This window comes from Rhodoferax sp. PAMC 29310, from assembly GCF_017948265.1.
Lineage (GTDB): Bacteria > Pseudomonadota > Gammaproteobacteria > Burkholderiales > Burkholderiaceae_C > Rhodoferax.
This window is the reverse complement of record NZ_CP072852.1, coordinates 229,116-286,786: the sequence shown is the minus strand read 5'-3', so window position 1 is coordinate 286,786 and position 57,671 is coordinate 229,116. Positions and strand designations below refer to the sequence as shown.

The 57,671-nt window shown below is 56.3% G+C and carries 47 protein-coding genes and 1 tRNA gene (2 of these 48 cut by a window edge); 31 read left to right on the top strand and 17 right to left on the bottom strand.

What is annotated here, in order from left to right; translation table 11 throughout:
• Window positions 1-1,030, bottom strand: partial view of a glycosyltransferase gene (locus J8G15_RS01335; protein WP_210545473.1) — the 5' portion only. It extends 293 nt beyond the left edge of the window; 1,030 of the gene's 1,323 nt are visible here — the first part of the coding sequence; it begins with the start codon at window positions 1,028-1,030; the stop codon falls past the left edge of the window.
• Between the two features lie 4 nt (window positions 1,031-1,034).
• Window positions 1,035-1,967 carry an FkbM family methyltransferase gene (locus tag J8G15_RS01330; RefSeq protein ID WP_210545471.1) on the bottom strand — a complete coding sequence of 311 codons (933 nt, stop codon included), beginning with the start codon at window positions 1,965-1,967 and terminating at the stop codon, window positions 1,035-1,037.
• 95 nt (window positions 1,968-2,062) lie between these two features.
• Between J8G15_RS01330 and J8G15_RS01325 the strand changes: the two genes are divergently transcribed.
• From J8G15_RS01325 to J8G15_RS01305, 5 genes are read left to right on the top strand one after another with little or no spacing between them, the layout of a single operon-like run.
• Window positions 2,063-3,274, top strand: coding sequence for a polysaccharide biosynthesis/export family protein (locus J8G15_RS01325; RefSeq protein ID WP_210545469.1), 1,212 nt, complete (start codon window positions 2,063-2,065; stop codon window positions 3,272-3,274).
• 50 nt (window positions 3,275-3,324) lie between these two features.
• On the top strand, window positions 3,325-4,488 hold the full coding sequence (locus J8G15_RS01320; RefSeq protein ID WP_240538405.1) for a glycosyltransferase family 1 protein: 1,164 nt from the start codon (window positions 3,325-3,327) through the stop codon (window positions 4,486-4,488).
• Between the two features lie 9 nt (window positions 4,489-4,497).
• The gene (locus tag J8G15_RS01315) at window positions 4,498-5,724 is read left to right on the top strand and encodes a capsule biosynthesis protein (protein WP_210545468.1); all 1,227 of its coding nucleotides are present in this window, start codon (window positions 4,498-4,500) and stop codon (window positions 5,722-5,724) included.
• Window positions 5,721-6,506: an SDR family oxidoreductase gene (locus tag J8G15_RS01310; protein ID WP_210545466.1), complete on the top strand. Its 786-nt coding sequence runs from the start codon at window positions 5,721-5,723 to the stop codon at window positions 6,504-6,506. The genes J8G15_RS01315 and J8G15_RS01310 overlap by 4 nt, the downstream gene beginning before the upstream one ends.
• A 32-nt stretch (window positions 6,507-6,538) precedes the next feature.
• Window positions 6,539-8,041: an LTA synthase family protein gene (locus tag J8G15_RS01305; protein ID WP_210545464.1), complete on the top strand. Its 1,503-nt coding sequence runs from the start codon at window positions 6,539-6,541 to the stop codon at window positions 8,039-8,041.
• A gap of 16 nt (window positions 8,042-8,057) precedes the next feature.
• Here J8G15_RS01305 and J8G15_RS01300 read toward each other — a convergent pair whose 3' ends face one another.
• Complete coding sequence (locus tag J8G15_RS01300; RefSeq protein WP_210545462.1) at window positions 8,058-8,684, bottom strand: N-acetyltransferase; 627 nt, start codon at window positions 8,682-8,684, stop codon at window positions 8,058-8,060.
• Between the two features lie 976 nt (window positions 8,685-9,660).
• On the opposite strand from J8G15_RS01300, the gene J8G15_RS01295 reads away from it, so the two are divergent.
• From J8G15_RS01295 to J8G15_RS01270, 6 genes are all read left to right on the top strand, one after another.
• Entirely contained in the window at window positions 9,661-12,201 is a 2,541-nt protein-coding gene (locus tag J8G15_RS01295) for a DUF3854 domain-containing protein (RefSeq protein WP_210545459.1), read from the top strand.
• 278 nt (window positions 12,202-12,479) lie between these two features.
• On the top strand, window positions 12,480-12,884 hold the full coding sequence (locus J8G15_RS01290) for a hypothetical protein (protein WP_210545457.1): 405 nt from the start codon (window positions 12,480-12,482) through the stop codon (window positions 12,882-12,884).
• 216 nt (window positions 12,885-13,100) lie between these two features.
• Window positions 13,101-15,203, top strand: coding sequence for a DNA polymerase (locus J8G15_RS01285; RefSeq protein ID WP_210545455.1), 2,103 nt, complete (start codon window positions 13,101-13,103; stop codon window positions 15,201-15,203).
• 90 nt (window positions 15,204-15,293) lie between these two features.
• Window positions 15,294-15,611, top strand: coding sequence for a hypothetical protein (locus J8G15_RS01280; RefSeq protein ID WP_210545453.1), 318 nt, complete (start codon window positions 15,294-15,296; stop codon window positions 15,609-15,611).
• Between the two features lie 272 nt (window positions 15,612-15,883).
• On the top strand, window positions 15,884-17,074 hold the full coding sequence (locus tag J8G15_RS01275; RefSeq protein ID WP_210545451.1) for an Arm DNA-binding domain-containing protein: 1,191 nt from the start codon (window positions 15,884-15,886) through the stop codon (window positions 17,072-17,074).
• 2 nt (window positions 17,075-17,076) lie between these two features.
• Window positions 17,077-17,451 carry a hypothetical protein gene (locus J8G15_RS01270; protein ID WP_210545449.1) on the top strand — a complete coding sequence of 125 codons (375 nt, stop codon included), beginning with the start codon at window positions 17,077-17,079 and terminating at the stop codon, window positions 17,449-17,451.
• A 53-nt stretch (window positions 17,452-17,504) separates the two neighbouring features.
• Here the strand turns inward: J8G15_RS01270 and J8G15_RS01265 are convergent.
• Window positions 17,505-17,581, bottom strand: a tRNA-Val gene (locus J8G15_RS01265).
• 129 nt (window positions 17,582-17,710) lie between these two features.
• Here J8G15_RS01265 and J8G15_RS01260 point away from each other — a divergent pair.
• The 5 genes from J8G15_RS01260 (at window position 17,711) to J8G15_RS01240 (ending at window position 25,858) form a co-directional block, all read left to right on the top strand.
• On the top strand, window positions 17,711-18,469 hold the full coding sequence (locus tag J8G15_RS01260; protein WP_210545448.1) for a 3-hydroxyacyl-CoA dehydrogenase: 759 nt from the start codon (window positions 17,711-17,713) through the stop codon (window positions 18,467-18,469).
• A gap of 92 nt (window positions 18,470-18,561) precedes the next feature.
• The gene (ggt, locus tag J8G15_RS01255) at window positions 18,562-20,385 is read left to right on the top strand and encodes a gamma-glutamyltransferase (RefSeq protein ID WP_210545446.1); all 1,824 of its coding nucleotides are present in this window, start codon (window positions 18,562-18,564) and stop codon (window positions 20,383-20,385) included.
• 21 nt (window positions 20,386-20,406) lie between these two features.
• Window positions 20,407-22,281, top strand: a complete 1,875-nt coding sequence (gene dnaG / locus J8G15_RS01250) for a DNA primase (protein WP_210545444.1) — start codon at window positions 20,407-20,409, stop codon at window positions 22,279-22,281.
• A gap of 268 nt (window positions 22,282-22,549) precedes the next feature.
• Entirely contained in the window at window positions 22,550-24,943 is a 2,394-nt protein-coding gene (rpoD, locus tag J8G15_RS01245) for an RNA polymerase sigma factor RpoD (protein ID WP_210545442.1), read from the top strand.
• 135 nt (window positions 24,944-25,078) lie between these two features.
• Window positions 25,079-25,858, top strand: coding sequence for an IclR family transcriptional regulator (locus J8G15_RS01240; protein ID WP_210545440.1), 780 nt, complete (start codon window positions 25,079-25,081; stop codon window positions 25,856-25,858).
• 64 nt (window positions 25,859-25,922) lie between these two features.
• Here J8G15_RS01240 and pbpG read toward each other — a convergent pair whose 3' ends face one another.
• From pbpG to J8G15_RS01210, 6 genes are all read right to left on the bottom strand, one after another.
• Window positions 25,923-26,945, bottom strand: a complete 1,023-nt coding sequence (pbpG, locus tag J8G15_RS01235) for a D-alanyl-D-alanine endopeptidase (protein ID WP_210547410.1) — start codon at window positions 26,943-26,945, stop codon at window positions 25,923-25,925.
• A 115-nt stretch (window positions 26,946-27,060) separates the two neighbouring features.
• On the bottom strand, window positions 27,061-28,599 hold the full coding sequence (locus J8G15_RS01230; RefSeq protein ID WP_210545438.1) for a 2-isopropylmalate synthase: 1,539 nt from the start codon (window positions 28,597-28,599) through the stop codon (window positions 27,061-27,063).
• A 205-nt stretch (window positions 28,600-28,804) separates the two neighbouring features.
• Window positions 28,805-29,617, bottom strand: a complete 813-nt coding sequence (gene pssA, locus J8G15_RS01225; protein ID WP_210545437.1) for a CDP-diacylglycerol--serine O-phosphatidyltransferase — start codon at window positions 29,615-29,617, stop codon at window positions 28,805-28,807.
• A gap of 70 nt (window positions 29,618-29,687) precedes the next feature.
• Window positions 29,688-30,704 (bottom strand): ketol-acid reductoisomerase, encoded by a 1,017-nt coding sequence (gene ilvC, locus J8G15_RS01220; RefSeq protein WP_210545434.1) that lies wholly within the window; start codon window positions 30,702-30,704, stop codon window positions 29,688-29,690.
• A gap of 21 nt (window positions 30,705-30,725) precedes the next feature.
• A complete protein-coding gene (gene ilvN / locus J8G15_RS01215) occupies window positions 30,726-31,217 on the bottom strand; it encodes an acetolactate synthase small subunit (RefSeq protein ID WP_210545432.1) in 492 nt (163 codons plus the stop codon).
• A gap of 83 nt (window positions 31,218-31,300) precedes the next feature.
• A complete protein-coding gene (locus tag J8G15_RS01210) occupies window positions 31,301-33,076 on the bottom strand; it encodes an acetolactate synthase 3 catalytic subunit (RefSeq protein ID WP_210545431.1) in 1,776 nt (591 codons plus the stop codon).
• 308 nt (window positions 33,077-33,384) lie between these two features.
• On the opposite strand from J8G15_RS01210, the gene J8G15_RS01205 reads away from it, so the two are divergent.
• The gene (locus tag J8G15_RS01205) at window positions 33,385-33,906 is read left to right on the top strand and encodes an RDD family protein (RefSeq protein WP_210545428.1); all 522 of its coding nucleotides are present in this window, start codon (window positions 33,385-33,387) and stop codon (window positions 33,904-33,906) included.
• A gap of 42 nt (window positions 33,907-33,948) precedes the next feature.
• Here J8G15_RS01205 and J8G15_RS01200 read toward each other — a convergent pair whose 3' ends face one another.
• Window positions 33,949-34,287: a P-II family nitrogen regulator gene (locus tag J8G15_RS01200; RefSeq protein WP_210545427.1), complete on the bottom strand. Its 339-nt coding sequence runs from the start codon at window positions 34,285-34,287 to the stop codon at window positions 33,949-33,951.
• A 26-nt stretch (window positions 34,288-34,313) separates the two neighbouring features.
• Window positions 34,314-35,990 carry an NAD+ synthase gene (locus tag J8G15_RS01195; RefSeq protein WP_210545425.1) on the bottom strand — a complete coding sequence of 559 codons (1,677 nt, stop codon included), beginning with the start codon at window positions 35,988-35,990 and terminating at the stop codon, window positions 34,314-34,316.
• Between J8G15_RS01195 and J8G15_RS01190 the strand changes: the two genes are divergently transcribed.
• The 3 genes from J8G15_RS01190 to J8G15_RS01180 all read left to right on the top strand — a co-directional run bounded on the left by J8G15_RS01190 (window position 35,989) and on the right by J8G15_RS01180 (window position 39,723).
• Entirely contained in the window at window positions 35,989-37,233 is a 1,245-nt protein-coding gene (locus J8G15_RS01190) for a GNAT family N-acetyltransferase (protein WP_210545423.1), read from the top strand. The genes J8G15_RS01195 and J8G15_RS01190 overlap by 2 nt on opposite strands.
• A gap of 85 nt (window positions 37,234-37,318) precedes the next feature.
• On the top strand, window positions 37,319-38,902 hold the full coding sequence (locus tag J8G15_RS01185) for a wax ester/triacylglycerol synthase family O-acyltransferase (protein ID WP_210545422.1): 1,584 nt from the start codon (window positions 37,319-37,321) through the stop codon (window positions 38,900-38,902).
• Between the two features lie 29 nt (window positions 38,903-38,931).
• Window positions 38,932-39,723, top strand: a complete 792-nt coding sequence (locus J8G15_RS01180) for a triacylglycerol lipase (protein ID WP_210545420.1) — start codon at window positions 38,932-38,934, stop codon at window positions 39,721-39,723.
• A 103-nt stretch (window positions 39,724-39,826) separates the two neighbouring features.
• On the opposite strand, the gene ppa is transcribed toward J8G15_RS01180, so the two are convergent.
• A complete protein-coding gene (gene ppa / locus J8G15_RS01175) occupies window positions 39,827-40,366 on the bottom strand; it encodes an inorganic diphosphatase (protein ID WP_210545418.1) in 540 nt (179 codons plus the stop codon).
• A gap of 323 nt (window positions 40,367-40,689) precedes the next feature.
• On the opposite strand from ppa, the gene J8G15_RS01170 reads away from it, so the two are divergent.
• A complete protein-coding gene (locus tag J8G15_RS01170; protein WP_210545417.1) occupies window positions 40,690-41,379 on the top strand; it encodes a hypothetical protein in 690 nt (229 codons plus the stop codon).
• A gap of 228 nt (window positions 41,380-41,607) precedes the next feature.
• On the top strand, window positions 41,608-43,677 hold the full coding sequence (locus tag J8G15_RS01165; protein WP_210545415.1) for a sodium-translocating pyrophosphatase: 2,070 nt from the start codon (window positions 41,608-41,610) through the stop codon (window positions 43,675-43,677).
• Between the two features lie 110 nt (window positions 43,678-43,787).
• Here J8G15_RS01165 and J8G15_RS01160 read toward each other — a convergent pair whose 3' ends face one another.
• Complete coding sequence (locus tag J8G15_RS01160; protein WP_210545414.1) at window positions 43,788-44,411, bottom strand: TetR/AcrR family transcriptional regulator; 624 nt, start codon at window positions 44,409-44,411, stop codon at window positions 43,788-43,790.
• A 125-nt stretch (window positions 44,412-44,536) separates the two neighbouring features.
• On the opposite strand from J8G15_RS01160, the gene J8G15_RS01155 reads away from it, so the two are divergent.
• From J8G15_RS01155 to J8G15_RS01135, 5 genes are all read left to right on the top strand, one after another.
• Complete coding sequence (locus J8G15_RS01155) at window positions 44,537-45,940, top strand: TolC family protein (protein ID WP_210545412.1); 1,404 nt, start codon at window positions 44,537-44,539, stop codon at window positions 45,938-45,940.
• On the top strand, window positions 45,937-46,938 hold the full coding sequence (locus J8G15_RS01150; RefSeq protein WP_210545410.1) for a biotin/lipoyl-binding protein: 1,002 nt from the start codon (window positions 45,937-45,939) through the stop codon (window positions 46,936-46,938). The genes J8G15_RS01155 and J8G15_RS01150 overlap by 4 nt, the downstream gene beginning before the upstream one ends.
• 23 nt (window positions 46,939-46,961) lie before the next feature.
• Entirely contained in the window at window positions 46,962-48,137 is a 1,176-nt protein-coding gene (locus J8G15_RS01145) for an ABC transporter permease (RefSeq protein ID WP_210545408.1), read from the top strand.
• Window positions 48,137-49,270, top strand: coding sequence for an ABC transporter permease (locus tag J8G15_RS01140; RefSeq protein WP_210545406.1), 1,134 nt, complete (start codon window positions 48,137-48,139; stop codon window positions 49,268-49,270). Before J8G15_RS01145 ends, J8G15_RS01140 begins: the two co-directional genes overlap by 1 nt.
• A gap of 260 nt (window positions 49,271-49,530) precedes the next feature.
• On the top strand, window positions 49,531-50,097 hold the full coding sequence (locus tag J8G15_RS01135; RefSeq protein ID WP_210545405.1) for a hypothetical protein: 567 nt from the start codon (window positions 49,531-49,533) through the stop codon (window positions 50,095-50,097).
• A 3-nt stretch (window positions 50,098-50,100) separates the two neighbouring features.
• On the opposite strand, the gene J8G15_RS01130 is transcribed toward J8G15_RS01135, so the two are convergent.
• Window positions 50,101-50,925 carry an HDOD domain-containing protein gene (locus J8G15_RS01130; RefSeq protein WP_210545402.1) on the bottom strand — a complete coding sequence of 275 codons (825 nt, stop codon included), beginning with the start codon at window positions 50,923-50,925 and terminating at the stop codon, window positions 50,101-50,103.
• Window positions 50,926-51,036: 111 nt separating this feature from the next.
• On the opposite strand from J8G15_RS01130, the gene moaA reads away from it, so the two are divergent.
• The 4 genes from moaA (at window position 51,037) to J8G15_RS01110 (ending at window position 56,317) form a co-directional block, all read left to right on the top strand.
• Complete coding sequence (gene moaA / locus J8G15_RS01125) at window positions 51,037-52,197, top strand: GTP 3',8-cyclase MoaA (RefSeq protein ID WP_210545400.1); 1,161 nt, start codon at window positions 51,037-51,039, stop codon at window positions 52,195-52,197.
• Between the two features lies 1 nt (window position 52,198).
• The gene (gene mobA / locus J8G15_RS01120) at window positions 52,199-52,834 is read left to right on the top strand and encodes a molybdenum cofactor guanylyltransferase MobA (protein WP_210545399.1); all 636 of its coding nucleotides are present in this window, start codon (window positions 52,199-52,201) and stop codon (window positions 52,832-52,834) included.
• A complete protein-coding gene (gene glp, locus J8G15_RS01115) occupies window positions 52,831-54,189 on the top strand; it encodes a gephyrin-like molybdotransferase Glp (RefSeq protein ID WP_210545397.1) in 1,359 nt (452 codons plus the stop codon). Before mobA ends, glp begins: the two co-directional genes overlap by 4 nt.
• Window positions 54,190-54,406: 217 nt before the next feature.
• Window positions 54,407-56,317 (top strand): diguanylate cyclase, encoded by a 1,911-nt coding sequence (locus tag J8G15_RS01110; RefSeq protein WP_210545395.1) that lies wholly within the window; start codon window positions 54,407-54,409, stop codon window positions 56,315-56,317.
• Here the strand turns inward: J8G15_RS01110 and J8G15_RS01105 are convergent.
• A complete protein-coding gene (locus J8G15_RS01105; RefSeq protein WP_210545393.1) occupies window positions 56,314-57,099 on the bottom strand; it encodes a S9 family peptidase in 786 nt (261 codons plus the stop codon). The two genes, J8G15_RS01110 and J8G15_RS01105, sit on opposite strands and share 4 nt — an antisense overlap.
• Window positions 57,100-57,241: 142 nt before the next feature.
• A protein-coding gene (locus J8G15_RS01100; RefSeq protein WP_210545392.1) for a TIGR03862 family flavoprotein crosses the window boundary here: on the bottom strand, window positions 57,242-57,671 show its end. Its footprint extends 893 nt past the window's final position; only the last 430 of its 1,323 coding nucleotides appear in the window; its start codon lies beyond the right edge, outside the window; the stop codon is at window positions 57,242-57,244.

The window sequence follows — 57,671 nt, the reverse complement described above, 5'->3', positions numbered from 1 at the left end:
CGTAAAGCGAAGGGAAAAATGTTGCTTTTGCGCCCCTTATCACGCTGATGAGCAAGGAAAAAGGCAAATATTCCAGCCGAATGATGCGATCTTTTTTATTTTGGGCAGATTTTGGTAGGCCATTAAGTGCAGTCAGCAGGCGAAGTTCCTCATCGTTTTTCCAGCCTGGCGCACCCACGATGACAAGAGGGGTGTTGATCCCACTTCCCAAATATGCCTCTAAAATGCGATTAATATTTTTTTTGGGTTCAATGGCTCCGAAAAACAAAAAATACTTTTTATATTGAAGATTGAATGTTCCAGCTAACTCCTCTTCAACTTGAGCTTCCGTCTTGGCAAATACATGCGGCGGAAAGCTCACCGACTGGTAAGTGTTGGTTACTTTTCCAGGATCGGCGTTCAATAAATTAATGATGTCCCGACGCGATGTTTCAGACACTGTCACGATGTGATCGGCCGTATCAACTAGTCGCTTGCAAAGTTTAAGGTACTTGCGTTTGTTGTCCAATGTTGTATGTGGCAGGCGCAGTGGCACGAGATCATGAAAGGTATAGATATTGGCTGCGTTTTTGGCATATACGGGCAGTGGATAGGTCCAATGCGCTATATCAACCCCCGGCAAAGAAACAGCACCTAAGCGATTGAACAAATTAAAAGTTCTATTGCAGTGGTCGTACAAATGGGTGCTGTTCCAAAGCTCATCGTATGCGGGAAAAACGCTTTTCATGGAGTCGATCAACACCGCATTTGTGGGTGGAACGGCATCAACTGGAAATCCAAAAGCACCCAGGGCGGCATCCAATACAAGCCTGGTGGGTTCAAACAGGCGCCTTTTAGTCCCCCCTGCGGCGTCAAAAAAGGCTATTTCATTGAGCAGGGGGTCTTTGAACTTGACTGGCTTGCCTCGCCCATACAGAACTCCGACTTCATGCCCCATTGCTTTTACGGTACGACTTAGGTTTCTGCCGTAGGTTGCAACACCGGTACCTTTGTCCAAACCAAGGTTGAACCCATCAATCATGACTTTCATCGAACTATCCTCGCGCCAGGTAGATCATCCAGTCTCCATTGGGACGCTCGGTCTTGACCATCTCAAGTGTCAATGGTTTGATGCGGCCATCAAAATCAACATGTGAAATCTGTTTGAACTTGCCTTGCATTTCCAGGAAGAACGCTTCCCACGGATAGTCTCTGCTCGCATTGAATTCCATGCAAATCTGAACGCTGGGGTTGCTATCAATGGTGCTTTGCATGCCGCACCAAATGTTGTACTCAGCGCCTTCAGCATCGATTTTTACCATGCCTACATTGGTTAAATTGAGACTGTCCAAGGTGATGGATTTGACCTGCACAAACTGTGCGTGGTCGCCATGCACATTTTTAAACCCTTGCTTTTGTACCTCGGACTGCATGATCAAGGCGTTCTGAGGATTCGCACGGGGTATGGCCAAAGTCATTTGCCCACCAGATATTTGACCCACCGCCTCTTCTCTAACGGTGACACGGCTGCCGAAATCGTTGATGCCCACCGAGGTGCGCGCCATATTGGCCAGACGCGGATTGGGCTCAAATGAAATGACGCTACCAGAAGGCCCCACGGCATCGGCCATCAATAAGGTGTAGTAGCCTAGATTGGCGCCAATATCGATGGCCAGCATTCCTGGCTTGGTCAAGCGGGCGAGCGCCGAGGTGATCCACATTTCCCAGTAGCCTTGCAACATCAAATGCGGGCTTAGCGCCTTGTCTCGCAGGTCAACCCACGTCATGTACTTGCCGAGTACGATGGCCACGCCGGTGTCATCGAGCAGATTAACAACCTTGCACTTAGAGGTGCAATAGGCCTGAATGAGTGTGCGGTTGGCGGGGTCAGCCAGGTCAGCCATGGTGAATTGGTAATCACCAACTTTCTCTTCCATGTAAGTGCGCAGGTTTTGCTTCCTTGACTGGCCAAAAAGACGTTTGAACATAGTGATTTATACGAGATTGGAGCTTGAAGAAATCGGCCATTATTATGGGCCGCCAATACAATTGAAATATAACTCAGGGACCGTTCGATCAATTTATGTACATAACGATAACTAACGCGCCACATCGACTCAGGCGGCGACTTTGCGGCTGTTTCATTGGCTTAAGCTACCTTGCGCTGTCGGGCTGCGGTACCTATCCCTCATGGCTTCCTTCTGCCGGCCCCAACGCCAAAGAGATCAGTGCATCGACGCAGTCTGCCACTGTGGCCGGAATTCAGGTGGTCGACATGAGCAACGCTGTTGCGCGAAAGGTGTTAGCCAGCCAGAAGCGCTCCTTGTTCTCGGAGACCCTCAGCGGGTCAGGGGTCACGGGCAAAGTCGGTCCCGGTGATGTGATCGAGGTTTCAATTTGGGAGGCGCCGCCTGCCAACTTGTTTGGTTCAGCCGTGGTGGATCCCCGGTCAGGTGCCTCAGGGGCACGCATGACCACCTTGCCCGAGCAAATGGTCAACAGGGCTGGCAGCATCAATGTGCCATTTGTGGGCCCCGTCAAAGCCGCCGACCGATCGCCACAGGAAATAGAAGCCGCTATTACCCAAGCCCTCAAGGCCAAGGCCAACCAGCCGCAGGTGCTGGTGCGAATAATACGCAACGCCAGCTCGAACGTGACCGTGGTGGGTGAGGTGGCGGCGAGTCTGCGCATGCCTTTGACTGCCAAAGGCGAGCGTTTGCTGGATGCCTTGGCGGCTGCAGGCGGTGTGCGCCAACCGGTGGGCAAGACGACTTTACAGATCACACGCGGCAACCAGGTGCAGTCTTTGCCACTGGACAGCATTATTCAGGACCCCCGGCAAAACATTCCCTTGCAGGCCGGCGATGTCATCACGGCATTGAGCCAGCCATTGAGCTTTACCGTGCTTGGGGCAACAGGAAAAAACGAAGAATTGAATTTTGAGGCACAGGGAATCACCTTGGCGCAGGCTTTGGCCCGTGCCGGGGGCTTGCAGGAGCAACGCGCAGATGCACAAGGCTTGTTCATTTTCCGCTTTGAAGACCCAGCAGCTTTGTTGAGCAACGTGGATGCTTTGGGTAAACCGTTACTGGCGACACCGGAGGGCCGAATACCCGTGGTGTACCGGGTTGACTTGAAAGACCCTGCGATGTTTTTTGTGGCGCAAGGTTTTCCGATCCGCAACAAGGATGTGCTCTACGTATCAAACGCTCCAGCGGCAGAGCTGCAAAAGTTCCTGAACATCATGTCGTCAATCGTGTTCCCGATTTACAACCTTCGGGCCCTGGGCAATTGAGCGTTGCAAGGTCACCCTTAAAACATCAGACTCACGCGTCCGATGAGTTATTGATTGATGTAACGCGGTTGTTGGTGCACTTGGGTGCCAACAAGCTGCCCACCGGCATTGACCGGGTTTGCATGGCCTATGTGGTGCAATTCGGTGGTATCGGCCGCGCGGTGATTCAGGTGCGTCATGGGGTGTTTGCTTATAGCAATATTTTGTCACGCACCGAGTCTGCGGATATGTTTGCGCGGCTGCTGAAGCCGGGTTTGAACTTCAAACATTGGTTGGCTGGTTTTTTGGCCAAAAGCGGGCTGTTGTCTTGGCGCAAGCCTACTGTGCATGGCAATGTGTACCTGAATGTGGGGCACATGGGCATTGGCGTGCCAGGATACAGTCAATGGCTCAAACGCTTGGGTGTGAAACCTGTGTTTTTGGTGCATGACCTGATTCCGATTTCGCACCCTGAGTATTGCGCGCCAAAAGCCAAGGTGCGCCATGTGGCCCGCATGGAAACCGTGCTCAAGCACGGCGCGGGCGTGATCACCAATTCACAGGCCTCGTTGGATGCGTTGCATGATTTTGCGATACAGCGAGGGTTAAATCTGCCGCCTGCAGTGACCGCTTTGCTAGGTGTCGATTTGATTGATGCCAGGATGGCGCAAGGTATGGCGCGACCCATGCCCAGCCCATACTTCGTGGTGGTCAGCACCATTGAAGGACGAAAAAATCATTTATTGCTGTTCAAAGTTTGGCGGCGCTTGGTGGAAAAATTGGGCACGAAAGCACCCCGTTTGGTCGTCATTGGCAGGCGCGGCTGGGAAGCGGAAAGCGCTATGGATTTACTGGACCGGTGCGAGCCTTTGAAGGGCATTGTCATAGAAAAACCATATTGTTCGGATGCCGAGTTGGTGTGCTATTTGCAGCATGCACAAGCGCTGCTTTTCCCGTCTCACATTGAGGGGTTTGGTCTGCCTTTAGCTGAAGCGCTGAGTTTGGGAACGCCAGTGCTTGCAAGTGATTTGGCGGTTTTCAAGGAGATTGCGCACGACATTCCAGAGTACATAGACCCCCTGGATGGCGTGGCTTGGCTGGAAGCTGTGCAAGACTATGTTGCAGAAACTAGCCCGCGAAGAGCTCAACAATTGGCTCGCATGAAGGGTTACCAGGCACCGAGGTGGTTCGAACACTTTGCCAAGGTGGATGTTCTGCTTGGTCAACTTCGTTAGTGAGTGCACATGAGTCGCTCATTTATCAGCCTGCAAGGCGTTGCCTCTCCCTTTTTTTCTGAACTAAGCCACCTGATCAGGCTGGCGGGGCATCAGACACACCGCATCAACTTCTGTGGCGGTGATTTATTGTTTTCCTTGTCCGAGCCGCACACTAACTATGCGGGCACGCTCAGTGGATTGACTGCATGGCTGGTGCAAGAGTTGAGACGGCACAGTGCAACAGATATTCTGCTTTTTGGCGACTGCCGGGCCATCCATCAAGCAGCCATTGCTGTTGCAAAAGAGCTGAATATTCGTGTTTATGTTTTTGAAGAGGGCTACCTCCGGCCCAATTGGATCACCATGGAGGTAGGTGGCGTGAACGGCTACTCAAACATGCCCCTTGAACCCGCACCTCTCCTGGCATGGGCGAGCAAAAACACCGTTCACACTGGCGCAGTCCCGCAACATCCAGGTGGTTCCAATATGTTGGCCAGAGCCATGTATGACATAGCTTACCGGCTATCCAGCGCAGCAATGGGCAGAAGTTTCCCGAACTACCAGACACACCGTCCGCACAATGGGGTGCTGGAATATGCAGGTTTGGCCCGCCGGTTCGGCATGGGTTGGTGGTTTGCACGCGAGGCCCAAAGGGTGACAGCCAAGCTGTTGGCGACAAAGGCGCCGTACTTTTTGTTTCCCTTGCAGCTCAATGCAGACTCACAAATCAGAACTCACTCGCCGTTTCCGGATGTCATTGCATCGATCGATCACGTTCTGATTTCTTTTAAAGAAGCTGCCTTTCGACAAGAATCAACTGCTGTGTCTTTGGTGATCAAAAATCATCCTTTAGACACCGGCTTGGCTCGCTACCGTGGTTATGTCGAACGACGCTCGCGGGATCTGAATTTGGGTGATCGGGTCAAATTCATAGAGGCTGGAGACTTGCCTTTGCTACTGAGTCACGCGCAAGGCGTGGTGCTTGTCAACAGCACCGTGGGTTTGACGGCGTTGCAACTGAACTGTCCTGTCTTTGCGATGGGCAAGGCAATTTTCAACAGAGACAAGCTGACTGATCAAGGCGGTCTGGCTTCGTTTTGGAAAGACCCAACACCACCTGATGCGAGGTTTGTGAAGGCATTTTTGGCATACATCAAAGCACATAGCCAAGTCAGTGGTGATTTTTATTCGCGCATGGGCAGAACGCACGCAGCTTTGGGCTGCATGCAACGTATATTGAAGGATTCGCCGTGATCCCGGTGTTACCTCGGGTTGTGGTGGTCACCGGAGCCAGTGGCGCGATCGGCGCCGCTCTGGCATATACGTACGCCAAGCCGGGTATGTGTCTGGCACTGCAAGGGCGCGATAAGGGGCGCCTTGAGGCAACGGCCAGCCGCTGTCGCGCCCAGGGTGCTGATGTGTTTGTATGTGAAATGGACTTGCGGGAGGCCCGAGCTGTGCGCGAATGGCTTGAAGCGTTTGACACAGCACACCCGGTGGACCTGCTGATTGCAGACGCAGGGGTAGCCAACGTGCTGGAAGATTTGAATCAATGGGAAACGCCTGCGGCCATAGACGAGGTAATCAGCACCAACTTGCTAGGAACGATCAACACTGTGATGCCACTTGCAGAGCGTATGCGCGTGCGCGGTGCAGGTCATGTGGCGATTGTGAGTTCGCTGGCGGCCTTCAGGGGAATGGCTATATCACCTGCTTATTGCGCAAGCAAGTCAGCGCTTCATGCATGGGGTCAGTCGATCAGGCCTTTGCTTGGCGCGACAGGGATCTCGCTCACCATGATTTACCCAGGGTTTGTGAAGTCCAGCATGAGTGATGCGTTTCCAGCGAGCACACCGTTCCTGATAGAGGCGAGCCAAGCTGCAATGCATATACGTAGAGGCCTGGATGCCAAAAAGGCAACGGTTATTTTTCCTGCGATTCTGTGGCTGGGCATCAAGTTGCTCAATGCGTTGCCTGATCCGTGGGCCGATTCCGTGATGGCTTTTCTAAACCTCTCGCCCAAAGGGCGATCATGATCGGTGGGCTGGCGACTGCATGGGCGGTTACCGTGCTGATTTCCGTCGCCCTGGACAGACTGGCCAAGCCAACGGTCGCGCCATGGCATCAACGAGCTGCAAGGCCGGTGTTGCTGCACCTGGCCGCAGTCACGTGGCTTTTTGTTTTGTTCTTCGCACTATGGGGGCGCGCCTGGTTTGCGTTGGTTTGCACCGTTGGCCTGATTGGACTTTTGGTCGCGGTCAATAGTGCCAAGTTCAAGGCACTGCGTGAGCCTGTCGTGTTTTCTGATCTGGCTTTGTTCGCCCAATCCATCAGGCATCCGCGGCTTTACTTTCCCTACCTGTCATGGATTCAGTTGCTGGCGGTGGTGCCAGGCGTGGCTTTGTTTACCTTGACGTTTTGGTTTGATTCTGAGCTCAACCAGATTCCAGCTTTTCTTTTGGGATTGACTTGGTTCTCACTCTTTTTGATTGCCTGTTGGTTAGCCAAGGGGTTAGACCTGTCGCTGAACCCTGAGAGAGATCAGGCGCAGCATGGGTTTTTTTCTGTCTTCGTGGCGTATTTGCTTAACGGCCTGAGCTTGCGTGAAATCCGCCATGTCAAGACACAACTGAACGCATCTCCCTACGCGAACATCAGCGTCAGAACTAGCGATAAATCAGGCCGAGAACGGGCTAACGCTCCTGATGTGGTTGTGGTGCAAAGCGAGTCCTTTTTTGACATTCGAAAAACCGGTTTGGACATTGCGCCGGGTCTGCTTGGGCATTTCGATGCCTTGAAAAAATCAGGAATTTGCTCAGGGGCTTTGGCCGTGCCAGCATGGGGCGCCAACACCATGCGCACCGAGCACGCGTTTTTGTCGGGCCTATCAAATGTGGCATTGCGGTACGCTAGTTTTTACCCCTATGCATTTGTGACGCAGGCCACACCCGCCATGCCGCATGCTTTTCGGGCGCAAGGCTATCGTTGCACAGCCGTGCACCCCTATCCAGCCGACTTTTTTTTACGCCATAAGGTGTTTCCACGAATGGGTTTCGATGAATTTGTGGATGAGGTTCATTTTGCTGATGCGGCCCGCGAGGGAACTTATGTTTCTGACGAGGCAGTCACGGACTGGATAGTCAGGCGACTGGATCAACCAACCAATCAAGCTCAATTTTTGTTTGCCATCACGATGGAAAATCATGGTCCGTTGCATCTTGAAAAAGCAACAGCCATTGAGGCGGATGCGCTTTACCAACGACCCAATGGGCAGGCCATTGACGATTTGACGGTTTATCTGCGCCACATTGCCAACGCCAACAAAATGCTGGGGCGGCTGCAGGACTTTTTGACGCAACGCCAACGCAACACCCTACTTTGCTTTTATGGTGACCACGTGCCTGGAATGGGCCACGTGTACAACACCTTACAGGCGAACCCGCAAGACAGCGATTTCCTGATCTGGAGCAATCATGAGATCGCCAGGCCATGTGGGGCTGCACCGGAGTCGCTGGTGGTAACACCCGAGCAACTCGGACTTAGGTTGACTCAGATCGCTGGCGTGATGTGAAGGCCCTTGACGCGCACTAGGAAAGTCGCATCGTCATCCGGCGGGTGTTTGGCACTGCGCCCCTTAGGCCAGAAAACTGATTTTCAGCGTTAATTGAAAAGCCATATCGCTCGTACAGCGCTTGGGCTCGGGGATTTTCCACTGAAACATCAAGCACATAGTGGGTTCGCCCCAGTGCCAAGGCCAAGCCACAATGATGATCAAGCAGCTTGCTGCCAACGCCCATGCCTCGAAAATCTTGGCTGACCCCAAAATTCGCCACATAGTGCATCTTTTGCCCAGGTGGGGGCATGATCGATTTCAAGTGGATGCCACGGGTGACCAAACCCGCAAAATTCAAGGCAGGATAGAAACGCCACAATTGCCAAAGATGCTCAAGTGTCAGCCGCACATAGCTTGAGAAGTTATAAAAAGCGGCAATCCCCACGACATGCCCGTCGATCAATGCCACCATGTGATTTTGGTAACCCAAGAAGCCCTTGCCATCATTGAAGGCAAAGCGCAAATAATCGCGACTGGTTTTTCCAAGGCTTGAAAAACAATAGTCAATGGCCTGCGACCCCGCGCTGTAAATCAGCGGCACCGCAGCTTCTACGTCTTGCGGCATGGCATTGCGAAATTGACATAGCGAATTGGCACTCATCTTCGGGCTGCCTTTTTAGAAACATGGGTAGTTAATTTTCCATTATTTTTGGCTTGCGTACTGTGAGATGTCCCCTTTTTACCTTCGAGCCAATGCCGGGTCCCCGCCGTGTGAACCAGCTGAGATGGTTGAGAATTCTCAATTGACACCGCGAAAGAGGATTTACGTGGCTAAGTTGATTGGTTCTCAAGCGCCAGTGCGCATAACTTACGCAGCATCCTAGAACGCCTTGGTCCCAGCGACACAGGGTCTCGGGATGTTGTTTCAACGCCCTGTCAGTGGCTCCAATACGCCGACTATGAAATGGATCCTATACGGCGATCACAAAATGGACCCATTACGCCGGTCACAGAATGGAGCCTAAACGCCGGTCGGTGACACTGTGTCATGATATATCTCAAAGATAATGCAAGATATCTACTTATCCTGTTTACATGCGTACCTGTAGAACATTGTTCTTTCGTGTTCCATTAATGTTACCGTTTTTTGAACGCCATGAGATAGCCTATGCATGCGCGTTTTCAGGCAGTTGCGGATACAAGAGTTCCACGGGAACGGAAAAATAGCCCCCTATGGAGATCATTTATTTATTAATTAAATGTTTCTCCACCCTATATAGCGGTTTAAAAATGTTCCATGTATCTTAAAGTGCTGGAAACCCCCTATCCATGCGGGTCTTAAGCGTTCCCGACAGCGGAACATTACGGGAACAGACGGGAACGCGGTGTTTTCTTGTATCCAAAAGAGCTGGAAACCCCCTATCCATGCGGGTCTCGAGCGTTCCCGTCGAAGTCCAAATGCGGTCCTCCAGGCATAAATACTGGAACATCCATAAGTCTTCAAGATTCTTTTAATGTTTTAGGTAATTATGGAGGCTATCTTAAGCTTGACAAGGTTGTAAATACGCCACATAATTGGCTCAGCATCAAGCTCCGGCGCATAAACGTCGGCATATCAACCACCTCGAAAGTCAACAATGCTTTTCTCTAACCACATCACATCACTAGGCGCACGCGCAATCTCCCATGCAGCAGCACAAGCGGCTGGAATCAGCTCAGCCACGCCACCGGAAGTGGCATCGATACTCGGCCTGGCCAACGCGCAAACGGGCGGCATGCTGATCCCCTACATTGGGGCGGACGGTCAGCCTGTCCAAGCTGACGACGGCGCGGACTACTGCCGCGTGCGTATGGACGATGGCACACCAAAGTACCAATCACGCGGCGGCGCTGGCTTTGCGTCCGTATACCTGCCACCGCTGCTGCGCAACGAAATTTCCCACTGCGTCATGGGAGACCGCCCCATGTTTGGTGGCGACTTCATACTGATCACCGAGGGCGAGCTGAAGGCGCTGAGCGTCGAGCAGAACCTGGGCATCCCATCCGTGGGCCTGCCAGGCGTGACGATGTTTCGTGACCCCGCCCGCGACAAAAGCGAGCCAGCCACAAAATCCACCCCACTCCACCCACACCTCGCTGCAGTCATCGCCCGGGCCAGTGGTGTTGTTGTTGTAGCTGACTCAGACGCCTCAAGCAACAGTCAGGTGCGCAACGCCATGATGGCCCTGCGTGACTCCATCGCCGAGCAGTTCAAGATCCCATGCGCCTACGTTGAAGTGCCTGGCACTCAGAAAAAGAAGGGCCGACCGACAAAAGAAGAGTCCGACAAGGTCGAAAAATTGGGCATCGACGATTGGATTGCAAAAGAAGGTGCAGTAGGTATGGACTCCATAACCGCCCACCTGCGCAAGGCCTTTTACGCTGCGCGCTACAGGGCCGAGGCAATGGCAACGGGCGGAATAATCCCGCTGGGAATCAAAATCGACCAGCAATCAGGCTCAGGCCAGTCAATTGTTTACTCAATACAAAAGCGGGCGATCATCTCCGTCAAATCATCTGACCTGACAAACCCGTCCATCCTTATCCACGCCCTGGGCGGTGACTATGCCCGTGCGGCTTACCCAAAGAAGGACAAGGAAGGAAAGGTGGTTGGCTTTGACAGCCTGCAGGCGGGGATGGACCTGGATGCTGCGTGCACAGCCGCAGGCTACTGGGACGAGACCCGTAAAGTGGCTTCCGGCGTGTGGCCCCTCGTCGGCGACCGAAACACAATTGTAATTAACAGCGCATCTGGCGTGTGGAATTCGGAAGGCGTTGCAATGGAGCGCGTAGACACTATCAGCGGAAAAGTATTCATGACGGACCGAGACCTTGGTGTGACCCCAGGGGACGCCCAGGCCACAACGCAGCAGGTGCAAGAGATTGCAAAAGCACTGGCAACATTTTCATGGATTGACGACCGCGACGCGGGCATGGCCCTGGCATGGCTGGCGGCCGCCGTGTACTGCGGCGGCCTGGAGCACCGCCCAATGCTGTATGTGACTGGCAAACTTGGCTCTGGCAAGTCGGAGGTTTTGAATTTCATGCGCACTATGCTGGGCCGCCTGGCGCTGGACAAATTCGAGGGCACCGTGCTGACTGAAGCCGGACTGCGTAAAAGCCTTGCCGGCTCATCGCTGGTCACGCTAATTGACGAAGCGGAGGCCACTGCGCGAGACCCAAACCGCATGTCATCGCTCATGGACTACATCCGCTCCTCGTACGCCGGCGGGCGGGCCACAAAAGGCCGCTCAAATGGCGGCGGGGTGGATGAGTTCACCATCAGGACCATGACCGCCCTGTGCGCTATCAACCCACCGGCCATGGAAGACGCGGAAAAGTCGCGGTTCATTCGCCTTTTCATGCACCCACGAGATGGCATGGCCACGTCGCACCCGATGATCAAGTCCGACCCCGAAATGGCGGCAGAGTACGGATCGTTATTTGTGTCACGCATGCTTCACAACTTTGCACGTTTTCGCCGCACCCTCGACATCGTCCACCCCCTGATTGGTGACGTATCTCAGCGCTGCATTGACACCCTCGGCACCGTCGTGGCTGCCGGTTTCGTTGCCACAAACGACTCCGAGCCAACCGAAGCCGCTTTAATCGGATACATGTCCACACTCGACATCGACTCACAGCGGGAACGCATAACGGGTCGTACTGACTCTACGCCGCTGGAATGGCTGCTCGATCTCGTGGTGGCCACGGACATCGCCGGGCGGATGTGTCGCCTGAGCGTGCGTGAAATGGCAATACAGGCATTTTCGGAGTGCGGTACGCGTGTACAGCCGTATGCCCAGGCTCTTGGTCGCCTGGGCATGCGGATTACAGCTGACACCGATGGACACCCTGCACTGTATGTAGACCCACGAAATGAGGAGCTCACGCGCACTTACGCAAGCAGCAAATGGTCGGGGCAGGCAATTGGCGACATGTACCAAACACACGTCCCCACATGCGGCAAAAAATTGTCAGATCCAATGACCATTGGCGGGAAAAAGGTCCGACCGCTGGAAATCTCGTGCATCGACAAAATGATCGACCTTTTCCCAGAGCCCATCGTTGTGACACGCCGCCGCACGGCGACAGACGACATCGATCGCGTCTACGACAGTAGCGCAAACACGCATTAAAAGCCGATCTCCGGTTGTTTTGTGACGGCGGGCGAGCAATTCGCCCGCCTTTTTTATTGATAAATGGCGAGCATTAATCAATTGCATACATATTGTTACAACTTTATTTAATCACAATGGTTTAGTGAATATATACGAAACCATAGCTAACAACACAGGCAGTTTTAGGCATGGTCAAATCAAATAATCGGGAAAACAAATGGTTTACCGCCGGACGAACAAGCAAACAAAAGCCTTAGAAAATAAAGCAAGGCTATTTTAAATCACAGAAAGATAATATGAGCAAGCATCAAGAAGAAACAGTTGAGCAACAACTAATTTGCAATGGAGCCACACACGAGCAGATCCTGGTAATGCGAGCGGAATCCGCACTTGCTGGCGCAATGGAAGCCCACGGAACAAGCCTTGCCGAACCTCTGGACGGCGGATATTTGTCGGTGTGCGATATGTCATGCCCTGTAGACGTGATGTGCTTTGTCAGTGCCCAAAAGATCAGCTGCTCGCAAGCTGCAAAAGCATGGCTAATTACAGCTGCGAATGACCTGGCTGATGACATAAACGCCGACACACCCGAGCCTGTCATTTGCGCCACTAAAAGCGGCCGCAATCACCTGATCAAGTGCATGCGTGACCTGTGTGAAGCGGTTGACAAGCTCCCGGCTGACGAGATTTCGTACCCATAAAGGAAAAGGCCCCGAGTATTAGTCGGGGCCTTTACAGGTGAAGCATCAAGCAGACCCAACCACCCAATCGAGTCAGACACTATTATGTATCAAATAACCGACCCTGTCAAGCTTTCGTTCGAAAAATCTAGCTTTGAGATTGTAAGCGCTATCCTTTCAGCCGATGCGCTGTTCATTGCTGTTGCTACAACGGCACCGAGCATAGCGACACCGCCAATGGCCCTAGGTAACGCGGCCGTTTTGTCATCTGGCGAAACCGCTGCAGAGTATCGGCGCCGAAATAAGTGTGGTATCAACACAAAATCTCGGATTCGTGCGATCTGCATTCACGGCATCGGAAATATCGACGCCGATCTGTGCAGCCCCGCGGAGCTCATGGTGCTGCATGCCGCAATCGCTACCCGGCCCGTCGTTATTGCGGAGTCGTCTGAGTACCTGGGCTACCTGGCCGCCACCGGCATGCCTATGCCGGGTGATATTTACGATCTTGCCGTGGTGACTCGAGTGCTTTATCCGCTTAGGACGTACGGCATCAATATCAAGGCAATTGAAAGCGATGAGCATGCCGCGGCTCTAAAATCAAAGGGCCACCCCTGCTCGATCCAAAAGCTTGTGGCGGCATGCGCATGGATCACGCCCCCGAGCGCTGCATTTAAGTCGGGTCGTGAGTGGTCGCTGGGGTACTTGGGCCAGGACCACGCAGACGCTCTTGAGTCGCGCGTGTCGGTGCTAAAACAGGTGTTTTCATCTGTAACAGGTCATTCAGCTTTTGATAAATCAGTGCAAAGCATTCGCATTCGTCCGGGCGCTTCAGAGTTTTTCGATGGGTATCAGCCGGCCACAATCCGACTGGCACGAATGCACGCTACTGGCATGCCGCTGTCCGCAGCTGCTGCAGATGACACGGAGCGCACAGCCATGGGCGCTATGCCAGGCCTGGCACAGGACCTGATTGATTGCGTACCGGAAGTGGCCCATCTGGCAGATCACCTGGCCAGCGTCTCAAACCACGCCAGCAGCGAAATACGCATGGCCATTGGCGCGCACGCCGCGTCCATGGGCGCTGGGCTGCCGTGTGACACCGACGGCCTGCCAAAAATAGGGCACGAGCACATCATGCGATCTGGCAACGGTCAAACACCCGGTCTGGTTGCCTGGGCCGCACTGGAGTCATGCAAGCGGTCATACAGTGGATCTGCAGACATGCGCATGCACTCTCGCACGGGACCCAATGGCCGCCGGATCCACCCACTTACGTCCATCCGCGCTGTAACTGGTCGCACAGGCTGCAAGGCTGTGAATGCACAGGGCATGGAGAAATCGCTGAAAAGTCTGATTGAGGCTCGCGAGGGGTGCACACTGTTGGAGCTGGACTTTGGCGCGATAGAAATCCGAATTACGGCGGCCCTGTGCGCCCAGGCCATGAATACCGCACTGGACATCCTGTCGGGTAACACCGGGCCAGCATGGGTGCGTGAGGCTCTGGTCTTTGGGTCTGGCGCAGTAGATATTCAAAAGCCGAACCGCTGGTCTGCGAGAGAACATGTGCTTGCATACTGGTACCAGCGCGCCCTGCGCGCAGGCATGCCGCTTGTAAAGCTGCTTCAAAGTGGCCTGTGCCCGCACGACTACACCTCCGTGGGCATGGCCATCCGAGCCGCTGAACTGGAGATCCCCGCCCACATGACTCGCCAGGCTTACATGCTGGCTCAGCCAGTCGGTGCTATCAAAGAGTCGCTGGGACACCTGCGCCCCGCTGCAAAAGTCATGAATTTTGGCTTGATTTACCGCATGAGCGCCAAAGGCCTACACAAAAAGGGCCTTGTGGATGGTGTGGTGTGGTCTGAAGAAGATGCACAAGAGGCCCACGAAGCCTGGTTCGAGCAATTCCCCGAGGTTTCTTTCTACATCGAACTGGAGCTGGCGCTTAGTGAGCAGGATGACCCCGTGAAAATGATGATTGAGAATCGCTACGAGTCGGGGTTTGAGGTGCGAGATGTTGAAATCCTCGAGTCTGCGACCCTTGGCGGGCGCCCCGTTGTGGCCACGGACGACAGATTGATGAATTACCGCTCGCAGGGCACTGGCGCCGACATTCTGATGCGTGCGATTGCAGGGCTGCCCGACGCTGCTGCAAAGTCACTTTGCATGGTGGTGCATGACTCCATGGTGTTTGAAGTGCTTGACGAAGGTATAAGGGCCGTCGCGGATCTAGCACACAGCGCCATGCTACGCGCTGCTAATCACTATCTTGGTCAGTGGGGCATCCCCTGCACAGTGGATGTGAAGATGGGGAAAAATTGGGCGGAGGTGCGCTAATGCAACAGCTCAAAGATGTTTCGAGAAACAGTTTGACATTTTGCGATGATTCAAGCTATCATAAGCACACTTCATCACAGGAAATCACTCATGACCACCGCCAAAAAACCAGCTACGCGTCAGAAAACCATCGACCTTCCCATTGCGGAAGATGGAAGCACTCCACGCGTAATTATCCTTGGTCGCGGGACGCTGACAGGATCAATGGTAGAGGGTCCAGATGGCAAAAAGGAGCCCTCGCGCAAGCTCGAAGCGCTGCGCATCCGCAAGCGCACCATGGAGCGCGTGCGCTCCCTGGTCGCCGGCCCGGCTTACCTGGCTGTCGACCTGCTGCTGCAGCGCGCCTGCGATCTTCTAGAGAAAAACGAGGGCATCGAAGTGGTGCGTGCCGAGAGCATGGAATCATGATTTTCGGGGGTGATAAATGAGATTTGTGTTGATATGCAAATTCTGCGAAATGTCAGGCTACACGCCAAAAGCTGTAGAGCGCAAGATTGCAGACAAGGTCTGGCGCCAAGGCCACGAGTACAGAAAAAGCCCCGATGGGCGCATACATATTGACCTCGACGGGTACGACAAGTGGCTGAATAAATAGCCAAAAACACGAGCTAACCGGACAACCCGGATGCTGAAATATATAGGGCTCAGCCCTGGCCAACCACCATATTTCGGAGTCTTAAATGACAGCTCAAACAATGCCGAAAGGCGTCACCTTGCACGGTGCACACCTACGCGTCACCTTCTTTCTTGGCGGTAAACGCCACCGCGAATCCGTCGGCATCTCCCCCACCGCGGCCAACATCTCCGCCGTCGGCACCCGACTTCGCAAACTGGAACGCGACATCGCCCGGGGCGTATTCGACTACGCCGCCGAGTTCCCGGACTCCAAACGAGCTCGTGAAATCGAAGCCGAGAAAAAGGCCTGCATTCGCACGTTTTCGGATGCGGCGGCATCGACACTAAAAACGATTTCGATGAAGGGCCCGGCGACGATAAGCCAGTACAAAAACGCGATCGAGAATGTCTGGAAGCCGATGTTCGGCGAGTCCACGCCAGTGGCGGACATTACCTATGCCACGATCGCCGAAAACCTGGGTGAGCACCCCTGGGCCGGCCCAAAGCTTCTCAATAATTACCTGATTCCACTCAGGGCGCTTTTCGCGCTGGAGTACCCGGGCGCCAGGTCGATGATGAACCCTATGAATGGCATCAAGAATTCGAAAGTGACGAAGAAAAAGCCGGACCCGCTGAGCCTTGAGGAGCGCGACATGGTGCTGGCCGACATGCGAAAGTGGTACGACCCCAGGGTGGCTGCCTATTTTCAGTGGATGTTTGCCACTGGGATGCGAATTGAAGAGGCCATCGCTCTGCGCTGGGAGGACATCGATGAGCACCACAGTACAGCACACGTAAAGAGAACCAGGACATTTAAGGGTACGGAAATTGAGGGCACAAAAACCCACACTGAGCGCGACGTGAGGCTGACGCCGCAGGCCCTTGAAGCCCTGGCAGTAATGAAGCCCTACACAAAAATGAAGCGCGGAGACATCTTTGAGCACCCGGTGCTCAATGCACCATGGCACGACGACCGAAGCCAGCGGGACACGTATTGGAAACCATCTCTGCTGCGCTGCGGAATCAGGTATCACCGGCAATATTGCACCCGCGCAACCTGTGCCACGGCCGCGCTGATGGTGGGCGTGGACCCCGCGTTTATGGCCGGCCAGCTGGGTCACTCGGTCAAGATGTTTTTCGAGACCTATGCAAAGTGGATCAGCGGAAAACGGGACTTGGCACAAATTGCATTGCTGGCAGCTGCCACAGCTCCTCTTCAAGAATCTTCAATTGCTCAAACAAAAAAGGAGTCATAGGCATGAACACACAGGATAGGTACAGGGACTCAATTTTATCAATGCGGCGCGCGGCAAGGGCATACAAGAGATTTCTTTTGCTATCCGAAATTCAGGGAGAGCTTGCTCGTCGCGCTGTTTTTTCAAGAATCAGACCAGACGTTTCGATGCTTCGCGTGGCACGGTGCGAGGCACTTATCGTAGGGTACCGCCAGCAGGTGATTGAATTCAGCGATATGAAAGAAATGGACGGTGCACGACATTACAAGCCCATTTTTGACGATCTGAATGAAATGCTGTCTAGGATCCAGGCGGCGAAGGCTGAGGCGGCTGTCAACGGTGTTTTGAGGGCTAATTTTGGCACTGCCCCATTTACTGCCCCATTTGAGAAGCGATAAGACAAAAAAAATCCCACTTCAGAGGAGAAGTGGGACTTTTTAACTACCAAATTTGGTAGGCGCGATTGGACTCGAACCAACGACCCCCACCATGTCAAGGTGGTGCTCTAACCAGCTGAGCTACGCGCCTGTTTGCTTATTCGAGACCGAGAGTATAGCCCGAAAAACAGCCTTCTTTTCCCCACCTTAAAAATTCAAATAATATTGAAGCCATAATTGACGTTTACGTTAACGTCAACCACCTCATCAAGGACACATCATGGAAATCGCAGGCAAAGTTTTTATCGTGACAGGCGGCGCTTCTGGTCTGGGCGAAGGCACAGCCCGACTCCTTGCGGCTGGGGGAGCCAAAGTCGTCATTGCAGATATGCAAGCAGAAAAGGGGGAGTCTGTTGCCAAAGACATTGGCGGTGCGTTTGTGAAGTGTGACGTCAGCAATGAGACCGACGGAGTGGCGGTCATCGCCGCCGCGACCTCCATGGGCAAATTAATGGGATTGGTGAACTGCGCGGGCATCGCCCCAGCCGAAAAAACTGTCGGTAAAAATGGGGCACATGGCTTGGCGGCATTTAACATGTGCATCACCGTGAACTTGATTGGCACTTTTAACATGATTCGCCTCGCTGCCGAAGCCATGTGCAAAAACGAGCCTGAGGCCACCGGAGAGCGTGGTGTCATGATCTCGACAGCATCAGTTGCTGCCTACGACGGGCAAATGGGACAGGCTGCCTACAGCGCGTCCAAAGGTGGCATCGTGGGAATGACACTTCCAATCGCCCGGGATCTGGCCCGCAACGGTATTCGCAATATGACGATTGCCCCCGGCATTTTTGGCACGCCCATGATGTTTGGCATGCCTCAAGAGGTTCAAGACTCGCTGGCTGCCAGCGTCCCCTTCCCCTCTCGCTTGGGTACTCCCAAAGACTATGCCAAGTTGGCCTTGCATATTTTTGAGAACGATATGCTGAACGGCGAAGTGATTCGCCTTGATGGCGCCATACGCCTGGCTCCCCGATAAATCGATCTGCGGGAAGCTCTGGCGCGTGGGCCCGGCGGTTTGCGAGTCCACATCGTCAGGCTTAAGATGGGCGGTCAAACCACGGGGGCCCCATGAAACTCACTCTAAGCGCGATTGCAATCGCCGCAGTTCTGACTGGTTGCGCCAGCTCACAGGTGTTCAACTACAACGTTCCCGAGCAACCAGAGGGTGCGTCCGGCTACACAGAGAAGCCTGGATGGGCGACCCGCAAGTTTGCGGTTGCCGCGGCCAACCCGCTAGCAACCGACGCGGGATACCAAGTACTGAAAGCAGGCGGCACGGCTACTGATGCGGCCATTGCCGTGCAAATGGTGCTGGCCTTAGTGGAGCCTCAAAGCAGTGGCATTGGCGGCGGCGCTTTTTTAATGCACTTTGACGGCAAACGTATCGAAGCCTACGACGGGCGGGAGACCGCCCCCCTCGCCGCTTCAGAGACCCTCTTTCTGGGCGACGACGGAAAACCGATGCCATTCATCAACGCTGTGGTCGGGGGCCGATCCGTGGGCGTGCCAGGCACGGTGCGCATGCTCGAACTGGTGCACAAGCAACACGGAAACCTACCGTGGTCCCAATTGATTCAACCTGCTATTGCGTTGTCCGAGGGCGGCTTCAAGGTCAGTGAGCGCCTTCATGCCCAGTTGAACGCTGAGCAACACCTCAAAAAAGACCCTGTGGCAGCAGCCTATTTTTACAACGAAGATGGATCGGCTCGCAAGGTAGGGACTCTGCTAAAAAACCCCGCTCTGGTCGCAGTATTGAAGCGAATTGCAGCTGAAGGCGCGTCAGCCCTGCTGGAGGGCGATGTGGCGCAGGCCATTGTCAACAAGGTCCAACGACATCCGACAAATCCCGGAAAACTCAGTATGCAAGACTTGGCCAGTTACCAGGCCAAGAAGCGTGAACCACTGTGCCATGATTATTTGGCCAACGCAAGGGCTTACCAACTATGTGGGTTCCCACCGCCCAGCTCAGGGGCAATCGCGATTGGTCAGATTCTCGGTGTTCTGAATCAAACCAACGCGGCCACTTTGCCGCTTGACAAAGGCTTGCCCTCGGCGGATTGGCTTCACCTCTACACCGAATCGTCACGACTGGCGTTTGCAGACAGAGCGCAATACGTCGCGGACCCAGACTTTGTCTCGCCGCCGGCAGGGTCATGGATGAGCCTGTTGGACCCTGCCTACTTGGCCGAACGTGCACGACTCATTGATCCCACCCCGGGTTCGATGACCATGAAAACCGCAAAGCCAGGAACGCCCGGCTCGGTCAGGAGCGCTTACGCCCCCATGCCCTCGCAGCCGGAATATGGCACGTCTCACATTTCCATCGTGGACGCCAACGGCAATGCGATCGCCATGACCACCACCATCGAAGATGGATTTGGCTCGCGCCAAATGGTGAATGTGACACCGAGCCTTAGCGGTGGTTTTCTGCTGAACAATGAGTTGACCGACTTCAGCTTTGCACCCACTGACGGCGCCGGAATCCCTATTGCCAATCGTGTGCAACCCGGCAAGCGTCCACGCTCCTCTATGTCGCCCACTCTGGTCTTTGACAAAACCACTGGTGCACTTGTCATGAGTGGAGGCAGCCCTGGCGGCGCCCTGATCATTCACTACACGGCAAAAGCAGCTTATGGCATCCTCAATTGGGGCCTACTGCCACAAGAAGCCATCAACCTGCCTAATTTTGCGTCGCTTAACGGGCCGACGCTGCTGGAGGAAAAACGCTTTCCGGCCGCGACCATCGATGCACTCAAGGCTCGCGGTCACGAGGTTCGTGAAATCAATATGACGAGTGGCCTGCAAGCGATCACCCGGGGCGTCGCTCATGGTCAAGCACTCTGGCTGGGCGGCGCTGACCCTCGTCGCGAAGGCATTGTGATGGGTGACTAAGGCTAGGACACAATACCGTCCGTGACCATTCCTCAGACTTTTATTCAAGAACTCATCGCGCGAACCGACGTCGTTGAAATCGTGGGCCGCTATGTGCAGCTCAAAAAAGGCGGCGCCAACTTCATGGGGCTGTGTCCTTTTCACGGAGAAAAGTCGCCCTCTTTCTCAGTCAGCCCTACCAAGCAGTTTTATCACTGCTTTGGTTGTGGGAAGAACGGCAATGCGATTAGTTTTTTGATGGATCACGCCGGCATGAGCTTTGTCGAGGCCGTGACCGACTTGGCGCAGCAATATGGCTTGCAAGTACCCGAAGAAGACGCGAGTCCTCAGGACCGCGCCCGCGCCGCCGAGCAACGACAAAAGCAGCACACGCTCAATGATGTGCTTGAGAAAGCCTGTGACGCTTACAAGCGGGGGTTGAAGGAGTCATCGAAAGCTATTGACTATCTTAAGGGTCGAGGGCTTTCCGGCCAGGTAGCCAAACAGTTTGGCCTGGGCTACGCACCGGAAGGCTGGCGGAGTCTGGCGAGTATTTTCCCAAGCTACGACGACCCACTGCTGGTCGAAAGCGGGTTGGTCATTCTGAACGTTGAAGATGGCGGCGATGAAAAGCGATACGACCGATTTCGAGATCGCGTCATGTTCCCGATCCGCAACATCAAAGGCGAATGCATTGGCTTTGGTGGCCGGGTGTTGGGCGACGAAAAACCCAAATACCTGAACTCCCCCGAAACTCCGGTATTCAGCAAAGGGCGTGAGCTTTACGGCCTTTTTGAGGCACGAAATGCCCTGCGCGACGAAGGATATGCCCTGGTCACCGAGGGGTACATGGACGTGGTGGCCTTGGCGCAACTGGGGTTTTCCAATGCGGTGGCCACGCTGGGCACTGCGTGCACGGCCGATCACCTTCAAAAGCTTTTCCGTTTCACCGACGCCGTCGTCTTCAGCTTCGACGGTGACGGTGCAGGACGACGTGCGGCACGCAAAGCCCTGGATGGAGCCCTGCCCTTTGCCAGCGACACACGCAGTGTCAAGTTCCTATTCCTGCCGGCTGAGCACGACCCGGACAGCTTCATCCGTGAGTTCGGCAAAGACGCCTTTGCCCGCTACATCACCGAAGCCGTTCCGCTCAGTCGATTTTTGATCGATGCGGCCCGGGAGAATTGCGATTTGCACACCGCAGAGGGCCGCGCCCACTTTGCCAGCAACGCCAAACCGCTTTGGGGCCAGTTGCCAGATGGCGCCCTGAAGCTGCAGCTTCTGGGAGAGATCGCGGATTTGGTCCAGCTCTCCAGTCGCGAACTGACCGAGATTTGGCATCCGCCCCCCCCGGGTCAAAAGTTTGAGGCATCGACTCGCTATAAAAAGAATAGTGACTTCCGCAGTGATTCAGGCGGCTACAGCCAGAAAACACGTAAAAAATCAGAAATTCAATCCCGCCTTGGCACTGGCGCTCGGCCGGCCAGTCGCGCAGACCATGCGGCCAGAATTCTTCTGGGTGACATGGCAGGCCTTGATCTTCTTTCTGCAGAAGACCACTCGATGCTGAGCGAACTCCCCGCCCCGCATGGACCGCTGTTTATGTGGCTGGAGGCTGACATGCTCGAACATGGCCCACAGCCCTGGGTTGCACTTCGTGAAGGCCTGGCCGGACACGAGAGTGAAGAACTGGCTTTGCGCGTGATGTCTGACCACGAGTCAGTGACCCAAGAAGAAGCAGGTGACGCCCAGCTAGAGCTTCGAAATCTGCTAAACCGAATGCTTGTTGAGCAGCTTAAGCGGCAAGAAACCGAAGCGATCGAAGCCTCAAAGGCAGATCCGTCTGCACTTGCCCGCTACCGCGAGCTCCGGGATCGTCGACTCTTGTTACAGGCACTCCCTGATCAGCAGGATTGAGCTTGACTGCCAGCATATACACAATATTTGCGTCAAATGCAAGTTCAAGGTAGAATATAAAGCTGTTTTAGGCAAGAGCGACAGCAGCACCTCCGGACTAGGCCAAGCGATGACACTGTTCACGACCGGCCCCCTAACCGCAAGGACTGCATCCCAAATGTTCGCCCTAACATCTTGCCACTGAGGATTATTCCTTTGTCACCAAAACTGCGCCGGCCTTTTGCGGCGTCTGTTCATCCAATTTGTTTTTGAGTTCTGAGGGATATACATGCCTGTTCAAAAGTCCAAGAAGCCTGTTCAGTCTGTCGCAAAACCCGCTGCCAAGGTGGTTGCCAAGTCAACCACCAAGCCAATGCCGTCAAAAGTGGCGCCCAAGGCTGCAGCCAAAGAGGCTACAAAGAAACCTGAACCGAGAGTGAAACCCGTGACAGCATTAAAGACTTCCGTGAAACTGACAGCCCAGCAATTGCAAGAAGCGGCCGATGCGCTTTTAAAGGCTGCACAGCCGGTCAAGAAAAAACCAGGACGTCCACCCAAAGCGGCAGCCGCTGAGGCAACCACTCCAGCCAAAGCGACCCCCGGCGCGAAGCGGGGTCGTAAACCAAAAGCAAAATCAGACTCTGATGGTGGAGACGATGCCGATATGTCGGACATTGAATCTGACTTGGAAGGTGAACCGGAAGTCGAAACGACTGCCACCGTTGAAAAGGTCAAGCCCCTGCGCATGAAGATCAGCAAGGCGAAAGAACGCGCCTTGATGAAAGAGTTCGGCCTTGACGAAACCATCCTCACCGAAGAGGAAATGCTCAAGCGCCGCGCCCATCTGAAAGCTTTGCTCAAGCTGGGCAAGACACGTGGCTATCTGACGCACGGCGAAATTTCCGATCACCTGCCCGACAAATTGGTGGATGCCGAGACGCTGGAAGTAGTTGTCTCCATGCTGAACGATTTGGGGGTTGCCGTATACGAGCAAACACCTGATGCGGAAACTCTGCTGCTGAACAACACGGGCCCCACCGCTTCGACAGAAGAAGAAGCGGAAGAGGAAGCCGAAGCAGCGCTGTCCACCGTCGACAGCGAATTCGGACGGACCACTGACCCTGTCCGCATGTACATGCGGGAAATGGGAACGGTCGAACTTTTGACCCGTGAAGGCGAGATTGAGATCGCCAAGCGCATTGAAGGCGGCTTAATGGACATGATGGAGGCAATCTCCGGTTCACCCGCCACGATTGCCGAAATTCTGAAACTTGGCGAAGAAATTCGCGAAAACAAAGTGGTCATCACGACCATCGTTGATGGTTTTACGAATCCCAATGAAGCGGACGATTACGTTGCAGAAGAAGACTTTGACGAATTTGACGAAGAAGACGACGACGACGGCAAAGGTGGCTCCAAAGCGTTGACGAAAAAGCTCGAAGAACTCAAGCGTGATGCGCTGGTTCGCTTCGACACCATGCGTGAATTGTTCGAAAAAATTCATAAGCTCTACGATAAAGAAGGTTACGGAACGCCGGCTTACCTCAAGACACAGAAGTCTTTGTCCGAAGAGTTGATGTCCATCCGCTTCACAGCAAAGTCGATCGAGAAGTTGTGCGACATGGTTCGCGGGCAAGTGGACGACGTTCGCAAAAAAGAGCGTGAGCTGCGTCGCATCATTGTGGACAAGTGTGGGTATTCGCAGGAAAACTTCATCGCTGAATTCAGTGGTCGCGATAAAAACGGCAACAAAGTCGCCTCCCAATTGCTAAACCAGCAGTGGGTGGAGAAGCAGGCAGCCGCTGGCAAGCCCTGGAGCGTGATCATGGAGCGCAACATCCCGCCAGTGCAGGATTTGCAGCAGAGGCTTGCTGATTTGCAAGCCAGTGTGGTGGTGCCTTTGGATCAACTCAAAGACATCAACAAGCGGATGAACGCAGGTGAGTATGCGTCGCGTGCCGCCAAGAAGGAAATGATCGAAGCGAACTTGCGCCTCGTGATTTCGATTGCCAAAAAATACACCAACCGCGGTCTGCAATTCCTGGACTTGATCCAGGAAGGCAACATTGGTTTGATGAAAGCAGTCGACAAGTTTGAATATCGTCGTGGCTACAAGTTCTCAACCTATGCCACATGGTGGATTCGCCAGGCCATTACCCGTTCCATTGCGGATCAGGCCCGCACTATTCGAATTCCGGTGCACATGATCGAAACCATCAACAAGATGAATCGAATCAGCCGTCAACACCTGCAGGAATTTGGCTTTGAGCCCGACGCCAGTGTTCTTGCAGAACGCATGGAAATCCCGGAAGACAAGATTCGCAAGATCATGAAGATCGCCAAGGAGCCAATCTCCATGGAAACTCCGATTGGCGACGATGACGACAGCCATCTGGGCGACTTTATTGAGGACGGTGCCAATACCGCTCCGATGGAAGCAGCCATGCAGGCTGGCCTGCGCGACGTTGTCAAAGACATTCTGGACAGTCTGACCCCTCGCGAAGCCAAGGTGCTGCGCATGCGGTTTGGCATTGAAATGACCAGTGATCACACGCTGGAAGAAGTGGGCAAGCAGTTTGACGTCACTCGCGAACGTATTCGCCAAATTGAAGCCAAGGCCTTGCGTAAGCTCAAGCACCCTTCCCGCTCGGACAAGTTGCGCAGTTTCACAGACAGTCTGTAAACACCGTCAACGTTAGAAAATAACGCCTCTCACCTCGCTTGCCGAGGTGAGAGGCGTTTTTCATTGTGCCGACACCGCCGCATCCTCTTAAATTTCATAAGATAAAATACCAACTTAGCAAGACTAGGAATATCCATGCGTCAAATTGATGCCAGCGTCCCTGCAACACCCACAGTACAAGTGATTGAGCGCATGTTCACCTTGATGGATGTTTTAGCTTCCCGCGAAGAAGCTATTTCCCTCAAGGAGATCAGTGAAAAAACGGGACTCCATCCGTCAACGGCTCATCGCATATTGAACGACTTGGCGACAGGCCGGTTCGTGGACCGGCCGCACCCTGGCACTTATCGACTTGGCATGCGTTTGCTAGAACTGGGGAATCTGGTCAAAACACGTCTGAATGTGAGAGACGCCGCCTTGATCCCCATGCGTGATCTACACAAACTCATTCAGCAGCCGGTAAATTTAAGCTTGCGACAAGGTGACGAAATTGTGTACATCGAACGGGCCTACAGCGAGCGTTCGGGAATGCAAGTCGTTCGAGCCATCGGTGGCCGAGCCCCCCTCCACCTCACATCAGTCGGCAAGCTATTTCTTGCTGCGGACGACCCACAACGGGTTCGAGCCTATGCGATGCGGACTGGCCTCAATGGTCAAACCAAAAATAGCCTGACTCAACTGACATCGTTGGAGCGTGAACTAAACAAAGTGCGCTTGAACGGGTTCGCGCAAGACAACGAAGAGCTCGAGCTCGGGGTTCGCTGCATGGCAGCGGGCATTTACGACGATCAGGAGAAGCTGGTTGCAGGCCTGTCTATCTCATCCCCAGCAGGTCGACTTGACGACAGCTGGTTGCCCAAGCTTCAAGCAACTGCTCGCGATATCTCGTTGACGCTAGGCAATAGCAAAACCTGACGACAAAGGGGATGCAGGCGGCACCCCGGCCGGAGTACCGCCTGCATCCCCTGGAATCAATCCATTAATGGATTGATTCGACCCAGCTCCGGACTCGCTCGGCATCACCCAAACGGCTGAGCTTACCTGCTGAATCCAGAAAAACCATAATCAAATTGCGCCCAGCCACCTTGGTTTGCATGACGAGGCAGCGCCCAGCCTCAGAGATGTAGCCGGTTTTTTGCAGACCAATGTCCCAGGATGGGTTCTTGACCAAGCGGTTGGTGTTGTTGTACTGAAGCGTCCGCTTTCCCACGGCCACTTGATACCCTGGAGATGTCGAAAACTCCCTGAGCATCGGGTCGCCATAGGCCACATCAACCAATTTGACCAAATCATGCGCGCTGGACTGGTTCTTGCTCGACAGGCCTGTTGGCTCAACATAGGCTGTACTCAACATGCCAAGCGATCTTGCCTTGTCGTTCATCAACTTTACGAATACGGACGGGCCCCCAGGAAAACTGCGCCCAAGTGCATTGGCTGCCCGATTCTCACTAGACATCAGCGCAAGATGAAGCAACTCCCCCCGACTCAACACAGTCCCAACTCTTAGTCGAGACGAACTGCCTTTTTCCGTATCAACGTCGTCCTGTGTAATCTCAATCAGCTCATCCATGGGCAGATGCGCGCCACTGATCACCAGCCCAGTCATCAGCTTGGTTAGCGACGCGATGGGCAGGACAGCCTTGTCGTTCTTGCTAAACAAGACTTCATTTGTGTTTTGATCAATCACGAGCGCAACGCTGGATTTGAGGTTCAGCAAGTCTGCCGAACTTTGCAAGCCAGTTTGATGACCAACAGAGGACGGTGCCAGTGCGGTTACGGCCTCTTTCGAAACCACTCGCTTGCTGGAAACCGCGCCTTTACGAACTGTCCGCTTGACAGCTGCTTTGGATTTGACCGATTTTATGGTTTTGGAAACCGCTCGTTTGCTCGTCGCTGCATAGGCTGCAGGCGCAGTCATAGCGAAGAAGAAAACTGACAAGCCCGTGATCAAGGCAACCTGGCGGAGAAATCGTCCAGATGAAATCAAATTTAGATGGGACATATGTTGATCTCCGAATATTTGCCTCAATATATCGAGTTTACCCAAATAAGTCACGCAATATCAACAACTTGCGTGCCTTTCTTAAAGAATATTCAAGACATTGAGGCCGATCCAGCTATCCTTGCGCTGCCACTCTGTCCACTTTGCTGTAAAGTTTATTGAGCGCGCTGAGATAGGCCTTTGCCGAAGCGACGACGATATCGGGATCGGCGCCCACACCATTCACGACCCGCCCACTGTTTTGCAACCTCACGGTCACTTCGCCTTGGCTTTCGGTATTGCCACTGATTGCATTGACGGAGTACAGCACCATCTCTGCGCCACTCTTCACGTGGGACTCAATCGCCTTCATGGATGCATCGACCGGGCCATTCCCATCGGACGAACCTGTGACTTCAACGCCGCCCACAGTGAAGACTACCGTGGAGTGCGGGCGCTCTCCGGTTTCACTGTGCTGCGACAAGGAGACAAAACTATAGTTTTCGTCATGATGAACCACACTTTCATCACTGACCAAGGCCAAAATATCTTCATCGAAGATATCACTTTTTCGATCGGCCAGTTCTTTGAACTTCGCAAACGCAGCATTGGCATCCGCCTCACTGTCGAGTTGCACACCCAGTTCGACCAGACGCTGCTTGAACGCATTGCGCCCACTGAGCTTGCCCAGAACAATCTTATTGGCCGTCCAGCCAACGTCCTCCGCGCGCATGATTTCATAGGTGTCACGAGCCTTGAGCACGCCATCCTGATGGATACCGGACGCATGCGCAAACGCGTTCGCGCCCACCACCGCTTTGTTGGGTTGAACCACAAAACCAGTGGTCTGGCTCACCATGCGACTGGCGGCCAGAATGTGCTTTGTATCAATCCCCAAATCCAGACCGAAATAGTCCCGACGAGTCTTGATCGCCATCACGACCTCTTCCAAGCTGCAATTGCCCGCTCGCTCACCCAAACCATTAATGGTGCACTCGACTTGACGCGCGCCGCCGATCTTCACACCGGCCAAAGAGTTGGCGACCGCCATCCCCAAGTCGTTGTGACAATGCACGGACCAAACTGCTTTGTCTGAGTTGGGAATGCGCTCTCGCAAAGTCCTGATGAAATTGCCATAGAGCTCGGGAACCGCATAACCAACGGTGTCTGGTACGTTGATGGTGGTCGCGCCCTCATTGATCACCGCCTCAATGACCCGGCACAAAAAATCGGGGTCACTGCGATACCCGTCCTCCGGGCTGAATTCAACATCACTGACCAAATTTTTGGCAAAACGCACCGCCTGCTTGGCCTGCTCAAACACTTGATCTGGCGTCATGCGGAGCTTCATCTCCATGTGCAACTTTGAAGTAGCAATAAACGTATGAATTCGAGCGCTATTGGCCCCCTTCAACGCCTCTGCAGCACGCGCGATATCGCGATCATTGGCCCGAGACAACGAACAAATAGTCGAGTCCTTGATCTCATTGGCAATGCCTCGAATCGCTTCAAAGTCGCCGTTAGAACTGGCGGCAAATCCGGCTTCAATGACATCCACTTTCAGGCGTTCAAGCTGACGCGCAATGCGAAGCTTTTCATCTTTGGTCATTGACGCACCAGGGGATTGCTCCCCGTCACGGAGAGTGGTGTCAAAAATAATGAGTTTGTCGGACATATCGTTTCTCCAGAGAGCTGAGTCAATACAACTCAGTCAAGTTAATGCCATAAAAAAGCCCGCTGCAATTGCAAACGGGCTTTGAGTACGCTGAGTGCCTGCGCTACGAAGCCCGTCCGTCAGACGAATACCGCAGCGACAGCACAAATTTCATTAAATTAATGTATCACAGACGATTTCGCCCAAGGTACGAACTTGAAAGAAATCAATGAAGTCCGCGCTCTTCTGGCTCGTCTGTTGAAGTACTGATCACACTGGTCTGCATGCCTTTGGCTTTTCTCCATCCGTAAATCACATAGCCACTGAAGCCGTACAACAAGAACAGGCCGCAAATCACTATGGGGGGATCAATGTTGATCACAGCAATTCCAAGGGCGATCAAGACAATCACAACAAAAGGAACACTGCGCTTCATGTTGATGTCTTTGAAACTGTAAAAAGGCACGTTCGTGACCATGGTCAAACCAGCATACAGCGCCAAGGCAAACATGGGCCAAGCTACGCTCGAACCCGCGACACCGAGGTCGGTCATCACCCAAATAAACCCCGCAACCAACGCCGCGGCAGCCGGCGATGGCAGACCCTGAAAGTAGCGTTTGTCAACAACACTAGTGTTGACATTAAAGCGTGCCAAACGAAGAGCCGCACAGGCGCAATAGACGAAAGCGGCAATCCACCCCCAACGCCCCAAACCTTTCAAGGCCCACACATAAGCAATAATGGCCGGCGCCGCGCCAAAAGAGACCATGTCGGACAAGGAGTCCATTTGCTCGCCAAACGCACTTTGCGTATTGGTCATGCGTGCAATCCGACCGTCCAGACTGTCCAGCACCATGGCGCAAAAAATACCGACTGCGGCCAAGTCAAACCGGCCATCAATGGCCATAACGATGGCATAAAAGCCACCAAAAAGTGCAGCCAGGGTAAACAGGTTTGGCAGTATATAAATGCCTTTTCGTCTTTTCCTTACAACGACGCCATCGGTATCTGTAGTGTCCAAGTCATTCCCGCCATGCATAGTGTTCTTCTCCAAACGCCATAGTAACAAAGGCCACCGAGGTGACCTTTGTTATATCAACTGATCAAGATCAGTTACGGGTTTGATCAACCAGTTTGTTTTTCGCGATCCAAGGCATCATCGCGCGAAGCTTCTCGCCAACCTGCTCGATTTGGTGCTCGGATGTCAAACGACGACGGCTCAGCAAAGTTGGGCCTCCCGCCTGGCTTTCCAAGATAAAGCTCTTAGCATACTCGCCGGTTTGAATATCCTTCAGACACTGGCGCATCGCGTCTTTGGTCGCGCTGGTCACAATACGTGGTCCAGTCACATACTCACCGTACTCGGCATTGTTGGAGATGGAGTAATTCATGTTGGCGATACCGCCTTCGTAAATCATGTCCACAATCAACTTCAGCTCATGCAAGCATTCGAAGTAAGCCATTTCAGGCGCGTAACCTGCTTCGACCAGAGTTTCGAAACCCGCTTTGATCAGCTCAACCGTACCGCCGCACAACACAGCTTGTTCACCGAACAAGTCGGTTTCTGTTTCTTCGCGGAAGTTGGTTTCAATGATGCCGGCCTTGCCGCCACCGTTGGCCATGGCATAGCTCAACGCCAAGTCACGAGTGCGACCCGATTTATCTTGATGAATCGCGATCAGGTGAGGAACACCGCCACCTTGGGCATAAGTACCACGAACCGTGTGGCCGGGAGCCTTCGGCGCCACCATCCAGACATCCAGGTCGGCACGGGGTGTGACCAAACCATAGTGAACGTTGAAACCGTGAGCAAACACCAGGGAGGCGCCTTGCTTGATGTTGGGCTCAATGTCGTTCTTGTAAACCGCGCCGATTTGCTCGTCGGGCAACAAAATCATGACGACGTCAGCTGACTTGACAGCTTCAGCCACTTCAGCGACCTTCAGGCCAGCCTTCTCGACCTTTGGCCAAGACGCGCCACCTTTGCGCAAACCAACCACTACTTTGACGCCGCTGTCGTTCAAATTCTGAGCGTGAGCATGGCCCTGGCTGCCGTAACCGATGATGGCAACTGTCTTGCCTTTGATGAGACTGAGATCACAGTCTTTGTCGTAGAAAACCTTCATTTCATTCTCCGTTGTAAAAAATTAAACTCGCAAAATACGTTCGCCACGTCCGATTCCACTGGAACCAGTACGGACAGTTTCCAAAATAGCCCCGCGCTCAATCGCCTGCAAAAACGCATCATTTTTGGCTTGATCACCCGTCAACTCAATGGTGTAGCTCTTGTCGGTGACGTCGATGATACGACCCCGAAAAATATCCACCATTCGTTTCATTTCTTCACGCTCTTTGCCCACAGCGCGTACCTTGACCATCATGAGCTCCCGCTCGGTGTAAGCACCTTCGGTCAGGTCCACAACCTTGACGACCTCAATCAATCGATTCAGGTGTTTGGTAATTTGCTCAATGACTTCATCGGATCCGTGCGTCTGAATCGTCATGCGAGACAGGCTGGGATCTTCGGTTGGCGCTACGGTCAACGACTCAATGTTGTATCCGCGCGCCGAGAAAAGGCCGACGACACGGGAGAGAGCGCCCGCTTCGTTTTCTAGCAAAACTGCAATGATGTGTTTCATGATTTGAGACTCCTCTTTTCACCGCCCTCCCCCCGTGGCGGTAACCCCGGGGCTTGGCAAGCAATTGAATCGTCAATAGTTAGTTAAAGATCTTCCGAACCCAGCAACATCTCGGTGATGCCCTTCCCAGCCTTCACCATGGGAAAGACGTTTTCGGTTGGATCGGTTCTGAAATCCATGAACACCGTGCGATCTTTCAGCTTGCGCGCTTCGCGCAAAGCGGGCTCAACGTCCTGAGCGCGTTCGATCAGCATTCCAACGTGGCCATAGGCCTCCGCCAGCTTCACAAAATTGGGCAATGCATCCATGTAACTATGGCTGTAGCGTCCCTCGTACTCCATTTCCTGCCACTGTCGCACCATGCCCAGATAGCGATTGTTCAGCGAAACGATTTTGATAGGCGTGTTGTATTGCAAGCAGGTCGAGAGCTCCTGAATACACATTTGCACCGAACCCTCGCCCGTAATGCAGTAAACCTCGCTGTCAGGTTTCGCCAGTTTGATGCCCATGGCGTAAGGAATGCCCACGCCCATGGTTCCCAATCCGCCCGAGTTTATCCAACGGCGTGGCTCATCGAAGCGGTAGTACTGGGCCGCCCACATTTGGTGCTGACCGACGTCAGACGTGACGTAGGTATCGGCGTCCTTGGTCATATTCCAGAGTGTCTCAACAACATACTGGGGTTTGATGACATCATTTTTGCCGTGGTCATACTTTAGGCAATCGCGCTTGCGCCAGCCTGCAATCGTGTCCCACCATGCACCCAGCGCATCCGCATCTGGCTTGACCGTGCTTTCCTTGATCATTGCGATCATCTCGGTCAACACGTCTTTCACATCACCTACGATAGGGATGTCAACCTTCACCCGCTTGGAAATGCTGGAGGGGTCAATATCAATATGAATGATCTTTCGCTCATTCTGGGCAAAGTGTTTGGGGTTACCAATCACGCGGTCGTCAAAGCGCGCACCCACCGCCAACAATACGTCGCAGTTTTGCATCGCGCTGTTGGCCTCCAGAGTACCGTGCATGCCCAGCATGCCAAGGAATTTGGGGTCACTGGCCGGGTAAGCGCCCAAGCCCATCAAGGTGTTGGTGCAGGGGTAACCCAGCATGTCCACCAAAGTACGCAACTCAGCCGAAGCATTGCTCAGCAGAACACCGCCACCGGTGTAAATGTAAGGACGCTTGGCGGCCAACAGCAACTGAAGCGCCTTGCGAATTTGCCCGCCATGGCCCTTGCGAACCGGGTTGTAAGAACGCATTTCGACCGACTCAGGGTAGCCGGCATAGGGCACCTTGTTGAAGGACACGTCTTTCGGGATATCAACGACAACAGGACCGGGCCGACCTGTGCGGGCGATGTGAAACGCCTTCTTCATGGTCATGGCCAGATCGCGCGCGTCCTTGACCAGGAAATTGTGCTTCACGATGGGCCGAGTGATACCCACGGTGTCGCACTCTTGAAACGCATCCAGGCCAATGGCCGCGGTTGGAACCTGTCCTGTGATGATCACCATCGGAATACTGTCCATGTACGCGGTCGCAATGCCGGTAATGGCATTCGTGACGCCGGGGCCGGACGTGACCAACGCCACTCCGACTTCGCCTGTGGCACGTGCATAACCATCAGCAGCATGCACGGCAGCTTGCTCGTGGCGCACCAAAACGTGCTGAATGGTCTCTTGCTTGTAAAAAGCGTCGTAGATGTGCAAAACAGCACCACCGGGATAACCCCAGATGTATTTGACACCTTCAGCTTGGAGCGACTTGACGAGAATCTCGGCTCCGCGCAATTCTTGATCTTTTGCAGCTGACGCGGCAGCGGCTGAAGCGATTTCTGCTTGTGTGATTTCCATGATGAACCTTTGTGAATTTCTCTAACGAAAGACCTTGGGTGCTTCTTCGCAGACTCTTGTGAAGTCGCGTCGAAACTTGAGGCCAAAACCATGAGCGCACTGATTCTTGCGCCGGACCATGACCCGTTTGCTTTTTTGAATTGCAACTCGCATTATCGCACTGCAGCAAATGAATCCTGTTAAAGCCACCCAAATTGCGAACATCTAGAGCGAATTTCGCAAAGTCTAGACTCGTAAACCAGCCCATCGGCAAAGGCAATACACTACTGCCGCTTCAGCCTGCGACCGCAGGAAGCCAGACCGCCACCATGAACACCACTGCGCCAGAATCCCCCCAACCCACCCTTCTCACCCCCAGTCTTTACCGTCGCATGGCATGCTGGCTGTACGAAGGCTTGTTGATGTTTGGCGTGGTTTTTATTGCCGGCTACCTCTTTGGCACGCTGAGCCAAACTCGCAACGCCATGGACAACCGCCACTGGTTGCAGGGGTTTTTGTTCGTGGTCTTTGGGATTTATTTTGTCTGGCTTTGGGCCAAAGGACAGACATTGGCCATGAAAACCTGGGAAATCAAGGTGGTTGACCCGCAGGGTCGCCCCATTTCACAGGCCCGCGCCTTGCTGCGCTATGTGCTTAGCTGGCTTTGGTTTCTGCCTGCTTTGGGGGCCGCGTCACTATTTCACTTGTCGGGCCCGGAGTCCGTGGTGATTGTTCTGGGCTGGGTGGCCGTATGGGCCATTTTGAGCCGCTTCCACCCTCAGCGACAGTTCTGGCACGATGCGTTGGCAGGAACCCGGCTGGTTGCCATGCCACACGCTGCCAAGCGCTAAACCACACTCGCCAATCTGGGTGGGCGAGTGTTTGACTCAACGCTAGATGGCGGACTCGTCCAATTCGCCAGTGCGAATTCGCACCACGCGCTCCACATTGGTCACAAAAATCTTGCCGTCACCAATCTTGCCGGTGTGGGCGGCCTTGACGATTGCGTCAACACAGCGGTCCACGTCATCGGTGTTCACCACCACTTCGACCTTGACTTTGGGCAGAAAGTCAACCACATACTCGGCGCCCCGGTAGAGCTCTGTGTGGCCTTTTTGGCGGCCAAAGCCTTTGACTTCAGTGACAGTCAGCCCGGTGACGCCGCATTCGGCCAATGCTTCGCGCACCTCTTCGAGCTTGAACGGTTTAACAATGGCGGTGATCTGTTTCATGGTCTTCCTTTAGATGAACTGATTCGCTATGCACGAAACTTATTGGTTATAGGATAACGCCAATCTTTGCCGAAGCTGCGGTGGGTCACGCGAATGCCCACGGGGGACTGGCGGCGTTTGTATTCGTTTATTTTGATCAATCGCGTCACTTTTTCGACGTCATGGCGCTCAAAACCTGCGGCAACAATGGCCTCAATGCTTTGGTCATTTTCCATATAACGCTCAATGATCGCGTCCAGCACCTCGTAGGCCGGCAGGCTGTCCTGATCGGTCTGGTCAGCGCGCAACTCGGCGCTTGGCGGACGGGTAATGATGCGCTCGGGGATGGGCTGCTTGCCCCTGCCATACGGGTCATGTAGGTTGCGCCACCGGGCCAACCGAAATACAGCCGTCTTGGCCACGTCCTTGATGACGGCAAAGCCACCAGCCATGTCGCCGTAAAGCGTGCAGTAACCTGTGGCCATTTCTGACTTGTTGCCCGTGGTGAGCACGATGCCGCCAAACTTGTTGGACAGCGCCATCAACAGCGTGCCTCGGATGCGGGCCTGGATGTTCTCCTCAGTGGTGTCTTCGGCCAAGCCCTGAAACTCGGTGGCCAGTGAGGTTTTAAAGGCCTCAAACTGCGGCACGATCGAAATTTCGTCGTAGCGCACACCCAGGCGTTTGGCCATCTCATGCGCGTCAATCCAGCTGATGTCCGCCGTGTAGGGTGAGGGCATCATCACGGTACGAACCCGATCCTTGCCCAGGGCGTCGACTGCCACAGCCAGCACCAGCGCCGAGTCAATGCCGCCCGACAAGCCCAAAAGCACGCTGGGGAATCCGTTTTTACCGATGTAGTCACGCACACCCAGCACCAGGGCATCCCACAAGTCAGCGTCTGCCGTGCGCTCCGGGGCCACACTTGCTTCCAGTTTGATAGCGCCTTGCGCTTTACTGGCGAGGACCACGAACAGATCTTCCGCGAAACTGGGCGCGCGCCCCGCTACCGTGCCGTCTGCATCAAGCGCAAAGGAATGGCCCTCAAAAATCACCTCGTCTTGCCCGCCCACCAAGTGGGCATAGACCAGCGGCAGGCCACAGTCATGGACCCGGATGCGCATCATCATTTCGCGCTCATTGCCTTTTCCCACGTGAAAAGGCGAGGCGTTGATCACCGCCAGCAATTCAGCGCCCGCCGCATGGGCGAGGCGCGCCGGCTCATCAAACCAGGCGTCTTCGCAGATCAGCAGACCCACCTTGACCCGGTGTCCCGCTTCTCCGGCCTCGAACACACAGACCCCGTCACCGGGTGTGAAGTAACGGCGCTCGTCAAATACTTGGTAGTTAGGCAACTCCCGTTTGTCATATGAAGCCACTACGCGTCCCTCACACAGCACACTGGCCGTGTTGTGACGACGGGGCACAGCGACTGAGCGAGTGTGGCTGTCGTGACCCGTGGGGTGACCCACCACCACGGACATGTTTTTTAACCCGGTCAACGCGCGGGCCACTGATTTCACGGCATCATCACAGGCCGCAATGAAGGCCGGACGCAAAAAAAAGTCTTCCGCCGCGTAGCCGCAAATGGACAGTTCTGGCGTCAAAAGCAGGCGAACGCCCTCAGCATAGGCCGTATGGGCGGCGTCCACAATTTTTTTCGAGTTGCCAGCCAAGTCGCCCACCACGAAGTTGAGTTGGGCAACGCAGATTTTGAGAGTCATGAACCGCAGGTGTAGAAAGAATAAAAACGCAGTGAAGCACGAGTCAAACGATTATGTCATCCGGGTTCTGACCTCGCCCGAGGCAGTGGATTCCGTTGCCTGGAACGCCCTGTTGCAGGCCCAGCCACAGCCCACACCCTTCATGCGCCACGAATATCTGGCGGCCCTGCATGCCAGCGGCAGCGCAACACCTGCCACTGGCTGGACGCCGGCTTTCATCCTGCTGGAGTGCGGTGGTGAGCTGGTCGGTGCCTGCCCGCTCTATATCAAGACACACTCTTACGGCGAGTATGTGTTTGACCACGCCTGGGCGCAGGCCTACCAGCAGCACGGCCTGCACTACTACCCAAAAGCCCTGGTGGCCGTGCCCTTCACACCCGTGCCCGGCACCCGGCTGATGGCCCGCACGCCAGCGGACCGGGCCATGCTGGCCAAAGGCTTGGTGCAGTGGTGCGAGACCGAAAAGCTGTCGTCCCTTCACCTGCTATTCACCGAAGCGGCGGACACCCTGGCCTGCGAAAAGGCCGGCATGATGCTTCGCCACACGGTGCAATTTCACTGGAGCAACACGACCCCACCCTATGCTGACTTTGACGCCTTTCTGGCCTCATTGGCCCAAGAAAAGCGCAAGAAGATTCGCCAGGAGCGGCGCAAGGTGTTTGACGCTGGCGTGCGTTTTCGCTGGTCACAAGGCGCTGACATTTCGCACGACGACTGGGACTTTTTCTACCAGTGCTATGAGCGAACCTACCTCGAGCACGGCAACGCCCCTTACCTGAGCCGCGACTTCTTCCAACGCATGGCCGACACCATGCCAGAGAACTGGCTGCTGTTTGTCGGCGAACGCAGCGGACAGAAAATTGCTACTAGTTTGATATCTATTAGCGCATTGCAGACGGAGGCCAGCGGCCAAAATGGCTTAAAAGATCAGGAGCGGGTAGCCTACGGCCGCTACTGGGGCGCCATGGAGCGTGTGGACTGCCTGCACTTTGAGGCCTGCTACTACCAACCGCTGCAGTGGTGCATCCAACACGGCTACCAGCGCTTTGAAGGCGGCGCCCAGGGCGAGCACAAAATGGCCCGCGCTCTGCTGCCGGTGTCGACCACCAGCGCCCATTGGCTGGCTCACCCGTCCTTCTCTGACGCGGTGGAGCGGTTTTTGGAGCGCGAAGGCGAAGGCATTGAGCAATACATGAAACACCTAGAGCAGCGCAGCCCGCTTCGGCCGCCTCAGTCACCGTGACCTAAACCCAAGGCGTACTCAGGTTCGCCCCAGTTTCCCGGGTGCTCCTTGAGGCGCAGAATAGGCAGGGAAACACGGAGACCCCATGAACACACTCAGCGGCCTGGACGCCTCGTTTTTGTACCTTGAGACGCCTGAAACCCCCATGCACATTGGGTCTTTCTGCCTGTATGAGCGCCCTGTGGCCCAAAAGGGAAGCTTTCACGCCGCGATCAAAAAGCATATCGCCAAGCGCCTGCACCTGGCCCCCATATTCAGCCAAAAGCTGGCCTTGATGCCGCTTGAGCTGGGCCACCCCAGCTGGGTGCACTGCCCCGACGTTGACCTGAACTTTCACATCAGGCAAATCAAGGGCAAAGCACTGACCGTGCGCGAGGCCGAAACGCATTGCGCCGAAATGCACAGCCAGCTGATCGACCGCACCCAGCCCTTGTGGGAATTTCATGTGTTTGAGCGCATCAAGCGCCCGGATGGCAGCCTCTGTGCCGGCCTGTATTCCAAGGTTCACCACGCCGCGCTGGACGGCAAAGGCGGCACCGTGCTCACCCAGGCCATTTTGGACACCAGCGCGACCCCGCGCGACGTCCCGCCACCACCGACGTCCTTCGCCGCACAAAACCCTGATCAGCCCGGGCCCCTGGCCATGCTGGGCGAAGTCATCTCAGGCTCGGTCAGCCAGTACAAAGGCCTCTTCAAGGCCATTCCCCAGGTCGCCAAAGCGCTGACGGCCACCTTGAGCAAACCCACGGGCGATTCACCAGACGGGCAAGCCAAGCGAAAGCTCCCCATCCAGCTCGCGCCCATGACGGATTTCAACGTTGCGGTTAGCACCCAGCGCAGCTTTGCCACCGCTCGGGTGTCGTTTACAGAATGCCGTGCCATTGGCAAACCCGTGGGCGCCTCCTTTAACGACGTGGTTCTGTGGTTGTGCTCAACCGCGCTTCGAAACTACCTCGCCCAACACAACGATCTGCCGAAGAAGTCACTGCTGGCGGCCATGCCCATCAGCCTGCGCGAAGAGGGCAATCAAGACCTCAACACCCAGGCCTCCATGACGGTGGTCGCCCTGGGCACCCACTTGGAAGACCCATTGCAACGCCTGGCGGCCATCCAGGCATCGACCCTCAAGGTCAAAACCGCCCGCACCGACCTGAAAGGCCTGATTCCCACCGACTACCCCTCCCTGCTGGCGCCATGGCTGGTCGGTGGTCTGGCGAAAGCCGCCTACAAAACCTACACCGCCACCGGGCTCTCGCACCGCTTGCCCATGCCCGCCAACCTGGTCATCAGCAACGTGCCGGGGCCGCAAATACCGCTCTACATGGCCGGCGCCAGACTGCTGACCTTTCACCCCCTATCCATCGTCACGCATGGTCTGGCCCTGAACATCACCATTCAAACCTACGCCGGCCAGGTCGACTTTGGCATTATTAGCGACCCGCAAGCGTTGCCCCACGCTCAAGAATTGAGCGATGCCTTGACCCAGGCTTTTGAAGAAGCACGCACCATGCTGGTCGCGCCCACGCCCCCGGCGCGAAAGCGAGTCACCAAAGTGACGGCGCCTCGCAAAACACCTGCCAAAAGCGCCCCTAAGCCGCCCGCGGGCGCCAAAAAAACTGCTACTGTTCAAAAAACAACCCGTCGCAGATCCCCGGCAGCGGCCACCTGACGACCGCTTTGACGGACTGAAGACAGAACATGGCAGACCAGTTTTCACGCAAGACCGACCAACCGGCGCTGGCGCCCAGCCCCTGGCTGATGGCCATGGAATTTCGGGCACTTTGGGAATTTGGCGCCGTGGTGCCCGCCTGGCCACTGCTTAGCCAAGCGCCCGCGGGCGACGGCCACTCCATCATTGTGTTCCCAGGCCTGTCCGCCAGCGACGGCTCCACCCTGCCCTTGCGCGGCTTTTTGGATAACCTGGGCTATGACATGTCCGGCTGGAACCAGGGCTTCAACTTTGGCCCCAGAGCCGGTGTTTTGTCGGCCGCCATCCAGCAGGTCAGAGACACGTTTGAGGCTTCGGGCCAAAAGGTCAGCCTCATTGGCTGGAGCCTGGGCGGTGTTTACGCGCGCGAGCTGGCCAAACAACTGCCCGACTGCGTGCGCTGCGTCATTACCATGGGCACGCCGTTTTCAGGCTCACACCTGAGCACCAACGCTTGGCGGCTCTATGAGCTGACCAGCGGGCGCGACATTCACCAAGAGGTGGCCAAATTTGACTTGCCCACCGCGCCGCCTGTGCCCACCACCTCCATCTTCTCGCGCACTGACGGTGTGGTGGCCTGGTCCGCCAGCATGCAAGCCCCCAGCCGCGCCAACCGCAAAACAGAAAATCTGGAAGTGATTGCCAGCCACTTGGGCCTGGGCCTGAACCCCAGCACCTGGTGGGCCGTGGCAGACCGCCTGGCCCAGCCTGAGGGCCAATGGAAACCGTTCGAGCGCAAGCGCGGCTTGCACGGCATGATCTTTCCCGACCCCAATCGCTGAGGCCGGACACAAAAAAAGCGCCTGCCGTGTTGCCACGCGCAGGCGCTTTGTTTTTGATAGCTAGCCCCGCAGGGTGTGCAAGGGCTAAAGCATCAAAAGCCTCTTATTTCTTTGCGTCTTTTTCGTAATTGGCAATGCCGTCCAGAATTTCTTTGTGCGCTGACTCTGGGCCTTCCCAGCCTTCAACCTTGACCCACTTGCCTGGCTCCAGGTCTTTGTAGTGCTCAAAGAAGTGAGCAATCGTCTTCAGACGAATCGGGTTCATGTCCTCCGGCTTCTTCCAGTGGGAGTAGATCGACAAGATTTTGTCGATGGGCACCGCCAACACTTTGCCGTCTTCACCGGCTTCGTCGGTCATCTTCAAGATACCGATGGCACGGCAGGTCACCACCACGCCAGGAATCAAGGGCACGGGGGTGATCACCAACACGTCGACCGGGTCGCCGTCACCTGAAATGGTCTTGGGCACGTAACCGTAGTTGGTGGGGTAATGCATGGCCGTGCTCATGAAGCGGTCCACAAAAATGGCGCTGGTGGCCTTGTCCACTTCGTACTTCACCGGATCCGCGTTCATCGGAATTTCGATGATCACATTGAATGACTCGGGAACATTTTTTCCGGGGGTGACGTTATCAAGTGACATAGTGCTTTTTTCGATTGAGTTAAGTCGGTGACCGTAAAGGGCTAACCCCGGATTTTACCGACCTCACTTACGGCAGGCTTCCAAATGGGTGCGTGATAGAGATTTGACGGGCCTGCGGAGGTTGAAGCCGGCGCAGTTTGAAAGGGAAAGTGAGTTGCCTCAAGGGATCTCCCCCAATTAGGGGATGGGCAGATCCCGATCACGAGGTCAGACTGCATACGCAAATAGTCATTGAGACGCGTTCATACGCCTAGCTCAAACCGATAATTCAACTCCAGACTTCTCTTTACTCCAAACGTCCAACGCTAGTTCGCACACTGAAAATGAACCAACCAATAGATATCCTAAAAGGAAGCAAGGCCGGGCGAACTGCCCGAACGGTGGTCACAACACTTTTTTTGGGAGCCCTCGGAAGTGGGTTGTGGGAGTTTTTTCTAAAGGACGCTTTTCTCGCTGTCGGCAACATGACGCTAACTTTGATCTCTTCATTGTGGGGCGGCTATGTCGACTACCTCTACCGAGATATTGGGAAGCTTCACACCGATCTACTTCAAGTTCCACTATTCAGTCTCATTGAGATCATTTTCATTGCTGGGCCACTCTACTTGACGTTCACTCTATGGCGCGACGTAGGCACACTCGAAAAAAATCAATCTGGCGCTAAACCTACTGCAGTGGAGAGTTTGGAAACGATTTCTCAGGGTATTGGTCGGATTCGTCGGAAAATACTACGGCAGCTTCTGCCATTTACACTTTCTGCTTCCTTTATCTTCCTGCTGACCACTTGGCAAATTCTCTACACACGAGAAACCTCTAATTGGTCCGAGCGAGCCATCGAGATCATCTCGCCCTACATTTCGATGGATGACCGTGTTCGCTTGCGTTCGGACCTCCGATCGATCACCAACGAAAAATCCTTTCTTTTGCTTCGAACTAAGCTGCTTGGGCACGCAAAGCGCGCAGCCGTAGACCTTCCAAAATTCACTCCCATTGGAATCCAAGGTGGCGTCTAAGATTTTCTGAGCACGGGGAATCCCCGCCCAGTCCTCTCGGGATAAACCCTGAATTGACGCCTTCGTCACCTGTTCGTCACAAGATTTGCCGCTTTTCACGGTACAGTGATTCGGTTGGCCAATCGCCTGCATCATGGGTTCATTGATGTTTTTGCGAGGAAGCAACGCAGCGGTGGTGCCGCTAGCGTTGCACCACCACCTCGCGAGACAACACAAGGAGTGACACCTATGACAGGCAACGCAGCGCTGATTTTGGCGCTTATCTGCGGCTTGATTGCTGTGGGCTACGGGGTTTGGGCCCGAAGCTGGATTCTTTCTCAAGACGCAGGCAATGACCGGATGCAAGAAATTGCAGCGGCCATTCAAACCGGCGCCGCCGCTTACCTAGCCCGCCAGTACAAAACCATTGCCATGGTGGGTGCGGTTCTGGCGATTCTCATTGGCCTTTTTCTGGATTCCACCAGCGCCATCGGCTTTGTCGTAGGCGCAGTGCTGTCGGGTGCTTGCGGCTTTATTGGCATGAACGTGTCGGTGCGGGCCAATGTGCGCACGGCGCAGGCCGCCACCAAGGGCATTGGCCCCGCGCTGGACGTGGCGTTTCGGGGCGGCGCCATCACGGGCATGCTGGTGGTGGGTCTGGGCCTGCTGGGCGTCACCGGGTTCTACTGGTTTCTGGTGGGCAACGGAAACTTCACGCCCGACAAGAATTTGGCCACGCTGCTCAATCCGCTGATTGGTTTTGCGTTTGGCTCGTCACTGATTTCTATCTTTGCCCGTTTGGGCGGTGGCATTTTCACCAAGGGGGCTGACGTAGGCGCCGATTTGGTGGGCAAGGTGGAAGCAGGTATTCCTGAAGACGACCCCCGCAACCCGGCCGTGATTGCCGACAACGTGGGCGACAACGTGGGCGACTGTGCCGGCATGGCCGCTGACTTGTTTGAGACCTACGCCGTGACGCTGATTGCGACCATGGTGCTGGGCGCCTTGATGGTGACCGGCGCTGGCACGGCCGCCGTGGTATACCCACTGGCGCTGGGCGCGGTGTCCATCGTGGCGTCCATCATTGGCTGCTTCTTTGTCAAAGCCACTCCGGGCATGAAAAACGTGATGCCCGCGCTTTACAAAGGCTTGGCCGTGGCCGGTGGCTTGTCACTGGTGGCCTTTCTGTTTGTGACCATGTGGCTGATGCCCGACAACTCCATCACCGCCACCGGCAGCCAGATGCGCCTGTTTGGCGCCTGTGCCGTGGGCCTGGTGCTGACCGCTGCCTTGGTTTGGATTACCGAGTACTACACCGGCACGCAGTACCCGCCGGTGAAGCACATTGCCCAGGCGTCTACCACCGGGCACGGCACCAACATCATTGCGGGCTTGGGCGTTTCCATGCGCTCCACGGCTTGGCCCGTGATTTTTGTGTGCATGGCCATCTGGACGGCTTACACCTTGGCGGGCCTGTATGGCATTGCCATTGCAGCAACCTCCATGCTGAGCATGGCCGGCATTGTGGTGGCGCTGGACGCTTATGGCCCCATTACCGACAACGCCGGTGGCATTGCTGAAATGGCCGAAATGCCTGCCAGCGTGCGTGACATCACCGACCCGCTGGACGCGGTGGGCAACACCACCAAGGCGGTGACCAAGGGCTATGCCATTGGGTCAGCCGGTTTGGCGGCACTGGTGCTGTTTGCTGATTACACGCACAAACTGGAAGCCTACGGCAAGGTCATCAGCTTCGACTTGAGCAACCCGATGGTCATCATTGGCTTGTTCATTGGCGGCCTGATTCCCTACCTGTTTGGCGCCATGGCGATGGAGGCTGTGGGCCGCGCTGCGGGCAGCGTGGTGGTGGAAGTACGCCGTCAGTTCCGGGAGATTCCCGGCATCATGGAAGGCACGGCCAAGCCCGAGTACGGCAAAGCGGTGGACATGCTGACCACCGCCGCCATTCGCGAAATGATGATTCCGTCGCTGCTGCCTGTGGTAGTTCCCATTGTGGTGGGACTGGTGTTGGGCCCAGCAGCCCTGGGTGGCTTGCTGATGGGCACCATCGTGACCGGCTTGTTTGTGGCCATTTCAATGTGCACCGGCGGCGGTGCCTGGGACAACGCCAAGAAGTACATTGAAGACGGCAACCACGGCGGCAAAGGGTCCGAGACGCACAAAGCGGCCGTTACCGGCGACACCGTGGGCGACCCCTACAAAGACACGGCCGGCCCGGCCATCAACCCCTTGATCAAGATCATCAACATTGTGGCGTTGCTGATCGTGCCCTTGATGATGAAAATTCACGGCGGCTAAGCCTTAGGTCTGCCAACCAAAACCAAACCCGCTTCGGCGGGTTTTTTACTTTAAAATTGATAGCGTTTCAGGCTTATTTCACGGGGGCTACGGGTCTTTTTCTACAACTTTCACTTCGGAAACGCGACGACGGCCCGAATCAAAGTACTGGCGGTCTCGGCAATGGGGGCCATGTCATGCAGGCGATCTTGCTCAAACGCTTGAAGCACCAACTCATTCACCCCACCCACGACGGCCATGGCCATGTCGGGCGGCAGCACAATGCGTCCCTCGCGGCCATTGATCACCTCACACATGAAATCGGCAATTTCACGGTTCACCCGGCGGCGTGCCTGCATGCCGATGGTTCCCAGACCCAGAATTTCCACGAACAGGGTGCGCATCAGCACCGGATTGCTCGCCAGACATTCCAGGTAAGCCGTCATGGCCTGGGTGACCTGGGTTGGCCAGCTGCGTGCCGGGTCAATTGACGCCTGCAAGGCTGTCAGCGCATGCCGGCTGGCCGCCTCATACGAGGCAACCAGGCAATCGGCTTTGGTGGTGAATTGCTCATAAAACGTTCGCCTTGAGACGCCAGCCTCTCGCACGATGTCGGCAATGGTGGTGTTGGCGTACCCCTTGTCCGTCACGGCTTTGGCCATCCCTTCCAACAAACGCAGGCGCGCTTCGCTGGTCTCGGGCCAAGACACGGCTGAATCGTTCAAGCCGGGGTTGAAGGGTGTGTTGTTGTTCATAAAACACTCTATGTAGAAATTGGTACTTGACAGTACCACAATTTTATTCGATCATTCAACCGCATTGGTACGAAACAGTACCAATTATGAATCAACCACTTTCAAATCCAAACCGTACCGCCTCTATGTCACTCCATCGCCTGCCACTAAGCCTCAGTGCCTTCAGCCTGCTGACTGTGCTCTCGCTCAGCACCATGGCGCAGCCCATGACCTTTGAGACCGCCTGGCAGCGCCTGCAAACCGACTCTGACAAACTTGCCGCCGCCGACGCGGCCGTGCAAAGTAAAGTGTTTCAGGTGCAGGGGCTACAGGGTATGGGCGGCCCCACCGTCAGCATGTCGGCCAACGCCTTTGCCTACAACGCCACACTGGCAGTGAATCTGGACAGCGTGAACCAGCGCATCAACCAGTTGGAGCAGCAGCTGCCGATTCCGCTTCAAAGCCTGCCCATTCCTCTGTCAGTGCCACAACTGCCGTCTACCTACAGTTACAACCGTCAGTCCACAGCCAGCAATGCGTCCGTGTCCGCGGTCTGGCCGATATACGTCGGCGGCGCCACGGACGCTGCGCGCCTGTTTGCCAAAGCCCAGGTGAGTGAAGCCCAAGCAGACGCGGCCCAAACCACCCATGAATTGGCAACGCTGTTGGTGCAACGCTATTTCGGCGCCCAATTGGCGCAGCAAGCAGCCCGGCTGCGTCAGGCCGCACTGGACGACATCGTCCAGCATGACGCGGCCGTCGGGAAAATGCTCGCCGCTGGTGTCATCTCTCGAATGGAACAGTTGCAAACCAAAGTGGCGCTCGAAGACGCACGGCGCAATGCCCTCAAAGCCCATGACGACGCCGAATTGGCTGCTACAGCCTTGGCACGCACCGTTAAGGCCCAAGCGCCTGTCAGCGCCAGCAGCCCGCTGTTTGTGCTGAGCGAGGGCATAGAGCCCCTCTCTTATTTTGTGGATGCATCTCAACTCCGCCATCCCGGCCTGGCGAAGGTTGCAGCGCGCAAGGCCCAAGCCGAGCAGTTGCACGAAAGCGGTGAGGCGCTGCGCAAACCCCAAATTTTTGCGTTTGGACGGCGCGAACTGCAAACCGGCCCGGCCGACTGGGTAGCCGGCATTGGCGTGCGCTGGACCCTGTTTGACGCCATTGATCGCAATGCCATGGCCGCGTCATCGCAAAAGCGCATTGAGCAAGCCGAGCACACCGATGCCCAGGCACGCAGCGATATTGCCCTGCTGGTCGAAAAAAACTGGCGCGCCGTGATCAATGGCCAGCGCCAGTTCAGCGCCACCCAACCCGGAACTGAGCTGGCCGCCGAGGTGCTTCGCCTTCGTACCGTGGCCCTGCGCGAGGGCACGGGGACCGCGCTGGAATTGATTGACGCCGAAGTCAACCAGGCCAAAGTCAAAACCGAACGCGCCCAGGCGGCCTATGACTACGTGCTGGCGCTGGCCCGCCTGCTGGAAAGCTGTGGCTTGTCCGACCAATTTCAAACCTACATTACCCGCGCCGACATCACGCTGCCATGACCATGAAACCAACCCTAAAAACAATCGCCCTGAGTCTTGCCGGCTTGGGTTTCGTCGCTGCACTGGGCTACGGCCTATGGCAGGCCACCCAGCCCCAACCCGAGTTTTTTCAGGGTCAGATGGAGGCACACGAAACCGACATTGCGCCCAAGATCTCGGGCCGTATTGGCGAAATTCTGGTGAAGGAAGGCGACCACATTAAGGTGGGCACCTTGTTAATGCGCATGGACAGCCCTGAAGTGCGGGCCAAGCTGGCTCAAGCCACTGCCGCCCATGAAGCCGCACAGGCCATTGCCAGTAAAGCTGCGCACGGTGCGCGTGAGCAAGAAGTCCAGATGGCCAAGATGAACTGGCAACGCGCCCAGACCGCCGCTGACTTGGCGGCAATTTCGCTCAAGCGGGTAGACGGCTTGGCCAAAGAGGGGCTGATTGCAGCCCAAAAACGTGACGAAGCCGACGCCAACTTCAAGGCGGCCCGCGATGGAGCCACCGCCGCCCAGGCCCAATACGACATGACTCGTGCTGGCGCCCGCCCCGAGGACAAGGCCGCTGCCAACGCACAAGTGCGTCAGGTCGCCGGCGTCGTCGCTGAAGTCCAAGCCGCGCAAGCCGAGACCCAACTCACCAGCCCCGTCGCAGGCGAAGTGGCCAAGGTGCTGGCCAAAGTGGGTGAACTCTCGCCGCAGGGCATCGCTGTGGTCAGTGTGGTGGACCTGCAAGACCAGTGGGTGGTGCTGAACGTGCGTGAAGACAAGCTTCAACGCTTTGCCGTGGGCACCGAGTTTGACGCCCGCCTGCCTGCGCTGAGTCCATCGACTGAAACCGGCGCAACGACGGCGCGTTTCAAGGTATTTTTTATCGGCGTGTTGCCGGACTTTGCCACCTGGCGAGCCACTCGCGCTGGCCAGGGTTTTGATGCGCGCACGTTTGAGGTGCGCGCCCGCCCCATCACCCCCATTGCCGGTGCCCGCCCAGGCATGACGGTGCTGGTGAACTGAGTGCACCTGCCGTGCTTCGTTTGATGACATTCGCCAGTGACAGTGCGCGCCGGGAATGGCAGCGACTGCGTGCCAGCCCCTGGGACTTGGCCATGATCTCCTGGGTGCCCGCGCTGGCCGTGGGCCTGTTGTGGTGGATATTTTCTGCGGGGCTGCCGCAGCAACTGCCCATTGGGGTGCTGGACCAAGACCACTCGGTGCTGTCACGCCAGCTGGTGCGATTTCTGCAAGCGACCCCAGGACTGCAGGTGGCGCAGCGCCCGCTGGACGCAGGTGAAGCCGAGCACAGCCTGCGCCGCGGCGACGTCTATGCGGTCGTGACGATTCCGCGTGACTTTTCACAAAAACTGAAACACGGCCAAACCGCGCAAGTAACGCTGCTGCACAACGCCCAGTTCGGCATGCACTCTGGCTTGATCCAGCGCGATGTGCGCACGGTGGTGGGCACTTTGTCGGCCGGCATTGAAATGGCGGCACGAAAAAAGCGGGGCGAGTCAGCCCTTGCGGTGCAGGTCACGATGGAGCCGGTCCGCGCCAGCACACTCACCTTGTTCAACACCACCCTGAATTACGAGCAATTTTTGGCAGCGGCCCTGATCCCTGCCTTGCTGCATATTTTGGCCATGACGGCGGGGGCCTGGGCCGTGGGGCGTGAATTGCGGGACCGCTCCATGGCCGAGTGGCTACCGCCCACATCGGGCACCTTGCAGGCGATGGCCGCGCTGCTGGGAAAACTGGTTTGGCCTTTGCTAAGCCTGGGTAGCGTCGGCACCTTTGCCCTGCTGTGGCTCACCCATGGGCGCGGTTGGCAGCCGCCCGGTTCCCTGACCTGGGTGCTGCTTGCGCTGTGGGTTTTCATGGGATTGTCGTTAGCGTTAGGCGCCCTGGCCGCAGCCCTGACCCGCTCACTGCGCACCGCCCTTTCCACCACCGGCTTTGTGACTGCACCGGCCTTTGCCTTCAGTGGCGTCGGCTTCCCCTTGGTGGCCATGCCAGCAGCGGCGCAGGCCTGGGCGTACGCCCTGCCCTACACCCACTACGTGCGGGTTCAAATTGAGCAATTGCAAATGGGGGCCCCCATCCGGTATTCGCTGAGCACCGTCGCGGGCTTGGGCGTGGCCACCGTCTTGAGCCTGCTGGCAAGCGCCTGGGCTCTGCAGCGCGCGGCCCGGGTGCCGGCAACTTGGGGACAACGGTAATGAAACACGGCGCCACTGACTTCCGCCTGATGTGGGTGAACACTCTCACAGCCATCCTGCGCGACAAAGGCGTGTTGCTGCTCCTGCTGGGCGCTCCGCTGGTGTATGCCTTTTTTTACCCATGGCCTTACTCCCGGCAAGCGGTCGTACAAATTCCCGTCATGGTGGTCGATCAAGATCAGTCCAGCTTGTCACGCCAGATCACCAGACTGGCCGGCGCAAGCCCCCGCCTGGCACTGGTCGGAGTGACAGCCAATGAGGCCGAAGCGCAAGACGCGCTGTGGCGGGGAGACATCAAGGGCTACGCCCTATTGCCCGCCAACCTGAAACGCCATGTAGTGCGGGGGGAAGCCGCCGTTGTCACCATTGAGGGCAATGGTGCCTACGCCCTTTTGAACAAAGCCGTTCTCTATGGTTTCTCGGAGGCCATCGGCACGGTCTCGGCGGGTGTGGAGATCAAAAAACTTCAAGCTTCGGGTCAAAGCGCCGGGCAGGCCCGCGCATCTCGCCAGCCCGTCACCACCCAACTGGTCGCATTGTTCAACCCTACAGAAGGCTATGGAAGCTACGTCGTACCCGCCGTGGCGGTGTTGATTCTTCAGCAAACGCTGCTGATGGGGGCCGCCATGCTGATGGGCGCGCTGGTGGAGGCGGACCAACACCGCACCAGCGCCTCGGGCTGGCTGGCGAGGATTCTGGCATTGTCGTGTTTTGGCTGGCTCAGCGGCTTGTTCTATTTCGGCTGGATGCTGGTGATGCAAGACTACCCGCGCGGGGCCAACCTGTGGGGCGGGCTCGTGCTTCTCGCGCTTTATGTGCCGACGATCAGCACGATGGGTTTGTTGCTGGGCGCGTGGTGCAAAGACCGCGAACGCGCGATACAGGTGCTGTTATTCAGCGCACTTCCCATGGTGTTTCTGTCGGGCTTTTCCTGGCCAGTAGAAGCCTTGCCCACTGCCCTGCAGTGGCTGCGCTGGCTGCTTCCAAGCACGTCAGGCATTCAGGCTGCGCTGCACCTCAACCAGATGGGGGCATCGCTGGCGGACGTCTCGACCTATTTGTACACGCTGATTGGCCTGGGCCTGAGCGGTGGATTGATTCTGGTGGCAAGCACCCCCCTGCGCAGCGAATGAGATCACCGCATCACACGATCACTTGGGCTCGGGGGGCTTTCTCGCTATATTTTTTATAGCTTCCCGCGTTCACTTCTAGGGGGCTGGGCGCCTTTTTTTCGTTAAAGACATCTCCGCATTTAAAAAATGGCCGCAGGGTCAAACCCTGGCGGCTCGAATGGGGTCAAGCGGGTTTAAGAATATTTGACGCGGATCAATTGACACGCCGCACCAGCGAATGAGAATGCAGTCAACACTGCCCTCAACTTTCCCGCCCCAACGTGTCCATATTCAAAGCTGCCCTTGCCGCTGCGCTGTTGCCATTGCTCTTGGGCGCTTGCTCGTCTCTGCTGCCCAGCGCCAAAAGCGAATCGTCTCCGTTTGAAACCTTTGAGCAGGCTCGCCAGACCATTGAAGGGCTGGTGCCGATGCAAAGCGATGTGCAAGATTTGAAAAGGCTGGGCATTGCCCCGCCGCACTACCCCAACACGGTCATCTTGACCCATGCCGACATCGTGCGCCGCTTTGTGCCCAGCGCGCTGATACAGCGCCAAGACCTGGATGTCGGGGTGCTGGCCTGCCTGGAGGCGCGGGATGCCTGTCGCGGCTGGGAATTCACGGCGGCCCGCATTGCCAAAAATCGCACGGGCAATTTTTTCGCTGATTTCACCAATTTCTCAAGGCGCCAGGAAACTACGGGCTGGCGCTTCACCGGCTTGATTCTGCTGGTCGACGACAAAGTGGTTTACCGCAGCTGGGGAGGTCAACCCCGCATCAACGAGGTGGAAATCACCCACAATCCGCTCGGGCCGTTTCAAGACATGGGCCCGGCCGTGCTGACCCGGTGACGCTCACAGCATGACGTCAACGTCGGCCTGTGAACTCCACTCCAGCGGGTCTTCTCCAAACACCATGTCGCGGTCCAGCTTCAAGGCCAGGGCGACACGATCCGGAAAATAATAGATCAGACGCTGCTCCTCCAGCCGGTCTTCACGGGCGCGAGAGCGCCAAACAGCCAGATGCAACACCCCTGCGAGGGGTTCATAGACGTCGTTGTCAAAGGGCGCGTCCTGATGTTCCAGCGCATCCACAATGGGCTGAGGAAACTGCCACTCCCTGGAAAAACCTGCGCCCACTTGGGCAAAGCTGTAACCGAGCAGTTTTCGCTCCGCCGAGGCGCGCTTCAGCCCCAGCGGCGGCACGGTGGCGTCCATGGCCGTCATCTCCGCCGACAACGCCAAACGCATGACCAGTTCGCCAGTGGCGTGAATCAAACCGGCTGTGAAGGCCGCCGCCTGGTTCTGCTTGGCCAGGCCCGCGAGCGATCGGGACAACCGGGCCACGTTCAGGCTGTAGCGCCAGAACGCGTTCATGTCCATGCCCTGAATGCCCTTGAAGGCGCCGGCCACCGCCGCCGCAGTGGCCAGCGAATGGACCTGGCGCAGACCCAACAACGCCAAGGCTTCAGACACGCTGCTGATTTTGTTGGCCAGTTGGAACTGGGCCGAATTGGCCAAGCGCAACAGCCGCGTGGTGAGCACCGGATCAGTGTTGATCATTTGCGTGATTTTTCGCAAATCGGGCTCATCGCGACTCAATTCGTTGAGCAGCAAGGCAATCACTTTCGGGATGCTGGGCAAGTGCTCGCTGGATGCAAGCAATTCTTCAAGTTTCATGGGTGGCGCCCCTGTTCTTCAATCTGAAAACCGGTGGTCATTATGAGCCACCTGACAGTCGACAAAACGTGCCAAAATCACAAGTCACATTCGGACACAGGCACCCCTTCCATGACTGAACGTCACCCTCCTCGCGTTGTGCCACTGGTTGACCAGCGATCCAGCTCACTAACCACGCCCGCCGCCGCGTTTTCACCCGAGACCCGGCTGGCGGCCAACGGCCTGATCACAGACAAGCGCCAGCGCGCCCTTCGGGATTTGCGCATCAGCGTGACGGACCGTTGCAACTTTCGCTGCAACTACTGCATGCCGAAGGAAATCTTTGACAAAGACTACGCCTACCTGCCGCACTCTGCGCTGTTGTCGTTTGAGGAAATCACCCGCATGGCGCGGGTGTTTGTAGCCCATGGCGTGCAAAAGATTCGCCTCACAGGCGGCGAGCCGCTCTTGCGCAAAAACATCGAAGCCTTGATTGAACAGCTCTCCGCCCTGCGCACCCTGGATGGCCAGCCGCTGGACCTGACGCTGACCACCAACGGCTCCTTGCTGGCCCGCAAAGCCCGTGCCCTGAAGGCCGCGGGGCTGCAACGCGTGACGGTCAGCCTCGACGGGCTGGACGACGCGGTGTTTCGCAGCATGAATGATGTGGACTTCCCGGTGTCCGACGTGCTGGCGGGCATTGAGGCCGCGCGGGAAGCCGGCCTGGGGCCAATCAAGATCAATATGGTGGTGAAACGCGGCACCAACGAGCATGAAATCTTGCCGATGGCCCGGCGCTTCAAGGACACGGGCATTGTGCTGCGCTTCATTGAGTACATGGACGTGGGCGCCACCAACGGCTGGCGCATGAACGAAGTGATGCCCTCTGCCGAGGTGGTGCAGCTGATTCATGCGGAACTGCCCTTGGTCCAGCTTGACCCGTCCAGCCCCGGCGAGACGGCTGAGCGCTGGGGCTATGCCAACGCGGCGGGCCAGCACGACAAGACTGCGGGTGAGGTTGGCGTCATTAGCAGCGTCACCCAGGCGTTTTGCGGCGATTGCAACCGGGCCCGCCTGTCCACCGAGGGCAAGCTGTTTTTATGCCTGTTTGCCTCACAAGGTTACGACCTGCGCGCGCTGGTCCGCAACAACCCGTCGGATGTGGATTTGACCTCTGCGGTGGCCCACATCTGGCAGGGGCGCACCGACAGTTATTCCGAATTAAGAAGCGCCATGGCACCCGACACCGGACTCGGCCAGCGGCGCGTTGAAATGAGTTACATAGGAGGCTGATTTGATCAACCCAATCGACATTACTGGCCTGATTTTGGCCGGCGGACGCGGCTCCCGCATGGGCGGCGTGGACAAAGGACTGCAGAACTTCAATGGCATGCCGCTGGCCCTGCACACGCTCACCCGGCTGCAAATGGGCGGCGGTGTGGGCACTATTTTGATTAACGCCAATCGCAACCTCTCCGCTTACGAGTCGTTTGGCGCCGACGTCTGGCCCGATGGTCTGGCGGATTACGCCGGCCCTCTGGCCGGTTTCTTGACCGGCCTGGAGCGCTGCGAAACACCATATTTGGTGACCGTGCCCTGCGACACCCCACTGCTGCCGCTGGATCTGGTGCCTCGCCTGGCGCAGGCGCTGGACGAGCAAGACGCCGACATTGCCATGGTGGGCGCGCTCGAGACCGATCAACACGGCCAGAGCAAAGTGCGTCCGCAGCCGGTGTTTTGCATGATGCGCGTGGGCCTGCTGGAGAGCCTGGTGCGCTTCACGCAAGACGGTGGACGCAAGATTGACGCCTGGACCGCGCTGCACAAAACCGTCATCGTCCCCTTTGACTCCCCCGCCGATGACCCGCAGGCCTTTGCCAACGCCAACACCCTGGCCGATTTGCGGCAACTGGAATCCCCCGCCGTATGAAAACAATTGACGACATTGCCGCTGAACTGGCCGGCTACGACCCGCAAGCCCTGAACGTCAACACGGTCAACACCTTTCTGGGCGAGCTGGTGGAACCCATCACCGAGCAAGAAGAGGTTGATATTTTTGAAGCGCTGGGCCGGGTGCTGGCCAGCGACGTGATCTCCCCCATCAGCGTGCCACCGCACGACAACTCGGCCATGGACGGCTATGCCTTTGATGGCGCGCAACTGTCGGCCACGCAACCCCTGGTGTTGCAGGTGGTGGGCACGGCCTTGGCCGGCAAGGCCTGGCAAGGCACGGTCGACGCGGGCGACTGCGTGAAGATCATGACGGGCGCCATCATGCCGCCCGGCCTGGACACGGTGGTGCCGCAAGAGTTTGTGACTGAGGGGCAAACCGACACCGGCAAAGGCTGCGTCACCCTGCCTGCAGGCTTGCTGCGCACCGGCGACAACCGCCGCAAGCTGGGCGAAGACCTGATGGAGGGCAAGCCCGCACTACAAAAAGGAGAGCTTCTTACGCCCGCTGCATTGGGGCTAGTGGCCAGTTTGGGCATTGAGAAACTCACTGTGTTGCGCAAGCTGCGGGTGGCGTACTTCTCCACCGGCAACGAGATACTGAGCTTGGGCGAGACGCCACGCGAGGGCGCGGTGTTTGACAGTAACCGCTACATCGTTTTCGGGCTGCTGACCCGCATGGGCTGCGAGGTGATTGACCTGGGCGTGATCCCGGACGAGCCCGACGCGCTGGAAGCCGCCTTTGTGGGCGCCGCCGAGCAGTCCGACGCCATCATCACCAGCGGCGGCGTGAGCGTGGGTGAGGCCGACTACACCAAGGCGATGATGAAAAAGCTGGGCGACGTGGCCTTCTGGAAGATTGCCATGCGCCCCGGCCGGCCCATGGCCGTGGGTCAGATTTTCAGAGAGAAGTTGGCCACGAGCCCTTATGTCTCGACCGAGGCTCAATACGCAATTGACAGCACCTTGAGCAGCACGGACAAAGCCATTTTGTTCGGCCTGCCTGGCAATCCGGTCGCAGTCATGGTCACCTTTCTGGCTTTTGTTCGCCCCGCGTTGCTGCAGATGATGGGCGCCAAGGCAGATCCCCTGCCTTTGCTAAAGGCCCGCAGCCTAGAGCCCATTCGCAAGAAGCCTGGCCGCACCGAATACCAGCGTGGCTGTGTCACCACGGCGGCGCATGGTGCGCTGTGGGTCAAAACCACCGGCAGCCAGGGCTCTGGCGTGCTCAGCTCCATGGTGCAAGCCAATGGCTTGATCGTGCTCCACCATGACCAAGGCAACGTCGCCCCTGGCGACGAGGTGGATGTGATGATGTTCAACGGCGTGATCTAAACCCCAGTGGCTGCCATAGAACGTCTGGCGCCGTGTAGATCCTCGCTGGCCAGACAGGGCGATACTCACAAGAAAAGAGCACGAATTTTTGGGTGGCTTTAGGGAATCCACCATGCGGCAACGTGCCGTCATCGTGATAGATTCAACGCAGCCCAACAGGTCCCGGCCAACGCGCTCTCTGCGCGCAGTTTTGGCCCAATCACTACCCGCCGATCGCTTGAAAACTTCCATCGCACTCATCAACAAGCTCCTGCGCGGGTGGGTGTTTTTTTGGGCCGCCGGGTTGATGTCGTTCGGCCTGTTCGCGCAGAGTATGGCGTCAGACACCTTTCCGGGTTTCACCCTCTCAGAGGCTGGCCCGGCACGCATTGATGTCGCCACACGCATGGGCGTGTTGATTGACCCGGATCGAACGATGACGCCGGATCAAGTCACGAGATCTCAAACGGGCTGGCAGACAATCAACCGCACTGCGCCTAATTTTGGCTTCACCAGTGATGCCTATTGGTTCCGATTCGACCTGCAGAATACCTCCGTTCGCCCGGTGAATCGCCTGGTTGAGGTGCCCATTCCGTTTCTTGATGAGGTTCGGCTCTACCACCTGGTAGACGGTATGCTGACGACCACCTATGCCTTGGGCGATGCCCAGCCTTTCGCCCTTCGTCCCGTGCGTCATCCTCACTTTGTCATGCCGCTCAAACTGCTGCCGGGCAGCAACCAGATTTACCTGCGACTGGCCTCCACCGGCACCATCGAAGCCTCCGTCAGAGTGTGGGAGCCACTGGCGTTTCAAGTCGCCAGCCAAGATGAAAGCCTGTTGCAAGGGGGGTTCGCTGGCGTACTGTTGATCATGGTGATCTACAACCTGTTTTTGTTTTTCTCGATTCGTGACCTGAGCTACATCTACTTCATTGGATTTGTCAGCAGCTACCTGCTGTTTCACCTGTCACTGTCGGGTTACGCCTTTGCCTACCTGTGGCCTGACGCGGTGACCTGGAACAGTTATGCCATTTCAACTTTCGCCGCCAGTTCAGCGCTGTTCACCTGTTTATTTGCCAATAGTTTTTTAAAGCTTCGGCACGCCTCGGTAGCGGCCTTCCTGTTGCTAAATGCCTTGGCTGTGATCAGTGCCCTCTTGACTGTTTCGACCTTCTTTCTGCCCTACAGTGTCACGATTCGAATCGGCGCTTCTCTAGCGATCCCTGTGGCCTTGATCGCACTGCTGCTCGGCTATTGGCTCTGGTGGCGCGGTGCCAAATTTGCACGCTTTTACTGCCTGGCATGGACCGCAGTGCTGATTGGCCTGTTGGTATTGGCGGCCGAAAAATTTGGGTTGGTTCCCAATGGGTTCTGGAGCAACAATGCCCCCCAAATTGGCATTCTGGTGCAGGTGGTGCTGTTGTCCATCACCCTGGCTGACCGCATCAACGCGGACCGCTCTTTGCGCCTTGAAGCTCAGTCGGAAGCGCTGGACATTGAGCGAGCCGCTCGCGCCTCGCAGACGGCCCTGATTGCAGCCCAGGAACACGCCAATGTGGAACTGGAAAAACGCGTGCAGGCCCGCACCAATGATCTGAACCAGACGCTGGAAAAGCTCCAAATCGCCAACACTCGTCTGCAGCACCTGTCCACCACGGACGGGCTCACCCAAATCAGCAACCGCGCCTTTTTTGATCAGTCCTTGCAAACTGAGCATCGTCGCGCGGCCCGCCTGGGCACCTCCTTGTCGGTCATTCTTTTCGACATTGACCATTTCAAAAAAATTAATGACTCCTACGGCCACCCGGCGGGTGACGAATGCTTGCGTGCCGTTGGCGAGGTGCTTCGCAGCAAAATGCTGCGCGCCGAAGACGTGGTGGCCCGCTATGGCGGCGAGGAGTTTGTGCTGCTGCGAGTGAACGCCAGTTTGACGAACTCCATCGCCGTGGCCGAGGAACTTCGCGTTGAGATTGAAAACCTGCGCCTTGACATTAACGGCCACCCCATCCAGTTCACCGCAAGCTTTGGTGTGGCCATCGACATGCCCACCGGCAACTCCAGCCCGCAAGACTTGGTGAGTGAGGCAGACAAGGCGCTTTACCAAGCCAAGAGCGACGGCCGCAATCGCGTGCAGGTCGCTGCGACCTAGCCCCCGGCCGCCGAAGTTGCATCGGCAGGCAGGTAGCGCTGCGCCCACGCGGCGATTAATGCCGCTGCAAAGTGGGCGTCTTCTGGCTTGTTCAACAGATGATCCGCCCCGTCCAGTGAAATGAAGGACTTGGGGTGCAAGGCCGTCTCAAAAATGCGCCGGGCATTGTCCACGGACACCACCGCGTCTTCCGGGGCGTGTAACACCATCAACGGGCGGCGCAGCTGACGAATACGCTCGGCCTGAGGCTGGCCCGTTAAGTCAGCAATGAATTCGCGCTTGATCTTGAAGGGCCGCCCGGCGAGTTGTATGGTGGCTTCGCCGTGCTCATCAATCACCTCCAAACCATCGCCAAACTGGTGGGTCACATGGGCTGGGTCAAAGGGCGCGCCCAGCGTGGCCACGGCCCGGCAATCGGGCACCTGGCTGGCGGCGGCCAGCACGGCCGCGCCGCCCAGCGAATGCCCCATCAGCAGCGCGGGAATGCCGTGGTTTTGGCGCAACCAGTCGGCGGCGGCCACAAAATCGCCCACGTTGGAGCTGAAGTGGGTGTTGGCAAAATCACCGCCACTACCGCCCAGCCCGGTGAAGTCAAAGCGCAGCACCCCGTAGCCGGCGTCGGCCAAGGCGCGGGCAATGTAGGCCGCGGCCTTGGAGTCTTTGGAGCAGGTAAAGCAGTGGGCAAACACCGCCCAGGCGCGCGGTGCATCGTCGGGGGTATCGAGCCGCCCGGCGAGTGGCTCGCCCAGGCTTCCGGGGAATTCAACACGTTGACTGGGCATGAAGCACCTTTCTTGATGGCCTCCACCACCAGTGGCGAGGCACCTTAAACAGTCGGATCAAAGCCCGTTTGCTTACACCCGCTTCAATTTCTTGCGCAGGCCACTATCAAAAGAGTAGCTGTCTGCGCAGTTTTGACGGGGGCTAGGAGTCTAAATTTTTCACAACGCCTTCACCGGCTGCTTTGCCACTGGCGAAACAGGCGGTGAGCAAGTAGCCACCGGTGGGGGCTTCCCAGTCCAGCATTTCGCCGGCGCAGAACACGCCGGGCAACTGCTCCAGCATCAAATTCTTGTCAGTGACTTCAAACAACACGCCGCCGGCGGTGCTGATGGCCTCGTCCATGGGGCGGGCCGCCACCAAGTGAATGGGCAGGGATTTGATGGCGGCAGCCAGTTGCGCGGGGTCGTTGATCTGGGTTTTGCTCAACAGCTCGTGCAGGATGGCCATCTTGATGCCTTCCAGGTGCAGCCGGCTTTTCAGGTGGCTGGACAGGGAACGGGTCCCACGCGGATGGCGCACCTCGGCCAGCACGCGCTCGGCCGAAAAGTCGGGCAGCAAGTCCAGATGGAAC

Bases quoted from the DNA above. Each gene is read 5' to 3' on its own strand.
- J8G15_RS01290 (WP_210545457.1), top strand. From the start codon at position 12,480: ATGAGCAAGCATCAAGAAGAAACAGTTGAGCAACAACTAATTTGCAAT.
- ilvN (WP_210545432.1), bottom strand. From the start codon at position 31,217: ATGAAACACATCATTGCAGTTTTGCTAGAAAACGAAGCGGGCGCTCTC.
- J8G15_RS01260 (WP_210545448.1), top strand. From the start codon at position 17,711: ATGGAAATCGCAGGCAAAGTTTTTATCGTGACAGGCGGCGCTTCTGGT.
- ilvC (WP_210545434.1), bottom strand. From the start codon at position 30,704: ATGAAGGTTTTCTACGACAAAGACTGTGATCTCAGTCTCATCAAAGGC.
- J8G15_RS01185 (WP_210545422.1), top strand. From the start codon at position 37,319: ATGAACACACTCAGCGGCCTGGACGCCTCGTTTTTGTACCTTGAGACG.
- J8G15_RS01315 (WP_210545468.1), top strand. From the start codon at position 4,498: ATGAGTCGCTCATTTATCAGCCTGCAAGGCGTTGCCTCTCCCTTTTTT.
- J8G15_RS01200 (WP_210545427.1), bottom strand. From the start codon at position 34,287: ATGAAACAGATCACCGCCATTGTTAAACCGTTCAAGCTCGAAGAGGTG.
- glp (WP_210545397.1), top strand. From the start codon at position 52,831: ATGAAAACAATTGACGACATTGCCGCTGAACTGGCCGGCTACGACCCG.
- J8G15_RS01285 (WP_210545455.1), top strand. From the start codon at position 13,101: ATGGCCCTAGGTAACGCGGCCGTTTTGTCATCTGGCGAAACCGCTGCA.
- J8G15_RS01210 (WP_210545431.1), bottom strand. From the start codon at position 33,076: ATGGAAATCACACAAGCAGAAATCGCTTCAGCCGCTGCCGCGTCAGCT.
- J8G15_RS01300 (WP_210545462.1), bottom strand. From the start codon at position 8,684: ATGAGTGCCAATTCGCTATGTCAATTTCGCAATGCCATGCCGCAAGAC.
- pssA (WP_210545437.1), bottom strand. From the start codon at position 29,617: ATGCATGGCGGGAATGACTTGGACACTACAGATACCGATGGCGTCGTT.
- J8G15_RS01275 (WP_210545451.1), top strand. From the start codon at position 15,884: ATGACAGCTCAAACAATGCCGAAAGGCGTCACCTTGCACGGTGCACAC.
- J8G15_RS01280 (WP_210545453.1), top strand. From the start codon at position 15,294: ATGACCACCGCCAAAAAACCAGCTACGCGTCAGAAAACCATCGACCTT.
- pbpG (WP_210547410.1), bottom strand. From the start codon at position 26,945: ATGTCCCATCTAAATTTGATTTCATCTGGACGATTTCTCCGCCAGGTT.
- J8G15_RS01205 (WP_210545428.1), top strand. From the start codon at position 33,385: ATGAACACCACTGCGCCAGAATCCCCCCAACCCACCCTTCTCACCCCC.
- J8G15_RS01240 (WP_210545440.1), top strand. From the start codon at position 25,079: ATGCGTCAAATTGATGCCAGCGTCCCTGCAACACCCACAGTACAAGTG.
- J8G15_RS01195 (WP_210545425.1), bottom strand. From the start codon at position 35,990: ATGACTCTCAAAATCTGCGTTGCCCAACTCAACTTCGTGGTGGGCGAC.
- ppa (WP_210545418.1), bottom strand. From the start codon at position 40,366: ATGTCACTTGATAACGTCACCCCCGGAAAAAATGTTCCCGAGTCATTC.
- J8G15_RS01325 (WP_210545469.1), top strand. From the start codon at position 2,063: ATGTACATAACGATAACTAACGCGCCACATCGACTCAGGCGGCGACTT.
- J8G15_RS01270 (WP_210545449.1), top strand. From the start codon at position 17,077: ATGAACACACAGGATAGGTACAGGGACTCAATTTTATCAATGCGGCGC.
- J8G15_RS01180 (WP_210545420.1), top strand. From the start codon at position 38,932: ATGGCAGACCAGTTTTCACGCAAGACCGACCAACCGGCGCTGGCGCCC.
- rpoD (WP_210545442.1), top strand. From the start codon at position 22,550: ATGCCTGTTCAAAAGTCCAAGAAGCCTGTTCAGTCTGTCGCAAAACCC.
- J8G15_RS01145 (WP_210545408.1), top strand. From the start codon at position 46,962: ATGACATTCGCCAGTGACAGTGCGCGCCGGGAATGGCAGCGACTGCGT.
- J8G15_RS01130 (WP_210545402.1), bottom strand. From the start codon at position 50,925: ATGAAACTTGAAGAATTGCTTGCATCCAGCGAGCACTTGCCCAGCATC.
- J8G15_RS01190 (WP_210545423.1), top strand. From the start codon at position 35,989: ATGAACCGCAGGTGTAGAAAGAATAAAAACGCAGTGAAGCACGAGTCA.
- ggt (WP_210545446.1), top strand. From the start codon at position 18,562: ATGAAACTCACTCTAAGCGCGATTGCAATCGCCGCAGTTCTGACTGGT.
- moaA (WP_210545400.1), top strand. From the start codon at position 51,037: ATGACTGAACGTCACCCTCCTCGCGTTGTGCCACTGGTTGACCAGCGA.
- J8G15_RS01160 (WP_210545414.1), bottom strand. From the start codon at position 44,411: ATGAACAACAACACACCCTTCAACCCCGGCTTGAACGATTCAGCCGTG.
- J8G15_RS01295 (WP_210545459.1), top strand. From the start codon at position 9,661: ATGCTTTTCTCTAACCACATCACATCACTAGGCGCACGCGCAATCTCC.
- J8G15_RS01165 (WP_210545415.1), top strand. From the start codon at position 41,608: ATGACAGGCAACGCAGCGCTGATTTTGGCGCTTATCTGCGGCTTGATT.
- J8G15_RS01330 (WP_210545471.1), bottom strand. From the start codon at position 1,967: ATGTTCAAACGTCTTTTTGGCCAGTCAAGGAAGCAAAACCTGCGCACT.
- J8G15_RS01105 (WP_210545393.1), bottom strand. From the start codon at position 57,099: ATGCCCAGTCAACGTGTTGAATTCCCCGGAAGCCTGGGCGAGCCACTC.
- J8G15_RS01150 (WP_210545410.1), top strand. From the start codon at position 45,937: ATGACCATGAAACCAACCCTAAAAACAATCGCCCTGAGTCTTGCCGGC.
- J8G15_RS01230 (WP_210545438.1), bottom strand. From the start codon at position 28,599: ATGTCCGACAAACTCATTATTTTTGACACCACTCTCCGTGACGGGGAG.
- J8G15_RS01170 (WP_210545417.1), top strand. From the start codon at position 40,690: ATGAACCAACCAATAGATATCCTAAAAGGAAGCAAGGCCGGGCGAACT.
- J8G15_RS01155 (WP_210545412.1), top strand. From the start codon at position 44,537: ATGTCACTCCATCGCCTGCCACTAAGCCTCAGTGCCTTCAGCCTGCTG.
- J8G15_RS01140 (WP_210545406.1), top strand. From the start codon at position 48,137: ATGAAACACGGCGCCACTGACTTCCGCCTGATGTGGGTGAACACTCTC.